General features: G+C 62.3%; 63 protein-coding genes (2 of these 63 running past the window's edge). 26 read left to right on the top strand and 37 right to left on the bottom strand.

Features of this window, described 5'->3' with window-relative positions; all coding sequences use genetic code 11:
- The 3 genes in view from ubiA to K3725_RS03920 are tightly spaced (at most 60 nt apart) and all read left to right on the top strand, a layout consistent with a single transcriptional unit that may run on beyond the window.
- On the top strand, positions 1-286 hold the 3' end of the coding sequence (gene ubiA / locus K3725_RS03930; protein ID WP_260017558.1) for a 4-hydroxybenzoate octaprenyltransferase. The gene continues 677 nt to the left of window position 1, outside the view; the window shows 286 of its 963 coding nt (coding positions 678-963); its start codon lies off the left edge, out of view; the stop codon is at positions 284-286.
- Between the two features lie 60 nt (positions 287-346).
- Positions 347-2236 carry an OmpA family protein gene (locus tag K3725_RS03925; RefSeq protein WP_260017557.1) on the top strand — a complete coding sequence of 630 codons (1890 nt, stop codon included), beginning with the start codon at positions 347-349 and terminating at the stop codon, positions 2234-2236.
- Positions 2233-2550 carry a hypothetical protein gene (locus tag K3725_RS03920; protein ID WP_260017556.1) on the top strand — a complete coding sequence of 106 codons (318 nt, stop codon included), beginning with the start codon at positions 2233-2235 and terminating at the stop codon, positions 2548-2550. The genes K3725_RS03925 and K3725_RS03920 overlap by 4 nt, the downstream gene beginning before the upstream one ends.
- 9 nt (positions 2551-2559) lie before the next feature.
- Here K3725_RS03920 and K3725_RS03915 read toward each other — a convergent pair whose 3' ends face one another.
- The 13 genes from K3725_RS03915 to K3725_RS03855 all read right to left on the bottom strand — a co-directional run bounded on the left by K3725_RS03915 (position 2560) and on the right by K3725_RS03855 (position 12810).
- The gene (locus tag K3725_RS03915; RefSeq protein ID WP_260017555.1) at positions 2560-3087 is read right to left on the bottom strand and encodes a hypothetical protein; all 528 of its coding nucleotides are present in this window, start codon (positions 3085-3087) and stop codon (positions 2560-2562) included.
- A gap of 74 nt (positions 3088-3161) precedes the next feature.
- On the bottom strand, positions 3162-3608 hold the full coding sequence (locus K3725_RS03910) for a molybdenum cofactor biosynthesis protein MoaE (RefSeq protein ID WP_260017554.1): 447 nt from the start codon (positions 3606-3608) through the stop codon (positions 3162-3164).
- A 4-nt stretch (positions 3609-3612) separates the two neighbouring features.
- Positions 3613-3858: a molybdopterin converting factor subunit 1 gene (gene moaD, locus K3725_RS03905; protein ID WP_260017553.1), complete on the bottom strand. Its 246-nt coding sequence runs from the start codon at positions 3856-3858 to the stop codon at positions 3613-3615.
- Positions 3858-4529 (bottom strand): CDP-diacylglycerol--glycerol-3-phosphate 3-phosphatidyltransferase, encoded by a 672-nt coding sequence (gene pgsA, locus K3725_RS03900; RefSeq protein ID WP_260017552.1) that lies wholly within the window; start codon positions 4527-4529, stop codon positions 3858-3860. Before pgsA ends, moaD begins: the two co-directional genes overlap by 1 nt.
- Positions 4530-4647: 118 nt before the next feature.
- Positions 4648-5259 carry a DUF922 domain-containing Zn-dependent protease gene (locus K3725_RS03895; protein ID WP_260017551.1) on the bottom strand — a complete coding sequence of 204 codons (612 nt, stop codon included), beginning with the start codon at positions 5257-5259 and terminating at the stop codon, positions 4648-4650.
- A 70-nt stretch (positions 5260-5329) separates the two neighbouring features.
- A complete protein-coding gene (uvrC, locus tag K3725_RS03890) occupies positions 5330-7210 on the bottom strand; it encodes an excinuclease ABC subunit UvrC (protein WP_409201586.1) in 1881 nt (626 codons plus the stop codon).
- Positions 7211-7521: 311 nt separating this feature from the next.
- Positions 7522-8298 (bottom strand): SDR family oxidoreductase, encoded by a 777-nt coding sequence (locus K3725_RS03885; RefSeq protein ID WP_260017549.1) that lies wholly within the window; start codon positions 8296-8298, stop codon positions 7522-7524.
- A gap of 33 nt (positions 8299-8331) precedes the next feature.
- Positions 8332-9300, bottom strand: coding sequence for a calcium/sodium antiporter (locus K3725_RS03880; protein WP_260017548.1), 969 nt, complete (start codon positions 9298-9300; stop codon positions 8332-8334).
- Entirely contained in the window at positions 9297-9470 is a 174-nt protein-coding gene (locus K3725_RS03875; protein ID WP_260017547.1) for a hypothetical protein, read from the bottom strand. The genes K3725_RS03880 and K3725_RS03875 overlap by 4 nt, the downstream gene beginning before the upstream one ends.
- A 1-nt stretch (position 9471) precedes the next feature.
- Complete coding sequence (locus K3725_RS03870) at positions 9472-10269, bottom strand: S49 family peptidase (RefSeq protein WP_260017546.1); 798 nt, start codon at positions 10267-10269, stop codon at positions 9472-9474.
- A gap of 190 nt (positions 10270-10459) precedes the next feature.
- Positions 10460-11221, bottom strand: coding sequence for an ABC transporter permease (locus tag K3725_RS03865; RefSeq protein WP_019297162.1), 762 nt, complete (start codon positions 11219-11221; stop codon positions 10460-10462).
- On the bottom strand, positions 11218-12177 hold the full coding sequence (locus K3725_RS03860) for an ABC transporter ATP-binding protein (protein ID WP_260017545.1): 960 nt from the start codon (positions 12175-12177) through the stop codon (positions 11218-11220). Before K3725_RS03860 ends, K3725_RS03865 begins: the two co-directional genes overlap by 4 nt.
- 111 nt (positions 12178-12288) lie before the next feature.
- The gene (locus K3725_RS03855) at positions 12289-12810 is read right to left on the bottom strand and encodes a carbon monoxide dehydrogenase subunit G (RefSeq protein WP_260017544.1); all 522 of its coding nucleotides are present in this window, start codon (positions 12808-12810) and stop codon (positions 12289-12291) included.
- A 177-nt stretch (positions 12811-12987) separates the two neighbouring features.
- On the opposite strand from K3725_RS03855, the gene K3725_RS03850 reads away from it, so the two are divergent.
- A complete protein-coding gene (locus K3725_RS03850; RefSeq protein WP_260017543.1) occupies positions 12988-13662 on the top strand; it encodes an NAD(P)-dependent oxidoreductase in 675 nt (224 codons plus the stop codon).
- Positions 13663-13759: 97 nt separating this feature from the next.
- Here K3725_RS03850 and pobA read toward each other — a convergent pair whose 3' ends face one another.
- The gene (gene pobA, locus K3725_RS03845; protein ID WP_260017542.1) at positions 13760-14941 is read right to left on the bottom strand and encodes a 4-hydroxybenzoate 3-monooxygenase; all 1182 of its coding nucleotides are present in this window, start codon (positions 14939-14941) and stop codon (positions 13760-13762) included.
- A gap of 104 nt (positions 14942-15045) precedes the next feature.
- Here pobA and K3725_RS03840 point away from each other — a divergent pair, with 104 nt between their 5' ends.
- Together K3725_RS03840 and K3725_RS03835 are read left to right on the top strand one after the other, a co-directional pair.
- Positions 15046-15906: a helix-turn-helix domain-containing protein gene (locus K3725_RS03840; protein ID WP_260017541.1), complete on the top strand. Its 861-nt coding sequence runs from the start codon at positions 15046-15048 to the stop codon at positions 15904-15906.
- A gap of 46 nt (positions 15907-15952) precedes the next feature.
- Positions 15953-17038 (top strand): CaiB/BaiF CoA-transferase family protein, encoded by a 1086-nt coding sequence (locus K3725_RS03835; RefSeq protein WP_260017540.1) that lies wholly within the window; start codon positions 15953-15955, stop codon positions 17036-17038.
- A gap of 2 nt (positions 17039-17040) precedes the next feature.
- Here the strand turns inward: K3725_RS03835 and K3725_RS03830 are convergent, their stop codons facing one another.
- Both K3725_RS03830 and hemE read right to left on the bottom strand, forming a co-directional pair.
- Positions 17041-17178, bottom strand: a complete 138-nt coding sequence (locus K3725_RS03830; RefSeq protein ID WP_008554039.1) for a hypothetical protein — start codon at positions 17176-17178, stop codon at positions 17041-17043.
- Between the two features lie 114 nt (positions 17179-17292).
- On the bottom strand, positions 17293-18327 hold the full coding sequence (gene hemE / locus K3725_RS03825; RefSeq protein ID WP_260017539.1) for a uroporphyrinogen decarboxylase: 1035 nt from the start codon (positions 18325-18327) through the stop codon (positions 17293-17295).
- Between the two features lie 185 nt (positions 18328-18512).
- Here hemE and hemC point away from each other — a divergent pair, with 185 nt between their 5' ends.
- A complete protein-coding gene (hemC, locus tag K3725_RS03820; protein ID WP_260017538.1) occupies positions 18513-19472 on the top strand; it encodes a hydroxymethylbilane synthase in 960 nt (319 codons plus the stop codon).
- Between the two features lie 117 nt (positions 19473-19589).
- Here hemC and K3725_RS03815 read toward each other — a convergent pair whose 3' ends face one another.
- The 5 genes from K3725_RS03815 to clpS form a co-directional block, all read right to left on the bottom strand.
- Complete coding sequence (locus K3725_RS03815; RefSeq protein ID WP_260017537.1) at positions 19590-20405, bottom strand: GH25 family lysozyme; 816 nt, start codon at positions 20403-20405, stop codon at positions 19590-19592.
- Positions 20406-20579: 174 nt separating this feature from the next.
- Positions 20580-21461: an oxygen-dependent coproporphyrinogen oxidase gene (hemF, locus tag K3725_RS03810; protein ID WP_260017536.1), complete on the bottom strand. Its 882-nt coding sequence runs from the start codon at positions 21459-21461 to the stop codon at positions 20580-20582.
- A gap of 24 nt (positions 21462-21485) precedes the next feature.
- Positions 21486-22292: an SDR family NAD(P)-dependent oxidoreductase gene (locus tag K3725_RS03805; protein WP_260017535.1), complete on the bottom strand. Its 807-nt coding sequence runs from the start codon at positions 22290-22292 to the stop codon at positions 21486-21488.
- Positions 22293-22376: 84 nt separating this feature from the next.
- Entirely contained in the window at positions 22377-23366 is a 990-nt protein-coding gene (locus tag K3725_RS03800; RefSeq protein WP_260017534.1) for a methyltransferase, read from the bottom strand.
- A gap of 12 nt (positions 23367-23378) precedes the next feature.
- On the bottom strand, positions 23379-23702 hold the full coding sequence (gene clpS, locus K3725_RS03795) for an ATP-dependent Clp protease adapter ClpS (RefSeq protein WP_036762377.1): 324 nt from the start codon (positions 23700-23702) through the stop codon (positions 23379-23381).
- Between the two features lie 106 nt (positions 23703-23808).
- Here clpS and K3725_RS03790 point away from each other — a divergent pair, with 106 nt between their 5' ends.
- The 3 genes from K3725_RS03790 to K3725_RS03780 all read left to right on the top strand — a co-directional run bounded on the left by K3725_RS03790 (position 23809) and on the right by K3725_RS03780 (position 26829).
- A complete protein-coding gene (locus tag K3725_RS03790; RefSeq protein WP_260017533.1) occupies positions 23809-24522 on the top strand; it encodes an HAD family hydrolase in 714 nt (237 codons plus the stop codon).
- 43 nt (positions 24523-24565) lie between these two features.
- Positions 24566-24892, top strand: a complete 327-nt coding sequence (locus tag K3725_RS03785; protein WP_260017532.1) for a hypothetical protein — start codon at positions 24566-24568, stop codon at positions 24890-24892.
- Positions 24893-25152: 260 nt separating this feature from the next.
- Positions 25153-26829 (top strand): D-alanyl-D-alanine carboxypeptidase family protein, encoded by a 1677-nt coding sequence (locus K3725_RS03780; protein WP_260017531.1) that lies wholly within the window; start codon positions 25153-25155, stop codon positions 26827-26829.
- Positions 26830-27054: 225 nt separating this feature from the next.
- On the opposite strand, the gene ccoS is transcribed toward K3725_RS03780, so the two are convergent.
- The 4 genes from ccoS to ccoG are packed head-to-tail and all read right to left on the bottom strand — an operon-like array spanning position 27055 to position 31325.
- Positions 27055-27213: a cbb3-type cytochrome oxidase assembly protein CcoS gene (gene ccoS / locus K3725_RS03775; protein ID WP_019297180.1), complete on the bottom strand. Its 159-nt coding sequence runs from the start codon at positions 27211-27213 to the stop codon at positions 27055-27057.
- A 30-nt stretch (positions 27214-27243) separates the two neighbouring features.
- Positions 27244-29421: a heavy metal translocating P-type ATPase gene (locus tag K3725_RS03770; protein WP_260017530.1), complete on the bottom strand. Its 2178-nt coding sequence runs from the start codon at positions 29419-29421 to the stop codon at positions 27244-27246.
- 5 nt (positions 29422-29426) lie between these two features.
- On the bottom strand, positions 29427-29891 hold the full coding sequence (locus K3725_RS03765; protein WP_260017529.1) for a FixH family protein: 465 nt from the start codon (positions 29889-29891) through the stop codon (positions 29427-29429).
- A 3-nt stretch (positions 29892-29894) separates the two neighbouring features.
- The gene (ccoG, locus tag K3725_RS03760; protein WP_260017528.1) at positions 29895-31325 is read right to left on the bottom strand and encodes a cytochrome c oxidase accessory protein CcoG; all 1431 of its coding nucleotides are present in this window, start codon (positions 31323-31325) and stop codon (positions 29895-29897) included.
- 334 nt (positions 31326-31659) lie between these two features.
- Here ccoG and K3725_RS03755 point away from each other — a divergent pair, with 334 nt between their 5' ends.
- Positions 31660-32106: a PRC-barrel domain-containing protein gene (locus tag K3725_RS03755; RefSeq protein WP_260017527.1), complete on the top strand. Its 447-nt coding sequence runs from the start codon at positions 31660-31662 to the stop codon at positions 32104-32106.
- A 176-nt stretch (positions 32107-32282) separates the two neighbouring features.
- Here the strand turns inward: K3725_RS03755 and K3725_RS03750 are convergent, their stop codons facing one another.
- Positions 32283-32870, bottom strand: a complete 588-nt coding sequence (locus K3725_RS03750) for an exopolysaccharide biosynthesis protein (RefSeq protein WP_260017526.1) — start codon at positions 32868-32870, stop codon at positions 32283-32285.
- A gap of 203 nt (positions 32871-33073) precedes the next feature.
- Between K3725_RS03750 and K3725_RS03745 the strand changes: the two genes are divergently transcribed.
- Together K3725_RS03745 and K3725_RS03740 are read left to right on the top strand one after the other, a co-directional pair.
- Positions 33074-33562 (top strand): hypothetical protein, encoded by a 489-nt coding sequence (locus tag K3725_RS03745; protein ID WP_260017525.1) that lies wholly within the window; start codon positions 33074-33076, stop codon positions 33560-33562.
- Between the two features lie 10 nt (positions 33563-33572).
- Positions 33573-33698 carry an entericidin gene (locus K3725_RS03740; RefSeq protein ID WP_260017524.1) on the top strand — a complete coding sequence of 42 codons (126 nt, stop codon included), beginning with the start codon at positions 33573-33575 and terminating at the stop codon, positions 33696-33698.
- A 118-nt stretch (positions 33699-33816) separates the two neighbouring features.
- On the opposite strand, the gene K3725_RS03735 is transcribed toward K3725_RS03740, so the two are convergent.
- From K3725_RS03735 to K3725_RS03720, 4 genes are read right to left on the bottom strand one after another with little or no spacing between them, the layout of a single operon-like run.
- Complete coding sequence (locus K3725_RS03735; RefSeq protein WP_260017523.1) at positions 33817-35304, bottom strand: phospholipase D family protein; 1488 nt, start codon at positions 35302-35304, stop codon at positions 33817-33819.
- Entirely contained in the window at positions 35279-37051 is a 1773-nt protein-coding gene (locus K3725_RS03730; protein ID WP_260017522.1) for a sensor histidine kinase, read from the bottom strand. Before K3725_RS03730 ends, K3725_RS03735 begins: the two co-directional genes overlap by 26 nt.
- Complete coding sequence (locus K3725_RS03725; protein ID WP_260017521.1) at positions 37048-37605, bottom strand: RNA polymerase sigma factor; 558 nt, start codon at positions 37603-37605, stop codon at positions 37048-37050. The genes K3725_RS03730 and K3725_RS03725 overlap by 4 nt, the downstream gene beginning before the upstream one ends.
- Complete coding sequence (locus K3725_RS03720) at positions 37598-37792, bottom strand: NepR family anti-sigma factor (RefSeq protein ID WP_260017520.1); 195 nt, start codon at positions 37790-37792, stop codon at positions 37598-37600. The genes K3725_RS03725 and K3725_RS03720 overlap by 8 nt, the downstream gene beginning before the upstream one ends.
- A gap of 93 nt (positions 37793-37885) precedes the next feature.
- Here K3725_RS03720 and K3725_RS03715 point away from each other — a divergent pair, with 93 nt between their 5' ends.
- Positions 37886-38701, top strand: coding sequence for a response regulator (locus tag K3725_RS03715; protein WP_260017519.1), 816 nt, complete (start codon positions 37886-37888; stop codon positions 38699-38701).
- 142 nt (positions 38702-38843) lie between these two features.
- Here the strand turns inward: K3725_RS03715 and K3725_RS03710 are convergent, their stop codons facing one another.
- The 3 genes from K3725_RS03710 to K3725_RS03700 all read right to left on the bottom strand — a co-directional run bounded on the left by K3725_RS03710 (position 38844) and on the right by K3725_RS03700 (position 40528).
- Positions 38844-39341: a Dps family protein gene (locus tag K3725_RS03710; RefSeq protein ID WP_260017518.1), complete on the bottom strand. Its 498-nt coding sequence runs from the start codon at positions 39339-39341 to the stop codon at positions 38844-38846.
- 116 nt (positions 39342-39457) lie between these two features.
- Entirely contained in the window at positions 39458-39628 is a 171-nt protein-coding gene (locus K3725_RS03705) for a DUF1328 domain-containing protein (RefSeq protein ID WP_260017517.1), read from the bottom strand.
- A gap of 168 nt (positions 39629-39796) precedes the next feature.
- Entirely contained in the window at positions 39797-40528 is a 732-nt protein-coding gene (locus K3725_RS03700) for a Crp/Fnr family transcriptional regulator (RefSeq protein WP_260017516.1), read from the bottom strand.
- Between the two features lie 87 nt (positions 40529-40615).
- Here K3725_RS03700 and K3725_RS03695 point away from each other — a divergent pair, with 87 nt between their 5' ends.
- From K3725_RS03695 to K3725_RS03685, 3 genes are all read left to right on the top strand, one after another.
- Positions 40616-41059 carry a hypothetical protein gene (locus tag K3725_RS03695; RefSeq protein ID WP_260017515.1) on the top strand — a complete coding sequence of 148 codons (444 nt, stop codon included), beginning with the start codon at positions 40616-40618 and terminating at the stop codon, positions 41057-41059.
- 15 nt (positions 41060-41074) lie between these two features.
- Positions 41075-41248, top strand: a complete 174-nt coding sequence (locus K3725_RS03690) for a DUF1328 domain-containing protein (protein WP_260017514.1) — start codon at positions 41075-41077, stop codon at positions 41246-41248.
- 257 nt (positions 41249-41505) lie between these two features.
- A complete protein-coding gene (locus K3725_RS03685) occupies positions 41506-42546 on the top strand; it encodes a radical SAM/SPASM domain-containing protein (RefSeq protein ID WP_260017513.1) in 1041 nt (346 codons plus the stop codon).
- Positions 42547-42625: 79 nt separating this feature from the next.
- Here the strand turns inward: K3725_RS03685 and K3725_RS03680 are convergent, their stop codons facing one another.
- Entirely contained in the window at positions 42626-43423 is a 798-nt protein-coding gene (locus K3725_RS03680; RefSeq protein ID WP_260017512.1) for a phytanoyl-CoA dioxygenase family protein, read from the bottom strand.
- Between the two features lie 99 nt (positions 43424-43522).
- Here K3725_RS03680 and K3725_RS03675 point away from each other — a divergent pair, with 99 nt between their 5' ends.
- Positions 43523-44455 carry a LysR family transcriptional regulator gene (locus K3725_RS03675; protein ID WP_260017511.1) on the top strand — a complete coding sequence of 311 codons (933 nt, stop codon included), beginning with the start codon at positions 43523-43525 and terminating at the stop codon, positions 44453-44455.
- Here the strand turns inward: K3725_RS03675 and irrA are convergent.
- The gene (irrA, locus tag K3725_RS03670) at positions 44420-44836 is read right to left on the bottom strand and encodes an iron response transcriptional regulator IrrA (protein ID WP_260017510.1); all 417 of its coding nucleotides are present in this window, start codon (positions 44834-44836) and stop codon (positions 44420-44422) included. The two genes, K3725_RS03675 and irrA, sit on opposite strands and share 36 nt — an antisense overlap.
- A 215-nt stretch (positions 44837-45051) precedes the next feature.
- On the opposite strand from irrA, the gene fabA reads away from it, so the two are divergent.
- Genes fabA through K3725_RS03655 form a run of 3 tightly spaced genes read left to right on the top strand, consistent with a single transcriptional unit; the run spans position 45052 to position 47634 of the window.
- The gene (gene fabA, locus K3725_RS03665; protein WP_260017509.1) at positions 45052-45561 is read left to right on the top strand and encodes a bifunctional 3-hydroxydecanoyl-ACP dehydratase/trans-2-decenoyl-ACP isomerase; all 510 of its coding nucleotides are present in this window, start codon (positions 45052-45054) and stop codon (positions 45559-45561) included.
- 45 nt (positions 45562-45606) lie between these two features.
- Positions 45607-46836: a beta-ketoacyl-ACP synthase I gene (gene fabB, locus K3725_RS03660; protein WP_260017508.1), complete on the top strand. Its 1230-nt coding sequence runs from the start codon at positions 45607-45609 to the stop codon at positions 46834-46836.
- 6 nt (positions 46837-46842) lie between these two features.
- Entirely contained in the window at positions 46843-47634 is a 792-nt protein-coding gene (locus K3725_RS03655) for an enoyl-ACP reductase (RefSeq protein WP_260017507.1), read from the top strand.
- Between the two features lie 96 nt (positions 47635-47730).
- Here the strand turns inward: K3725_RS03655 and K3725_RS03650 are convergent, their stop codons facing one another.
- Both K3725_RS03650 and K3725_RS03645 read right to left on the bottom strand, forming a co-directional pair.
- Positions 47731-48537 (bottom strand): DUF3592 domain-containing protein, encoded by an 807-nt coding sequence (locus tag K3725_RS03650; protein WP_260017506.1) that lies wholly within the window; start codon positions 48535-48537, stop codon positions 47731-47733.
- Between the two features lie 123 nt (positions 48538-48660).
- Positions 48661-49101 (bottom strand): peptidylprolyl isomerase, encoded by a 441-nt coding sequence (locus K3725_RS03645; RefSeq protein WP_260017505.1) that lies wholly within the window; start codon positions 49099-49101, stop codon positions 48661-48663.
- A 137-nt stretch (positions 49102-49238) separates the two neighbouring features.
- Here K3725_RS03645 and K3725_RS03640 point away from each other — a divergent pair, with 137 nt between their 5' ends.
- The 5 genes from K3725_RS03640 to pcaD all read left to right on the top strand — a co-directional run.
- The gene (locus K3725_RS03640) at positions 49239-49925 is read left to right on the top strand and encodes a haloacid dehalogenase type II (protein WP_260017504.1); all 687 of its coding nucleotides are present in this window, start codon (positions 49239-49241) and stop codon (positions 49923-49925) included.
- 7 nt (positions 49926-49932) lie between these two features.
- A complete protein-coding gene (locus K3725_RS03635) occupies positions 49933-50763 on the top strand; it encodes an alpha/beta fold hydrolase (RefSeq protein ID WP_260017503.1) in 831 nt (276 codons plus the stop codon).
- Positions 50760-51737, top strand: coding sequence for a threonine/serine dehydratase (locus K3725_RS03630; protein ID WP_260017502.1), 978 nt, complete (start codon positions 50760-50762; stop codon positions 51735-51737). The genes K3725_RS03635 and K3725_RS03630 overlap by 4 nt, the downstream gene beginning before the upstream one ends.
- A 45-nt stretch (positions 51738-51782) precedes the next feature.
- Positions 51783-52979 carry an endonuclease/exonuclease/phosphatase family protein gene (locus K3725_RS03625; protein ID WP_260017501.1) on the top strand — a complete coding sequence of 399 codons (1197 nt, stop codon included), beginning with the start codon at positions 51783-51785 and terminating at the stop codon, positions 52977-52979.
- Between the two features lie 70 nt (positions 52980-53049).
- Positions 53050-53729: the 5' portion of a 3-oxoadipate enol-lactonase gene (pcaD, locus tag K3725_RS03620; protein WP_260017500.1), read on the top strand. 112 nt of this gene lie beyond the right edge of the window; the window shows 680 of its 792 coding nt (coding positions 1-680); it begins with the start codon at positions 53050-53052; its stop codon lies beyond the right edge, outside the window.

The raw sequence follows: 53729 nt of genomic DNA, 5'->3' as shown, positions 1-53729 counted from the left end.
CACTGCCCGGCTGTTCGGCACGGAAACCCCGATGTGGCTGCGCCGGTTTATCGTGGCCTTTGTCTGCCTTATGGCGATGGCGGTCATTGGCGCGATGCTGGAAGGCGCTTCGGTTCTGGCGCTGGTGCTGGCTTTGGCCGCCCCTTGGGCAATGGGCTGGCATATGACCTGGCAGCTGCGCGCCTTTGACGCGGAAAACAGCACCCGCCTGCTGCAGTTGTTCCGGCTCAACCGTGATACCGGCTTGATCCCGCTGATCTTCTTTGCCCTGGCGATGTTCGCGTGATTGAACCGCGGGCCTGTGCAAGGTAAGAGCCACTAACTGACCAAGGGAAACTGCCGCCATATGCGCTTGTCCTCTCTGCTGATCCCAGGCCTGGCCTTTACCGCCGCTGCAGGGCTGAGCCTTGTGGCCGCCGGTTTTTCCGTCACCGCGGTCGAACGCAGCACCGAAACCGGGGTGCGGCAGGCACTGGACCGCGCAGGTTTCACTTGGGCCGAGGTAACCGCGGACGGGCTTCAAGTGCTGCTGGAAGGAACCGCGCCTGACGAGGCAACCCGGTTTTCGGCGATTTCGCTGATCGGTGGCGTGGTTGACGCCGCCCGGATCATCGACGGGATGGAAGTTCCTCCGGCCAAGGGCTTGGCGCCGCCGCGGTTTTCTGCGGAAATCCTGCGCAACGACAGCGGCATCTCTATCATCGGGCTGATCCCTGCAGGCTCCGGCCGCGCGGCAATGGTCAAGCAATTGAACGCGCTGGCTGGCGAAGGCAATGTGGCGGATCTTTTGGAAACCGCAAAATATGCCAAGCCGGATGGCTGGCAGCAGGCCTTGGATTTTGCGGTCGCAGCGCTGAAACTGCTGCCGCGTGCCAAGATTTCGGTTGAAGCCGGCGAAGTGTCCATCACCGCAATTTCCGGCAGCGAAGAGGCCAAGCTTCAGTTGGAAGAGCAGCTTGGCCGCCTGGCGCCTCCGGGGTTGCGGCTGGCAATGGACATTGCGGCGCCACGCCCGGTGATCACCCCCTTTACCCTGCGGTTTCTTCTGAACAAAGACGGCGCTCAGTTCGACGCCTGCTCTGCCGAAAGCGAGGAAAGCCGCAATCGCATCCTGGAAGCCGCCCGCCGGGCGGGCCTGAAGGACGGCGCCGATTGCGTGATCGGCATGGGCGTGCCCTCCCCCAACTGGGCCCGCGCGTCGGAGCTGAGCATCGCCAGCCTGGTTGAATTGGGTGGCGGGTCTGTCACCATTGCCAATGCCGATATCACCCTGGTTGCGGCAGAAGGCACCTCCAGCGGCATCTTCGACCACGTGGTGGGGGAGCTGGAAAGCGCCCTGCCCCGGGTTTTTGCCCTGCACGCCGTACTGCCGGTGCCCGAAGCCAGCGCCACCGCCGGTCCGCCCGAGTTTACCGCGACCCTCAGCCCCGAAGGACAGGTGCAACTGCGCGGCCGTATCAGCGACGCGGCGCTGCGCACGGTTGCCGACAGCTATGCCAAGGCGCGCTTTGGCTCGGCCAATGTGCACACTGCCACCCGCATTGTTGCCGATCTACCCGCCGACTGGCCGGTGCGGGTGCTGGCCGGGCTGGAAGCGCTCTCTTATCTGCAGCGCGGATCAGTAACAGTAACGCCGGAAAACCTGGAACTGCGAGGGATGAGCTACCGCAAGGATGCCCTGTCCGAGATCGCCCGTTTCCTGTCCGCCAAGCTTGGCGAAGCAGAGACCTATGGACTCGACATCACTTACGAGGACCCGCCGGCACCCGAGGATCAGCCGATTCCGCCTGAACTTTGCGAGGCGCAGCTGGCCGGTGCTCAGACCGAAGCCAAAATCGCCTTTGAGCCCGGATCTGCCACCATTGCAGCCGAAAGTGCAGGCACGATGGACCGGATCGCAGAAGTGCTGAGCCGATGCGGACCGGTGCGGCTGGAAATCCAGGGCCATACCGACAGCCAGGGCCGCGAGGTGATGAACCAGAACCTGAGCCAGGCAAGGGCGCAATCGGTGCTGAACGAGCTGCGGGCCCGCCGGGTTGTGACCTCGACCTTCGCCGCCAAGGGGTATGGCGAGAGCGATCCGATTGCCGACAACGGCACTGAAGAAGGCCGGGAGGCCAACCGCCGCATCGAGTTCAAGCTGGTCCGCCCGGCAGAGCAGGCGGACGCAAATGACGACGAAAGCGGCGAAGCCGCCGATAGCGCAGATGGCGCACAGGAGACACCAGAGGAATGAACAGGACAGAGTTCATCATCACCACCGCGATCATCCTGTTTGCGGCCTTTGCCATGGGATGGTTCGCCAACTGGCTGGTGCACCGCTTCACCCGGGTGCGCCAGAGCGATGTTGCCGACCTGGACCGGATGAGCCAGGAGCTGCATGAAGCCGAGGAAACCCGCGATCAGGCGATAACGTATCTGCAGCAGCGCGAGGCCGAACTGACCAATCAGCTGACCCAGACCGAAGCGGAGCTGCGGGCAGCAATGGAAGGCCTCCGCGAAGCCCGCCGGGAAGCCGAGGAACTGCGCAGCCAGATCCCGCAGGGATAGGCGCCATATCTAAAGATAAGGCGTGACAGTAATACCCAGAGGTTTGGTCAAAGCCTTGAATGTGAGCTTCTTTTCACGAGGCATGACAAAGGGGATCGCACCTGAGCTCAGACCAAACGGGTCACCGGTTGTGTATTCTTCTTCCGCCCAGATGAAATCGGCGGCACGCACGCAGTTCCAGGAGCCGCCGCGCTGACCGGTGACGGGATTAAAGGTACTGCGCCCATAACGGAAGCAGATCCTCCCCGATCCGCGCGCGTCGGTCTCCGTGCGCCACTCCCCGGTGACCACGCGCTGATTGCCGGGATACCATAGGTACGCCCTTCCATCTGAAGCCATATGTTCGACCTGTGTTCCATGCTGCACAGAATAGTCCAGCGTCGTTGCACCGGCATACCGCCTCGTCAGCCCAGCAGCCGTAAAGACGCTCTCATTGTAGCGGGACAAATCGGCGTCGATCCGATCGAGAAGCCCCGGATCAGACTTGACGCCATTGGTGCAGGCGGAGACCGCAAGACACAGCAGTGCTGCAGTCAAATTTACTATTTTCAAAACACTTCCATTTGCTAAGTCAGACGAACAAGCAATCAAGCCCCACGGAAGAACAGTAGCTACCAGCGGTTTAGAGCGTTCTCGTCGGCCTCCTTGGCCGCCACCCAATCCGCGCTTCCGCCCGCGAGGATTTCTTTCTTCCAGAACGGCGCGCGGGATTTCAGGTAATCCATCAGGTACTCAGCTGCCTCAAAGGCATCCTTGCGGTGGCGCGCGGCAGTCGCGACCATCATGATGCGCTCACCCGGGGCCAGTCGGCCATGGCGGTGGATCACCAGCGCATCGGCCAGAGACCAGCGGCTCATGGCCTCTTCGGCAATGGCGGTCAGCGCCTTTTCTGTCATACCCGGGTAGTGCTCGATCTCCATCGCCAGGAGACCGCCCTGGTCGGCATCGCGCACCACACCGGTAAAAGTCACCACCGCGCCAGCGTTTTCAACACCGGCCGCAAAAGCATCGCTTTCTGCCCCCAGATCAAACGGATCTTCCTGAACCGCGATGCGCATCGCCTCAGCCTCCGGTCATCGGCGGGAAGAAGGCAACCTCACGCACGCCGTCCAGGGGAGCGTCAAATTCAGACAGCTCCTGATCCAGCGCCACCCGCAGCGCTGACAGATCGGCAAAGGCCGCGGCGTAGCGGTCTTCACGCCCGCGCAGTTCTTCAACCAGATCCGCCACCGTGGCAGCGGCCGTTTCCACCCGCTCACGCGGCAGGCCAATACGCTCCCGCACCCAGGCGAAATACAGGACATCCATCAGTGCGCCTCCTTCAGATGCGGCATCGCCTTGCGCAGGTAGTCGATCCCGGTGATGGCAGTCAGCGCCGCGGCGATCCACAGCAGCCACAGACCGATGCGGCCGGTCCAGACCATGCCGTCGAGTTTCCAGCGCAGGCCCATTTCGTCAGAAATCTGTCCTGTCATGATCTGTTCGATCAGCGCCTGGTCCATGCCGAAAGAGGACATTACCAGATAGTGCTCAAAGATCCCCTGCGAGAACAGCGTGGCGATTGCAATCATCTGCGCTGTGGTTTTCCACTTGGCGAGCTTGGTGACCTTCAGCGTTCCAGCAGTGTCCCCCAGATACTCGCGCAAGCCGGAAACAAACACCTCGCGGAACAGGATCACCGTTGCAGGCAGCACTAGCCAAGGCGTCCAGTGCTCAGCGGAGTATCCCACCAGGATCATCAGCGCGATCACCACCATCGCCTTGTCGGCAATCGGGTCCAGCATCGCGCCCATTTTGGTTTCCTGCTTCCAGGCCCGCGCCAGGTAGCCGTCGAACCAGTCGGTTACCGCCGCTGTCACAAACAGCAGCAGGGCAAACCAGTCCGCATAAGGCCGGCTGAAATACAGAAACATTACGGCTAGGCCGGGTGCCGCGACCAGCCGCAGCAGAGTGAGAATATTGGGCAGTGTCCACTTCATGCGGCGCACATTATCCGGCTGTTTCGAAAGTGGAAAGCGGCGTTGATCAAAATTCGGTTAGGGCTTGCACTGCGATACAGCGGCAATCAGGTCCGAGTGCACGCAGGACGTGTTAACCTCATCCAACGGACGTATCCAGCAACGCCCCCTTCTTTTCACCGTGGTGGCTTGAGTGGTCAAACTTCCGGTGCACCTCGTTCAGCCGGTCACGGTCGACAAAGATGTGGTTGTTGATTTCCCGCATCAGATCTTCCTTGGCCATCTTCAGAGCATCTGCTTCCGTGTCCGCCAGCCCCTTGCCTTTCAGCTTGTTCAGTTCCTTGGCGATCTTGTCGCATTCCTTTTTGGCCTTGTCCAAATGCTGCGCTTCATGCGCCAGGCAGCAGGCATAGAAGCGGTACCATTCGATCAGCGACCGCGGCGAAAGTCCGCTGACAGAGCGCTTCGGGCATTTGACCGTCGTGTGCAGAATCAGTTTCAACGCCGAAACCTTGGCCGTGACCTCAAACCAGCCGGTTTTCTTGTCGATCTTGGGTTTGCCATCAGCCACGTATTTTCCCTTGGCGGTCAGGCATTCCAGTTCCGTGGTGGTCAGAAAAGCCACCTTCTTGTTGTCGTTCGGGTCTTTTGGCCCGCTTTTCTTGATGCTTTTGGCTATGTCCGGCAGCGTTTTTCCGGACACCGAATAGGTGTCATAGACAACAGTTTTCACGGTTAGTGAGACAGGCATAATTCCTCCGGGCAGTTAAGGGCTGCCCTTCAGACATAACATGATCACCCCTCAACCCAAAGTCAGCGGCTTAACCTTGCGCGTGGAAGTGGTCGTAAATCCGTTCGGCCAATGCTTCGGATATGCCATCCACGGCCTTGAGGTCGGCCAGATTGGCGCGGCTGACGGCCTTGGCACTGCCGAAATGCGTCAGCAGCGCCCGCTTGCGCGAGGCGCCGACACCCGGGACCTCATCCAATGGCGTCGCACTGACGGCTTTGGCGCGTTTGGCCCGGTGGGTGCCGATCGCAAACCGGTGCGCCTCGTCCCGCATCCGCTGGATGAAATAAAGCACCGGATCATTGCGCTGCAGCGCAAAGACGCTCTCGCCGGGGCGATAGAACTCTTCCTTGCCGTGATCCCGGTCCACGCCCTTGGCGACGCCAACCATGGGGATGTCCTGCACGCCGTGCGCGTCCATGATCTCTGCCACAGCAGAGACCTGCCCGGCACCGCCGTCGATCAGCAAAAGATCAGGCCACAGGCCCTTGCTGCGGTCCGGGTCTTCCTTCAGCAGGCGCGAGAAGCGGCGGTTCAGCACCTCCTTCATCATGCCGAAGTCGTCGCCCGGCACCAGATCATCGCCCCTGATGTTGAACTTGCGGTATGCGTTTTTCATGAAGCCCTCCGGCCCCATCACGATCATGCCGCCAACGGCATTGGTGCCCTGGATGTGGGAGTTGTCATAGACCTCGATCCGCTGCGGCGGACCGCCCAGGCCGAAGGCGTCGGCCAACCCGCGCAGGAGCTTCGCCTGAGTAGCGCTTTCGGCCATGCGGCGGGCCAGGCTTTCACGGGCGTTGCGCACGGCAAAGGCCACCAGCTCAGTTTTCTCACCGCGCTGAGGAACGATCAGTTCGACCTTACGCTCGGCTTTCTCGGTTAGTGCAGCCTCCATAAGGTCTGCGTTTTCAATGGCATCAGAAAGGATCAGCTGCCGTGGCGGCTCCTTGTTGCTGTAAAACTGACCCAGGAAGGCTTCCATGACCTCTGCCGGGCTGTTGTCCGCATCGACCCGGGGGTAGAAATCCTGGTTTCCCCAGTTTTGGTTGGCACGGATGAAGAAAACCTGCACGCAGGCTTGGCCGCCATCCATGTGCAGACCGATCACATCCGCCTCCGCCACCCCGCGCGGGTTGATGCCTTGCGAGGTTTGCACCTGGGTCAGCGCCTTGATCCGGTCGCGCAGCGCGGCAGCGCGCTCGAACTCCATCGCCTCCGAGGCGGCCATCATTTGCTCTGCCAGTTCCTCTTGGATCTTGGTGGAGCGGCCGGACAGGAAACGTTCGGCGTCGCGCACGCTGGCCGCATAGTCCTCCTCACTGATCAGCCCGGTGCAGGGCGCAGAGCAGCGTTTGATCTGGTGCTGCAGGCAAGGGCGCGTGCGGGTCACAAACATGGAATCCGAGCAATCGCGCAGCAGGAACGCCTTTTGCAGCTGGTTCAGGGTCCGGTTCACCGCACCGGCGCTGGCGAACGGGCCGAAGTAGCTGCCCTTCTGCTTGCGGGCGCCGCGATGCTTCTTGATCTGCGGAAAAGCGTGATCCTTGGCGACAATAATGTTCGGAAAGCTTTTGTCATCACGCAGCAGCACATTGTATTTGGGCTTCAGCTGCTTGATCAGGTTTTGTTCCAGCAGCAGCGCCTCGGTTTCCGTCCGGGTGGTCAGGAACATCATCGAGGCGGTGAGCGCGATCATCCGCTCAATCCGCGGGCTGTTACCGGGCCGGGTATAATTCGACACCCGCGCCCTGAGATTGCGCGCCTTGCCCACGTAGAGAACCCGGCTGTCCGCATCCAGCATGCGATAAACCCCAGGCGATGCGTCCAGAGTTTTCACATAATCCTGGATCACTGCATAGCCGGTTCGGACATGCGAATCCGGGGCTGTTTCGGAAGGCTGGTCAGTCATGCGCCCAGACATATGATTCCCTGCCCCTGGCTGCAATGTTTACCCGTCAGGATCAAGAGCGGGGAAATCCACGGAAGCTGTGGATAACTACGAAGATATCTTTGGGCTATCCCGGCTTTTCTCTTATTTCAGAGAGGTTTTGGACGGATGCTTAAATTTTAGGCACTCTGTTAAAGTGCTGATTTCAAGCAAAACTTTTCGCGTCGGCTGTCAAGGTTTTGAAAAGAAAGACACTTTTGTAACGCTTCCGTGACGGTACGCGAGACGGTGCAAAACTTGCAGCGAAAGGGACGGTTTTACCCCTGTTTGCGTCACTCCAGGCCGTCGCTGTCGGGGGTCTGCCAGCCCAGGTGCTGGCCGCCGTCGACGCAGATCATTTGGCCCGTCACAGCCTTTGCATGCAGCAAATAGCTAAGGGCAGCGGTGACATCCCCCGCATCCGCGCCGCGCTGCAAAATAGTAGCCTTGCGCTGGCGGTCGAATTGCTCCGCGCTCTGCCGCGGCCCTTGCAGAGTTGGGCCCGGACCGATGGCGTTGACGCGGATCCTCGGCGCCAGCGCCTGCGCCGCCGTCTGTGTCAATGTCCATAGCGCTGATTTGGCCAGTGTGTAGCTCATGAAATCGGGCGTCAGCTTTCGCACCCGCTGGTCGATCATGTTGACCGCCAGCCCCCATGCCCGAGGCTCACCGCCTGCATCGATCACTACCGGAACCTCTTGCGCAGCCATGGCCTGCAGCAGCACGAACGGCGCCCGCAGATTGCTGTCCAGATGCCGGTCCCAGCTGCTCCGGGTGGCTGTCGCAAGCGTATCATGCTCAAACACGGACGCATTGTTGACCAGGCAATCAATGGCGCCGCCCAGGCTCTCAGCAGCGCGCGGAAGCAGAGCCTTGGCCTGATCTTCCTGCAGCAGGTCTGCTTGTACTGCCGCGGCCTGCCGGCCCATGCCGCGGATCTGCGCCGCCGTCGCCTCTGCCTCGGTTGCGGAAGACGCATAGTGGACAGCCACGTCATACCCTTGTGCCGCAAGCTCCAAGGCCATGGCGCGCCCCAGCCGCCTGCCCGCTCCGGTCACCAATGCCCGCATCTGCGCCTCCCCGCTGCTGCCTTGGAAACAGAGTTAGAACAGGACGAAGAGATAGGCCAGATAAAGCGCCGTCAGAATGACACCCCAAATGCGGGTGATGTCCTGTTTGAAGAAGACAAAGGGGATCAGCAGCAAAGAGGCGGCCAGCATCACCCACAGGTCGAACTGCAGGAACTCCGGATCCACGCTGATCGGGCCGATGAACGTCGCGATACCGATGATGGCCAGCAGGTTGAACATGTTGGAGCCGATCACATTGCCCAGCGCCACATCGGCCTGACGGCGCAGTGCTGCCATTACAGTGGTGGCCAGTTCAGGCAGTGAGGTTCCAATCGCAACAAGTGTCAGGCCAATAACCGGCTCACTGACGCCGTAGAGACGAGCAATGACGGTGGCGTTGTCCACCAGCAGATCGGCCCCCAGCGGCAGGCCGATCAGGCCCAGTAACAGGTAGACGCCGACCCGCCAGTACGGCAAGTCCGGATCTGCCTCTTCAATCTCTTCCAGATCTGTGTCCGCGGCGCAGCCATTGCCATTGCCATTGCCATTGCGGCGATGGTTGCGGGCGTCCCGGAAGGCAACTCCCAGAACCCCAGCCAGCGCCGCCAGCAGGATCAGGCCCGACCAAAACGTGAAGGTGCCGCTGAAGGCAAGGCCGATGAACAGCACTGAGGCCCCAAGCATAAAGACATAGTTCCTGCGGGTGCTGCATTCACTTGTGTGCAAGGCCCGCATGAGGGCCGGTATACCCAGTACCAGCAGGATATTGGCCGTGTTTGAGCCGACGACATTGCCCATTGCGATGCCATCGGCACCCTCATGCACGGCGCTGATCGCGATCAGCAGTTCCGGCGCCGAGGTGCCAAAGGCAACGATGGTCAGGCTGACGATCAGCGCTGGCACCCCCAGCCGCAGACTGAGGTTTACCGCACCACGCACCAGCGCGTCCCCCGCCAGCAGCAGGATAACCAGACCAAGCGCCGAATACAGCCATGGCATCATTTGCCACGATCTCCTTTTCTGCAGGCGCAAGGCCCCTTGCCGATCTTGTAGCGGCCGCAGGACGGGCAGCGCCTGGAATTGATTTGCTTCTGGCCGGGAAACCGCAGCTTGCCGAACATCGCAAGCACAGCCATCACCACCAGAAAGATTGCAACGATCTTGAACAGCACGTCAGAGACCGAAACGCGCGTATTCGGCGCGCTCCTCGATCCCGGCCAGCGCATCCTGCGCGACCTGCATGCCAAAACGGCTTAGCAGCGGCTTCTTGAGACCATAGCGGCGGAAGCGGACCTTCTCGCCGTAACGCTCCTGCATCTTGGGCTTCAGGTGGCCGATACCGTCAATCAGGCCCAGTTCTTCTGCCCTGCGCGCCAGCCAGATTTCGCCGGTGAACAGGTTGTCTTCACTGTGCAGCCTGGAGCCGCGGCGCTCGGTGACGTGATCGATAAAGTTGGCATGGATGTCGTTCAGGATGACTTTGAGGCGCTTCACATCCTCTGGATTTTCCGGGCGGAACGGATCCAGCATCGATTTGCTGTCACCCGCGGTATAGACGCGCCTTTCCACGCCTTGGCGCGCCAGCAGCACATGGGCGCCAAAACCTGCTGAGATCACCCCGACCGAGCCGAGAACCGAACTGGCATCGGCCCAAATTTCATCCGCTGCCGCGGCCAGCCAGTAACCGCCCGAAGCTGCCACATCCTCGACAAATGCAAAAACCGGCACATCCAGCTCCTCTGACAGCCGCCGGATGCGGGCACCGATAAGCGAGCTTTGCACCGGCGAACCGCCAGGAGAGTTGATCTCCAGTGCGACGGCGGCAGGTTTGCCTTTTCGGAACGCACGCTCCAGCACCGGAGACAGCGCAGCGTCGCTCAGGGAGCCGCGGCCGGGCATGCCAATGGCGCCATTCAGGCGCACCACTGCCACCAGCGGCTGTCTTTTCAGGAAAGGCAGGCGAAATCTCATGGCGCCGATGTAGAGGGCCGCCCGGGGTGAAACAAGGTGCGCGGACTTCGGAATTTTTGCGAAATGCAAAAACCGCACAGCCGCGGGCATAAATGCAACGCTGGTTTGCAGCAGCCATCTGGCTCAACGGCCCGCCCGCCGGTACGGCAGCAGCCTCCGGCTGCCGCCTTGCAGAGGCGCACCGCCCCGGTCAGGCCCGGATGCGCCAGCCTGTTTTGAAGATCCACCAGATGACACCCACGCAAGCGAGTGTGAATCCGCCAATGGCGCACAGGCTAAGCAGCACCGGCACATCGGCCTGACCAAAAAAGGCCCAGCGGAAACCCGAAACCAGATAAACCACCGGGTTGAACAGGGTAATCGTCTGCCAGACCGGGGGCAGCATGGAGATCGAATAGAAGGATCCGCCCAGGAACACCAGCGGCGTCACCACTAAGAGCGGCACCAGCTGCAGCTGCTCGAAATTCCCGGCCCAGATGCCGATGATGAAGCCCATCAAGGAGAAGCTGAGGCAGGTCAGCACCAGAAACGCCACCATCGCCAGCGGGTGCTGTACAGAAAGGTCCACAAACAGCGAAGCTGTACACAGGATCACCGTGCCAATGAACAGGGATTTCGTCGCCGCCGCGCCGACAAAACCCGCGACCACCTCCAGGAAATTGATCGGCGCCGACAGGATCTCATAGATGTTTCCGATGAACTTGGGGAAGTAGATCCCGAAGGACGCATTGGAGATGCTCTGGGTGATCACCGACAGCATTACCAGCCCCGGCACGATAAAGGCACCGTATTCGACCCCGTCCACCTCTTGGATGCGGCTGCCGATGGCGCTGCCGAACACCACGAAATAGAGCGAAGTCGAAAGGACCGGAGAGATGAAGCTTTGCAGGAAGGTACGCCAGAACCGCGCCATTTCCGCCTTGTAGATCGTGGCAACTGCGGTCCAGTTCATGCTGCATCTCCTGCGGCTGCGTCATTGGCTGCCGGCCCGCCGGAGACGAGGCCGACAAAGATATCTTCCAGGCTGGATTCCCGGGTCTGCACATCCGCCAGAACCAGCCCGGCCTGGGCTACATCGTTCAGCAACGTGGTGATGCCTGTTCGCTCCGCCCTAGCGTCATAGGTATAAAGAAGCGCCCCGCCGCCATTGACGATTTGCAGATTATGCTGCGACAGCATCTCAGGGATTGCCTCGACCGGCGCGGTCAGCTGCACCTCCAGCTGCTTCTGCCCCATTCGGGCCATCAGCTGATCCTTCTCCTCGACCAGCAGCAGCTCACCGCCGGTGATGACACCGACCCGGTCGGCAATTGCCTCAGCCTCTTCGATGTAGTGGGTGGTCAGGATGATGGTGACGCCGTCCGCCTTCAGTTCCCGGACGATCTCCCACATGTCCTTGCGCAGTTCGACGTCCACGCCGGCCGTCGGCTCATCCAGAAACAGGATGCGCGGCTCGTGCGCCAGCGCCTTGGCAATCAGCACCCGGCGCTTCATGCCTCCGGACAGATCCATGATCCGGCTTTCCCGCTTTTCCCACAGCGTCAGCTTGCGCAAGACCTCCTCCACCAGTGACGGATTGGCGGGTTTGCCGAACAGGCCCCGGGAAAAGGTCACCGTATCCAGAACCTTGGTGAAAGGCTCCAGCGTGATTTCCTGCGGCACCAGCCCGATCAGGGCACGCGCCTGCCGGAACTGGCCGACGTTGTCGAATCCGCCGACGCTGACGCTGCCGTACGTTGCCGTGGTAATGCCGCAGATGGTTGAAATCAGCGTGGTCTTGCCCGCGCCGTTGGGCCCGAGCAGCGCCAGGATTTCCCCTTCTGCTATTTCCAGCGAGACGCCTTTCAGCGCCTGAAAACCGCCATCGTATGTTTTGCGCAGATCGCGGATGGACAGGATTGCCGCCATGGTGCCTCCGGGGTGGTCTCAAATCCCGGCCACCCTAGCGGCGGTTTGCCGCGCCTGCCAGCCCTGCGCACAGGATCAAGCCGCAGAATGGCCTGTGCGCCAGCGCAGGGATCAGCCGCGGCCTGTCACCTTGCTGAACCAGCCTTTCTTTTCTTCCCCCTCATCCGGTGCAGCACCATCGTCGCCCTCTTCCTCCGGCGCCAGATGGGACTGCAGATTGGCAAAAAACTGATCCGCCATCTTTTTGGCAAAGCCGTCAATGATCCGGCTGCCCAGCTGTGCAAGCTTGCCGCCGACCTTGGCTTCAACGTCATAAGACAGCAGCGTGCCGGTTTCAGACGGCGCCAAAGTCACGACAGCCCCGCCTTTGGCAAAACCAGCAGCACCGCCCTTGCCCTCACCGGAAATGGTCAGCTTTTCGTTTTTAATCAGATCCGACAGATTGACCTGCCCTTTGAAGGTGGCTTTGACCGGGCCGACCTTCTGGGTGACCGTGGCCTCGAAACCGTCCTTCGGCGTGCCAGTCACCTCCTGCGCGCCAGGCACGCAGGCCTTCAGCACCTCCGGAGACAGCAGCGCTGCATAGACGGTTGCCGGATCGGCGGCGATATCCTTCTGGTCACTCATCTGCATAGGCTGGCCCTCCCTGGCGCTCCGTTGCGGTTGCTTTCAGACCTAGCCGCCCTGCCCGGCGCTGCCAAGCCCGCTGCGGCCTCAAGGCCGGCCGCGCTACGCATTCCCTGAGCAAATTTATCTTGACGTCGAGATTTTAACTGTAGTATCTCGACATCAAGATAAAAGGAGGACATCATGAAGATCATACTTTTCGGTGCTACAGGCGATGTCGGCAGCGCGGCACTGCAAGCTGCAATTTCCCGCGGCCATCAGGTTACTGCCGTGGCGCGCAAGCCGCAGGCCCTTGGTGTCATTGGCCCGAATGTCACCCCCCTGGCACTGGATCTTCTGGACCAGCCGCAGGCCGCGGCAGAAGCCGCCAAGGGTCACAATCTGGTCATCAGCGCCCTGAGGCCGCCTGCAGGCCGGGAGGCGGAACTGGTGCCTCTGACGCGAATTGCTCTGACGGCCGCGCGGCAGGCGGGCATTCCCGTGCTGGTGACCGGCGGCGCCGCAACGCTGAAACTGGCAGACGGCAGCGGCCACACAGTGCTGAGCGCACCGGGCTTCCTGCCTGACGGTGTCCGCCCGATTGCCGAGGCCTGCGCTGCACAGGACGCGCTGCTGAACGCGGAGACCGAAGCGCAATGGACCTGCCTGCGTCCGCCCGCCATGCTGACGACGGGGCCGCAAACCGGCAGCTACCGCTTTGGGACCGGCACGCTGGTCACTGATGCTGAAGGCAACTCTCAGATTTCCTTCGCAGATTTTGGCGCAGCCCTGCTAGACCTGGCTGAGGCAACCCGCGGCAGCCACCGGAAACTGACGGTTGCCTGGGGCGCTCCCGCCCCCGCCCTGGCGGCCGGCTGACGCCGGTCCTTGGGCGGTGTTGGGCATCTGCGATGCCTGGCAAAGGCGCGGGAGCCGCTGGCTTGCCGGAGAACCCGGTCAGCCGCAGAACAACTCCTTAGTAGGGCAGCCCCACATAATTCTCTGCCAGCGAGACCTGTGCCGCATCTGACGAAAACAAGTAGTCCAGTTCCGCCCTTTGAAGCCGCAGGTCTGTCTCAGATCCCTCCGGCGCCCGGTGCAGAAGGTTGGTCATCCACCAGCTGAACCGCTCCGCTTTCCAGACCCGCGCCAGGGCTTTTTCCGAATAGTCATCCAGTCCCGAACTGTCCGATTGCAGATAGTGGTCCAGGAAACCGTGATACAAATAGTGGATGTCAGACGCTGCCAGGTTCAGCCCCTTGGCCCCGGTCGGCGGCACGATATGGGCAGCGTCGCCTGCCAGGAATAGATTGCCATAGCGCATCGGCTCAGCCACGAAGCTGCGCAGCGGCGCGATGGATTTTTCGATCGACAGGCCGGTTTGCAGGCCTGCAGCCACATCTTGCGGAAGCCGCCGTTTCAGCTCTTCCCAGAATGCTGCATCGCTCCAATCCTCCACGCGGTCGGTCAGCGGCACCTGAATGTAGTAGCGGCTGAGCATCCGGCTGCGCAGAGAGCACAGGGCAAAACCGCGCTCATGCCGGGCATAGATCAGCTCTTCCGCCACCGGCGGCGTCTCTGACAGAACACCAAGCCAGCCAAAGGGGTAAACCTTCTCATATTCCTTCAGCACATCGGAGGGGATCGACTTGCGGCTGACCCCGTGGAACCCGTCGGCGCCAACGATGAAATCGCACTCTGCCCGCTGCGCCTCTCCATTCTGCTCCCAAGACACAAAGGGGCGCGCTTCGGTCAGCGCCTGCGGCTGCACGTTCTGCACCTCATGAATGACCGCTCCGCCCATCGCATCCCGCGCCTCATAGAGATCACGGGTCACCTCGGTCTGGCCATAGACCATCACCGTCTCGCCGCCGGTGCGGCCTGCCAGGTCGATGCGGTCCAGCCGGCCCTGATGGGCGATGTGGAACCCCGCGTGGACCTCTCCCTCGCGGTCCATGCGTGCGCCGCAGCCCGCCTCGCGCATCAGGTTGACGAAACCATGCTCCAGCACGCCTGCCCGGATACGGCCCAGCACATGCTCCCGGGTATGCTTCTCCAGCACGATCGAGCCGATCCCCTTGCGGTGCAATAGCTGCGAAAGCAGCAGCCCCGAAGGCCCGCCGCCGATGATGACAACCTGCGTCTGATGCGTGGACATGCGCGTTCCCCTGATCGTTTGCTGAATTCGTGCACTGGTGATTATGCGCTGGATGCCGGTTTTTACGAATGGACCAAGCGCGCCAAACCTTGTACTTTTCGCACATGCAGTCCTCAGCCCGCATCCACAGCTACAACCTGTTCGGCGAAACAGCTGAACTGGCGGATGTGCTGCATGTGGAGACGATCCGCGCCCGTTCAGAGCTGCATGATTGGGAATTGCGGCCCCATCGGCACGCCAGGTTGCATCAGGTTTTGATACTGACCAGCGGGGGCGGAGCGGCTGACATTGACGGAAACGAACATCGCCTCAGCCCGCCCTGCCTGATCAATGTCCCCCGTGGCGTGGTGCACGGTTTCCGTTTTGGTAAAAGCACAACCGGCTGGGTCATCACTCTTACCTCCGACTTCCTCGACCAGCACCTGATTCCGGGCGAAGGCGTGCGCGCGATGCTGGATCTGCCCGCCGTTCTGCTGCTGCCCGAAGATCTCCAGGATATGGCTCAGCAACTATTCAGCGAAAACAGCCGCCGGGATTTTGGCCGCGCGCAGATGCTGCGCGGGCTGGCGCTGTCTGTGACCGCTGCCGCCGCGCGCGCCATTGCGGCCAACCAAGACTCGGCGTCGCAATCCTCTGCCAGCCCGCTGTTCGCAAGGTTCGAGGCGCTGGTTGAGCGCGACTTCCGCTTGCGCCGCCCGCTGGCGGAATACGCCGGTGCACTGGCAGTATCGCCGACTCATTTGAACCGGGTCGCTCAGCAGGCGACCGGGCAGGCTGCCTCGGCGCTGGTCAATGCCCGCGTCCTGCGCGAGGCGCGGCGGCTGCTGATCTACACCAACCTGACTGCGGCGCAGATCGCCTATGAGCTGGGGTTCAATGATCCGTCCCATTTCAGCCGGGTCTTTGCCAAGGGAACCGGAATGCCGCCACGGAAATTCCGTCAGCAGCTTGTCGGACCCGCCTGAGCCGCCGCAGACTGCCCGAACCGGACACCGCATAGAGGAGCGCCAAATGCTGCAGGGGATCCGCATTCTGGAAGTCGAAGGCCTGGGCCCTGGCCCCTTTGCCGGGATGACCCTGGCCGACCTCGGGGCGGAGGTGATCTGCGTGCACCGGCCGTACACCGGGCGTACACCGGGGATGCCGGAAAACTCGCTTCTGGACCGCGGCAAACGGTCGATCACCCTGGACCTCAAGGACCCCGCCGGTGTTGACACCTTCCTGAAACTTGCCGAAACCGCACATGGGCTGATCGAGGGATTCCGCCCCGGAGTGATGGAGCGGCTGGGGCTGGGGCCAGAGCAATGCCATGCTGTGAACCCAGGCTTGGTCTATGGCAGGATGACCGGCTGGGGACAGGACAGCCCGCTGGCCCATGCGGCGGGGCATGACCTCAATTACATCTCGCTGTCGGGAGCGCTGTGGTACGCCTCCGCCCCCGGCGACGCGCCGCTGACACCTGCAACTTTGGTCGGCGATATCGGCGGCGGTGCGATGTACCTGGTCGCAGGAATGCTGGCAGGCATCCTTAAGGCCAGAACCACTGGCGAGGGCTGCGTGGTCGATGCCGCGATCTATGACGGGTCGGCCCATATGATGAACCTCCTGATGAGCATCCGCCAGGCCGGGAACTTTGGCGTTACACGTGGAGCAAACCTGCTCGACGGGCCGCATTGGTGCCGCACCTATGCGTGTGCAGACGGCGGCTATGTCTCGGTCCAATGCCTGGAGCCGAAGTTCTATGCGCTGTTTCTGGAGAAGCTGGGGCTGTCGGAGGATACTAAGTTTCAGCAGCAGTTCGCCATGACGCATTGGCCTGCCCTGACCGGCCGCCTGGCAGGGATCTTTGCCAGCCAGCCGCGCAGCCATTGGGCGGCGCTGTTCGAAGGGTCAGATGCCTGTGTGGCGCCGGTGCTGAACCCGGAGGAAGCGCTGGCGCATCCGATGAATGCGCGCGGCGCCTGGGTGGAGGCGGACGGCGTGCTGCAAGCCGCCCCCGCCCCACGGTTCTCAGGCCAGCCGGAGTGGACACCGCCGGAGATCCCCCGGCGCGGCCAGCACACGGAGGAGATTCTGGCGGAGCTGGCCCAGAAGTAGAGTCAGTCTTCTTTCTTGGCCTTTTCCGCCGCGGCCTTCATCCGCTTGAGCAGTTCGGTCTTGTCTGCTTGTTTGCCAAAGGGGTTCTTTTTGGTGCCCTTGGCATTGTGTTCGGCGTGACGTGGTTTGTTCTTGCCCATCTTGGGTGCTCCAGATTTACCGTAATCCACCGTTATATCCTCACTCGCGGCGCTTGTTGCCACGCTGATGCCTGAAACCGCAACCCGGCACAAGTCCGGGCCGCGTGTAACAGGTCAGCCGCCCCTGACCGTGTCGATCATCAGCTGCACGTTGTCCGGGTCGGCGTCGGGGGTGATACCATGGCCCAGGTTGAAGATATGCGGGCCGTTCTTGAACGCCTCGACAATGCGGCGGGTGTCATCCACCAGATCCTGCCCGCCTGTCACCATGTGGCGGGAGGCCAGGTTGCCCTGCACGCAGCCGTCCACCTGCACATTGGCAGCGGCCCATTCCGGATCCACCGAGTTGTCCAGCGCCACGCAATCCACACCGGTTGCCTTTGCGAAACCCACGTATTTCTCACCCGCCTCGCGCGGGAAGCCGATCACGGGGATGCCCGGGTGGCGTTCATTTAGCGCTGCGGTGATCTGGCGGCAGGGTTCCAATGCGTATTTCTGGAACGCCTCGCCCTTCAGCGAGCCGGCCCAGCTGTCAAAGATCTTCACCACTTCGGCGCCGGCTTCGATCTGCTTTGAGAGGTAGTCTATGGTCGCCTCGGTTATCCGCGCCAGAAGCGCCTCGAACAGGGCAGTGTTTTCCTCGCGCAGGGCATGGGCAGGCCCCTGATCCGGCGTGCCGCGGCCCGCGATCATATAGGTCGCCACGGTCCAGGGCGCACCGGCAAAGCCGATCAGCGTGGTCTCGGACGGCAGTTCGCGCGACAGGATACGAACCGTTTCATAGATCGGGTTCAGCGTCTCGTGGATGTCGGATGCCGGGCCCAGCTTGGCAAAGTCGGCCTCGGTGGTGATGGTCGAGAGCCGCGGGCCTTCGCCGGTCACGAACCACAGGTCGGCACCCAGTGCCTGCGGCACCAGCAGGATGTCGGCAAACAGGATCGCGGCATCAAAGCCGTAGCGGCGGATCGGCTGCAGCGTTACTTCGGCAGCCAGATCGGAATTATAGCAGAGCGACAGGAAATCCCCGGCCTCAGCCCGCGTGGCGCGGTATTCCGGCAGGTAGCGGCCCGCCTGGCGCATCATCCAAATCGGCGGCACATCCTGTTTTTCACCCGCCAATGCGCGCAGCAGCGTCTTTTGTCCGGCCATGGTCATCCTCTTTGTCAGCTGGCTCCTGAGGTCATGCCTGAGAGGCGGAATGTCAAGAGCAGGGGCGATGTGCCGCGCCCCGTGCGGTTGCGCCTTGTCCTATGTCAAAGCCCGCGCGCCCGGCCCGTGGGAGATGCGCAAAAACCGGTTTCCTCCGGGATGCAAACTGATTTATGGCTTTCTGCATGACACTGACCCTGCCCTCCCCCGCTTCGCCCCTGAAAATCGGCACCCGCGGATCGCCGCTGGCGCTGGCCCAGGCGTATGAGACACGTGCGCGCCTGGCCGCCGCCTTTGATTTGCCGCTTGAGGCGTTCGAGATCGTGGTGATCAAGACGACCGGCGACAATCAGGCACTGATCGCGGCGGACAAGCCGCTGAAGGAACTGGGCGGCAAGGGGCTGTTTACCAAGGAGATCGAAGAGGACCTTCTTTCGGGTGCCATCGACATCGCGGTGCATTCGATGAAGGACATGCCGGTTGCGCAGCCGGAGGGGCTGGCGCTGGATACCTATCTGCCGCGCGAGGATGTGCGGGATGCGTTTGTCTCGCCGTCGCTGACGTCACTGCATGATCTGGCCGAGGGCGCGGTGGTCGGCACCTCCTCGCTGCGCCGCCGGGCACAGCTGCTCAATCGCCGCCCGGACCTGAACGTGGTGGAATTCCGCGGCAACGTGCAGACTCGGCTGCGCAAGCTCAGTGAGGGCGTGGCGGAATGCACGTTCCTGGCGATGGCCGGCCTGAACCGGCTGGCAATGGACGACGTGCCTGCCACTGCTATTGAGACCTCCGACATGCTGCCCGCGGTGGCGCAAGGCGCGATCGGCATCGAGCGGCGCGCCGGTGACAGCCGCGCGGGCGATATGCTGGCGGCGATCCATAACCATGAGACGGGCCAGCGGCTGGCGGCGGAGCGCGCCTTCCTGGCGGCACTCGACGGCTCCTGCGAGACGCCGATTGCAGGGCTCGCGGAGCTGGACGGCTCCACCCTGCGTCTGCGCGGCGAGGTGCTGCGGCCGGACGGGTCGGAGGCGATCAATGACGACCAGATCTGCGCTGTTGAGGACGGCGCGGAGCTGGGCCGGGAGATGGCGGCCAAGCTGCTGGAGAAGGCCGGCAAGGGCTTTTTTGACTGGAAGGCCTGAAGCGACGCGCTCCGGGATATTTGGGGCCAGAGGATTGGAGGACCCGCTCTTCATCTGGCTGAAAATATCCTGGGGGTGAGCGCCAAGGGCGCGAGGGGGTAAAGCCCCTGCTTGGCGCTAGATCTGACCGGACCATTTCAGCCAGCTCTCCGGGCTGCCGCGGAAGGTGTTGAGGTCCACGTCGCCCGCAATTCCGGGCACCTCGCCGGTGCCGGAATACTGCCAGAAACTCCACGCCTTGCCCGGGTAGACCTTTTGCGGGTGGCCCGCGACGGAGCGCAGCCAGAACTCGGTGCCGCTGAGCCGCCCGATGCCGGTGTCGCGGTAGAAATCCACTGTTGTGTAGACCACCGGGCGCTTGCCGTAGTGGCGTTCCAGAATGTTCAGGAACTTGCGCGCCTCGGCCCGGACCGTGGCACCGTCAGGCCGCGTGCGGCAGGTGCGGGAGCGGTGGTTCCATTCCATGTCCAGCACCGGCGGCAGCGCGTTTGTGTCCCTTGGCACGTTGCGGATAAACCAGCGCGCCTGCTCTGCAGCGGGGCGGCAGAAATAGTAATAATGATAGGCGCCGCGTTTCATGCCAGCCGCGCGGGCACCACGCCAGTTGTCGCGGAACTTGGCATCAATGTGGTCGCCGCCTTCGGTCGCCTTGATATAGGCGAAGGACACGCCAAAGCGGCGCACCGTGCGCCAGTCGATGTCGCCCTGGTAGCGCGAGACGTCAATGCCGTGCACCGGGTAGGACCAGGGTTTGCGCCCGTCCCAGTCATGCGGGTCGCGGTCGCCGAAGCGGGGATAGGTCGAAAGCCCCGCAAGCCGCGCATTGGCGGGTTCGGTACGGGTGACCGCCGGTGCTCCGGCATCCCTTTCCGGCGGCCCGCCGCAGCCCGCCGCCAATGACAGTGCCAATACCCCAAGAACCAGTCTGCGCATGTGATGTGCTCCCTGCCTCGCTTCGCTACTACCGCTCTTTTCTTTGCCTGTTGAGTTTCATCTTAGCGCAGGGCAGCGCAAAGTCGCGCCCCAAAGGGCACAGATCAGCGTAAATCCGCCGCAAGAAAAACGCGCCGTTCTGGGGCGGCGCGCTGCTGTTTCAGAAAGGGCGGGTCAGACCCATTTGGCCAGGGGCGGCAGGCTCATCAGCACCGCATTGGCATCATGGCCGGTTTCCAGCCCGAACTTGGTGCCGCGATCGTAGACCAGATTGTATTCCGCATAGAGGCCGCGGTGGATCAGCTGGGCGTCCTTGTCTGCCTCATCAAATGCCTGCACCCGGCGCTTTTCGACCAGCGGCACGAAGGCCGGCAGGAAGGCGCGGCCGATGTCCCGGGTCAGGGCAAAATCTGCGGACCAATCACCGGAGTTCTGGTCATCCATGAAGATGCCCCCTACTCCGCGGGCGCGCTTGCGGTGGGGGATGTAAAAATACTCATCCGCCCACTCCTTGAGCCGCGGGTAATGCTCTGCCCCGTGCGGGTCCAAGTGCTGTTTCTGCTGCCCGTGGAAATGCGCGGTGTCTTCTGCGTATTCGATGCACGGGTTCAGATCCGAGCCGCCGCCGAACCACCAGGCGTGCGGGGTCCAGAACATGCGGGTATTCATGTGCACGGCGGGAACATGCGGGTTGCGCATATGGGCAACCAGCGAAATCCCGGAGGCCCAAAAACGCGGGTCATCCTTCATGCCGGGAATACCCTTGCGCGCCGCCATCGCGGCCTGCGCGCGTTCGCCCAGCGTGCCGTAGACCTCGGAGATGTTGACGCCGACCTTCTCAAAAACCCGGCCGCCGCGCATCACGCTCATCAGCCCGCCGCCCGCGTCGGAACCGTCGTCCGAGGTGCGTTTGGTTTCGGTCACATCAAACCGGCCCGGGTCCATTTCCGCAAACGGACCCTCAGCATGGCTGTCCTCCAGTGCCTCGAAGGCCGCGACGATCTGGTCGCGCAATTCCCGGAACCAGGCCGCAGCCCGGGCCTTTTCTTCTTTCATTTCAGCAGTCAATTGTCAGTCCAATCAGTGCATCGGTGCGGAGACCGGATCCAGCAAGGTGCGGCCGCCATCCAGCGTGAGCACCTGGCCGGTCATGAACCCGGAGGCGTCTGAAGCCAGATACTGGGCTGTCTCGGTCAGTTCCGTCGGAGAGGCCACCCGGCCCAGCGGCGTATGCGCCTCGATATCCTGGCGGAAACCGCGGTTTTCCTTGAGGGTTTCCTGCATCGAAGCGCTCATTACTGAACCGAAGGCAATCGAATTGACCCTGATCCGGTGCGGCGCCAGCGCCACTGCCAAGGACCGCGTGACCTGGTCCAGCGCGGCAGAGGCCACCGAATAGGCCATCAGGTCCGGGTGGGTGCGGCGGGCCGCTATCGATGACAGATTGATAATGGTGCCGAGCGGGCCGTCGCCGTCCTCATGCTCCTCTCCCTGCTTGATCATCCGCTTGGCAACCTGCTGGGACAGGCGCACTGACGGCAGCAGGCTTTGGTTCAGGAGCTGGTCCAGAGTCTGGTCCTGAGGATCCAGCGCGTCGGTCGCCACCACCTGCCGCGCGCCGTTGACCAGAATGTCGATATCGTCAAAGGCGTCGATGGTGGCGGACAGCAGGTTGGCTATGGTCAGCCGCTCGCGCAGGTCGCCGGCAAAATAGCGGATATTGCTTTCGTCGGCCTGCTCTCCCAGCTCATCAACCAATTGCGCTTCATGCATGTCGGCAAACATCACATTGGCGCCGGCATCGGCAAACTGCTTGCCGATTGCCAGTCCGATGCCGCTGGCGGCGCCGGTCACGATGGCAGTCTTTCCGGAAATGGAAAAGGACATGAAAGGGTGCTCCCCTATGGCATTTGGCCCGCACGTTAGACCGCGCCTGCCGGTTTGGAAACCGCCATTGCGCCGCGCGCGCGGTTACTTGCGCCCGCGCTTCGGCTTGGCCGCATGCAGGATCTTGAAGCGGTTGTCTCCGCCCTCCTCGCGCACCTGGGCGAATTTTTCCGCCAGCGCGGTCTCATACGGCAGGTGCCGGTTGGCGACCATCCACAGATTGCCGCTGGCGGCAAGCATGGAGGCCGCCGAAGCGATGAAGGCCTGCCCGATCGCGGGTTCGGCTGCGCGGCCGCTGTGGAACGGCGGATTCATGACCACAGTGCTCACCACGCCCGGCGCCTTCCATGTCCGGGCATCAGCCCAGTGGAAATGCGACCGTGGATCCGCTGCATTCAGGCGGGCGCAGGCCAGTGCGGCATGGTCGGCCTCAACCAAGTGCAGGTCTTCAACCCCCTCGCGCTGCAGCACCTGCGCCGAGAGATAGCCCCAGCCGGCACCAAGATCCGCCACGCAGCGGCCCAGCTTTTGCGGCAGGGCTGCCGCCAGCATCCGGGAGGCCGGGTCGATGCCATCCGCCGAGAACACGCCCGGGGCAGTGATGAAGCCCTCGACCTGCTGCGGGCCGTCAGGCAGCCAATCGGACAGACCGGTGCCGCCCTCGATCCAGAACACCTTGCCATGCGCCTTGGAGACCGGCGCGGAGGGCGCGCAGCGCTTGCGCAGGTCCTTCAGCACCGAATCGATGCCTTCCGTTTTGGCGCCGTCGATCAGCACCTGCCCCGCGGTGACCGCGGCGGCCTGCGCCACCAGCATCCGGGCCAGTGCCTTGGCCCGCGGCAAAAAGACGACGGCGGCAGCGTACTCAGCCCCGGCCTCCAGTGCAGGTGCGCAAGCGTAGCCCTGCCCTGCGAAATGATCATGATCCGGGCGGAGCGGCTGGATGACCAGAACCTGCTCCTTGGGCAGCACCGACAGATCGTGTTCGCTGCGCGGATGGAACACGGCAATGCGGCCCTCAGCAGGCACAGCAAAGCCGCCCGATTGGGCGGCCAAGGACAAGCGTACGGACATCTAAGGGCCTCTTTATTCTTCTTTTTCCATGGTGCACTGCAGCGGGTGCTGGTGGCGGCGGGCGAAATCCATCACCTGGCCCACCTTGGTTTCCGCCACCTCATGGCTGAACACGCCGACCACGGCAACGCCCTTCTTGTGCACAGTCAGCATGATCTCAAACGCCTGCGCGTGGGTCATGCCGAAGAAGCGTTCCAGCACCATCACCACGAATTCCATCGGGGTGTAGTCGTCATTCAGCAGCAGCACCTTATAGCGCGGCGGGCGCTTGGTCTTGGGCCGCGTCTTGGTCAGAACGCCGGATTCCGTGTCGTCGTCAGAATGATCAGTCATCATTGTCGGCAGCAGCGGCATAGGCAATTTGATCCAATGATACGTGGAATTAACTGTGACGCTTATATAGCGTCTATGGCGTAGAGGAAAAGAGACTGAGACCGGCAGATTGACACCTAATTTGACAACAATCGGTTTTGATGCCGATGATACGCTTTGGCACAATGAACGGTTCTTCCGCGTAACGCAGGAGCGGTTTGCCGAATTGCTGCAGGATCACACGCCTGCGGATGTCGGCCCAGAACAGCTGGAGCGCCTGCTGCTGGACGCCGAGAAGCGCAATCTGGGGCGCTATGGTTACGGGGTGAAGGGGTTCACCCTGTCGATGATCGAAACCGCGATCGAAGTGACCGGCGAGCGGGTGCCTGCAGCCGTCGTCAAGGAGCTGATCACCGCGGGCCAGATGATGCTGTCCTATCCGATCGAGCTGCTGCCCCATGCGCGGGAGGCGGTGGAGTCCGTTGCGGGCCGCTACAAGGTGGTGCTGATCACCAAGGGCGACCTGCTGGATCAGGAGCGCAAGCTGGCGCAGTCCGGCCTGGGGGAGCTGTTTGACGGCGTCGAGGTGGTCTCGGAAAAGACGCCAGACGTCTATGTGGACATCTTCAACCGCCATGGCGATGGTCCGGACCGCGCGATGATGGTCGGCAACTCGATGCGGTCCGACGTGGTGCCAGTGATCGAGGCCGGCGGCTGGGGCACCTATGTGCCGCACGGGCTGATCTGGGAGGTCGAGCACGCCGAGGCGCCGGAATACAGCCCGCGGTACACGGAGATCGCCGATCTGGGCGGGCTGGCGGATCTGGTGGACAGCCTGGGCTGAGCGGCGTTATTCCTTCGGCAAACGCCAAAGGAGCCCCGGATACATGCCCCATGCAGAATTGACGTACTCCAGCGACCTGGATGTCGATGCAGAGGCCATTCTTGCCGAAATCGAAACGGTCATACTGGAACACGACAGCGGCGCGGGCGCCTGCAAGGGCCGCGCCTACCCTGCGGGCCAGTACCACCACTCGCATATCACCATCAGCGTCGCACTGCTGACCAAGCCTCACCGGGATGAAGCCTTTTCCAGGGCATTGCTGGCAGACCTCGAATCCCGCATCAAGGCGCGGCTGCACAAGCCCTGTGAATTCTCCCTTGGCCTCAGCTATTCCACCCCGTTCTATGTGACCAATTTCCACGGCGGATGAACGGATAAACCAGCCAAAACTCTCCCGGCAGGCGCCTCCGGCCGCTGATCGCGGCCGCAGAGGCAACTTTTTTTGATAACATTTCGTTAGGACTTGCCGCATCTAGCGGCCGGAACCGCTCGGCACACAAGATGCCGGCACGGTTTGGCCGATGCGCCAAACAGCACGCATTCGCGCCTGTTTATTCCTCGTAAACCCTGTGTTACGCTTTCCAGCACAGGCAAAAACGTCAGCCGGAAAACCGGCGGCACGAGGCAAACATGGCAGTGATCACGCAGGTAAGTCCGGCGTCCAGCCGGTATTCCCGTACCCGGTTCCTATGGGCAACCGCGGTCTTTCTTTTGGCAGTTCTTACGGCAGCGATTCAGCCGCATCGGGGCGCAGCCGCGCCCTATGCAGCGATGGTCATCGACGCCCGCACCGGAGAGGTCCTGCATTCGCGCAATGCCGACACCCGGCTGCACCCGGCATCGCTGACCAAAATGATGACACTCTACATCGCGTTTGAGGCCGTTCGGAACGGCGAGATCACCCTGGACACCAAGGTCCGGATCAGCCGCAATGCCGCCGCCGAGCCGCCATCCAAGCTGGGGCTGAAAGCAGGCCAGAAAATTGCCTTCCGGTACCTGATCCGCGCCGCGGCGGTGAAGTCCGCCAATGACGCCGCCACTGCAATCGGCGAGACCCTGTCCGGATCCGAAGCCGCCTTTGCCCGCCGGATGAACCGCACCGCCAAGGCGCTGGGGATGAGCCGCACAACCTTCAAGAACGCCCACGGGCTGACCGCCAGCGGGCATCTGTCGACCGCCAGCGACATGACCACGCTGGGGCGGCATCTGCTGTATGACTATCCAGAGTATTACAACCTGTTCTCGCGCCGCTCGACCCATGCAGGCATCCGCGAGGTACCCAATACCAACCGCCGCCTGCTGGCGGCCTACCGCGGTGCCGACGGGATCAAGACCGGCTATACCCGCGCCGCCGGCTTCAACCTCGTTGCATCGGCCAAGCGCGGCAATGAACGGATCATCGCCACTGTGTTCGGCGGCAAATCCACCGCCTCGCGCAATGCCAAGGTGGCGGAGCTGCTGGACCTTGGCTTCCGCCGGGCGCCGTCGCGCGCCGCGCTGCGCAAACCGCGGCGGCCGGCTTATCAGGGAGCGGGCAATGTGGTGGTTGCCGATGCCGGTGACGAGTCCACATCTGGCGTGGCAGGCAAGACCCTCAGGGTGAGTGGCCAGGTGAACACCAGCCTGCGTCCCAAGTCGCGCCCCGGCGCCAGCGAATCGCCCGTTCTGGTTGCCGCCCTCGAAGAAGCGCTCCAGACACCGGTTAGCGAGCCTGAAGAAGATGCCGCCCCAGCTGCAGCCGTTGCCTCTGCCGGGGCTGCCGGAGGAACTGCGCCTGAAACGGCAGGCAACCCGGCGGCAGACAGCCAGCAGGAGCAGATTGAGAACGTTCAGACAGTCAGTGCGGACAGCCTTGTTCAGGGGGATGCCCTGCGCGAGAGCATTGCCGTGGCCCTCGCCGAAGCGGAAGCCGAACCGCAGCCAGCCGAGGAGACAGCGGAGCCGGTCATACTCGCGGCCGTGCAGAAGGTGCCCTTCACCGGCCTGCGCCCCGTGGCCCGCCCGGCCAGCCTGACCGGAGCCGCACCTGAGCCGGAGCCCGTTGTTGTGACCCGCCTGTCCACGTCCGGCGGCCGCTACTGGGGGGTCAATGTGGGGCTGTATACCAGCCGCTACCAGGCCGAGAAGGTGCTGCTGCGCACCGCGCTGTCGGAACTGGAAACACTGGACGGCACCCTGCGCAAAGTCGCCAAGACCCGCCGCGGGTTCGAGGCCAACTTCCTGGGCATGAGCCAGGAGCAGGCAGAATTGGCCTGCCGCCGCCTGAACGCCCGCAACGTGACCTGCGCGCCGATTGGACCGTCCTGAGTGCGGTGACACCACAAATCAGAAAAGGCGCCCGCGAAGGCGCCTTTTTTGTGGTCCCATTCCAGCGGCCTCTCCCGCCCGTCGTCAGGCTTTTCTTTTGAAAACCCCTCCTCCCGTTGGGCGTGGCACCGCGCAAAGCGCGGTGCCACGCCCAATGCCGCCAAGGTGTTCTGGCGCCAGCCAGGGCACCTGCGGGGGCGGGAGTTTTTGGTTAACGGCCGCCCGTCAGGGCTTAGGCTTATCGTCCCACTCGTCATTAAGGATACGGCGGGCGTCACCCTCTGGATCATCGTACTGGTTGCTGCGCACTGTGTAGAAAAACGCCGCAAGCCCCACTGAGCCGAGGATCAGCGAAATCGGGATCAGATAGGCAAGGACACTCATAAGCTCAGTACCAGTTTTGCGGGTGCGGGTTCAGCGCAGCCGCAGCGCGTTGAGGGAAACGGTTATGGAGGAGGTAGACATCGCCAGCGCTGCAATCAAGGGCGTTGCCAGCCCCGCAATCGCCAGCGGCACTGCAATCACATTGTAGAGCGTGGCAATGCGGAAGTTTTCACGGATGCGGCGTGTGGCCTTTTGCGCCACGCCGCAGGCCTCGGCTATGGGCTCAAGATCCTGCCCTAGCAGCACGATGTCGGAGGCTACACGCGCCGCGTCCAGGGCTGAAGCCGGAGAGATGGAGACATGCGCCGCTGCCAGCGCCGCGGTGTCGTTGAGGCCATCGCCGACCATCAGCACCTTTTGGCCCTGATCCGAGAGCAACTGAACCCGGGCGGATTTATCCGCAGGCAGCGCCTCAGCCACCCATTTGGAAATGCCCAGCCGCCCGGCCAGGTCCTCGACCGCACCAGTGGTGTCACCGGAAATCAGCAGCACATCCTTGCCGGCCGCCTTCAGCGCCTGCACGGCTTCTGCCGCGCCGGGGCGCAAGGCATCCGTGCAGAGGAAAGGCCTGGGCTCGCCTGCCCCGGTATCGAGCCAGGCTGCTGTCTGTCTGCCCTGCGCGGCCCCGACCCAGGCTGCACGGCCCAGCCGGACACAGGTGCCGCCGAACAGGCCTTCGGCGCCATATCCCGGCACCTCGGTGATGTTCTGCACCGCAGCAGGCTTGATTCCTGCAGCCCGCGCGGCGCGGGAGAGCGCCACCGACAGCGGGTGCGAGGAGGCTTCGGCCAGCGTCAGGGCGATCTCGAGATCCGCGCGGGCGTGATCGCCCAGGTTGGTGACTTCCGGCGTGCCGGAGGTCAGCGTGCCTGTCTTGTCAAAGACGACGGTATCCACTTCTGCCAGCCGTTCCAGCGCGGTGGCGTGTTTTATCAGCATGCCCCGCTTGAACAGCCGGCCCGAGGCAGCGGTTGTCACTGCAGGCACCGCAAGGCCCAGCGCACAAGGGCAGGTGATGATCAGCACCGCGGCGGCGATGTTCAGCGCCGTGCGGATGTCGAAAGTGTAGAGATACCAGCCGGCAAAGGCGAGCGCCGACAGAATGTGCACGCCGGGCGCGTAAAGTTTCGCAGCACTATCGGCCAGTGACGTATAACGGGACCGGCCGGATTCCGCGATGGCAACCAGATCCGCCATCCGGTGCAGCGATGTGTCCTCGCCCACCGCGGTTGCGCGGATGGTCAGCGGGCCTGTGAGGTTCACCTCACCGGCGGAGACAGCCAGACCCGGTTCAGCAAAAACCGGCAGGGTTTCCCCGGTCAGCAGCGACCGGTCGAGTTCGGACTGGCCGTCAACGATCTCGCCATCGACCGGCATCCGCCCGCCGGGGCGCACCAGGATCAGGTCGCCAATGGCCAGATCCGCAACCGGAACCTCGTATTCGTCACCCTCCAGCAGCCGGATCGCACGGGGTACTTCCAGCGCCGCCAGTTCCTCTGCTGCCGAGCGCGCCACAGCGCGGGTACGGTAGTCCAGATATCGGCCCGCCAGCAGGAAAAACGTGAGCGTCAGAGCTGCGTCGAAATAAGCATGTTCGCCCGAAAGGAAGGTTTCCCACAGCGATGTGATGAGCGCCAGCACCAGCGCCAGGACAATCGGCACATCCATGTTCAGCCGCCCGACCCGCAGCGCGGTCCAGGCGTTGGCAAAGAAGGGCTGCGCCGAGAAGATGATCGCAGGGAATGTGATGGCAGCCGAAATCCAGTGGAACATGTCCCGCGTGGCATCAGACGCGCCTGACCAGACCGAGATCGACAGGAGCATCACGTTCATCGAGGCGAAAAAGGCCACCGCCAAGCGCATCAGAAGATCCCGCCCGGCCTTGTCATTCTGGGTGGCCGCCAGCGCTGCGAGATCCAGTTCATGCGCCTCGAAACCGGCCCGCTCCAGCACCGGGATCAGGTCGGCGGCGCGCACCTCCGGGTCTGCCTCGATCAGCGCCCGTTTCAGGGTCAGGTTCACCCGAGCCGAATGGATGCCCGGATGGGCGTTCAGCTCCCGCTCCACCGTCGAAATACAGGCCTGGCAGTGGATGCCCGGCAGAGACAGCGCCAGCCGCGCCTCGGTTGGCGCCTGCTCTGCCGCGTCATGCGGGGCGGCAATACAGGCGGGACAGGCGACGAGCGAGGGGCGGAGCTGCGCGGTCATCGCGTTCAGCCTTTCACATGAAGGATCACCCGCTGGGTGAATTCGGTGCCATCCTTGGCCCGTGCCACCATCCGGATGTTCCAGTTGCCTGGACCCAGATCAGCCGGAGCCACATAGGCCTGGCCGTCAAATGTGAACTCCGGCTTCTGGTCGTCCTGCACATGGGTCGCCCGGCCCAGTGTTGCGCTCAGCTTGGCGACCTCCACCGGGGTACCGTCGGCGTCCGTGATCTCAAGCTTGACCTGATCCCCCTGCGAAGATGCATAGACCGACCAGCCCAGCGCCTCCTGCGCGGAGCGGCGCTGGTCAAACTCCTGGCTGGCCACGTAGGAGTTCTTCACCTCCAGCCCCGGGAAGGTTTTCACCGCATTGACCGCCAGAATGATGTTCACCCCGATGATCACCGCAAAGGCACCGCCGAACAGCAGGATGGCGTGTTTGCCGGTGAATTCGCGTTCGCGCTTGGCCATGGCTCAGTTCCCCTTGCCGTTAAAGCTGGTGTCCTTGTGGGCCCGTTCCCCGTTTATCAGATCCTCGACCCAGATGCGAACCGGAGTGCTGGAGGCCTGCGACGGTGCAGAACCCTTGGCGGAAACGATGTAGACCCGCTGCAGCAGCGCTGTATCCGCCGGGACGTTCACCGAATGATAGACCGTGCCCTCCAGCTGAAGACGCATGGCCGGGTCGCCCTTGATCGACAATTTGAACACGCGGTCCTCGCCGTGCTTGTTGCGCAGGCGCACGTCATAGGTGTTGCGGATCGAGCCGTCCGACAGGGTTACAAAGGTCGGGTTGCGTTCCGGTGCAACGGTCAGTTCGATATCGGAGCGGATGAACAGCGCAAACAGCAGCCCCACCCCCACCAGCGACCACAGGCTGGTATACATGATGGTGCGCGGGCGCAGGATATGCTTCCAGATATTCTTGGGCGGCTGGCCCTCGCGCTCCAGCGTCTCGTCCGACAGAGCCATGTAGTCGATCAGGCCGCGCGGCTTGCCGATCTTGGCCATCACATCATCGCAGGCGTCGATGCACAGCGCGCAGGTGATGCACTCCATCTGCTGGCCGTCGCGGATGTCGATCCCCACCGGGCAAACGTTGACGCAAGCCATGCAGTCGATGCAGTCGCCCTGCCCTTCGGCCACCTGGCCCTTCTTCAGCTTGCCGCGCGGCTCGCCCCGCCATTCGCGGTAGCCGACGGTCAGCGTGTCTTCATCCATCATCGCCGCCTGGATGCGCGGCCAGGGGCAGGCATAAATGCAGATCTGCTCGCGCGCGAAGCCTCCGAACAGGAAGGTGGTCGCGGTCAGGATCAGCATGGTGGAATAGGCAATGGGGTGCGCGTTCAGCGTCACCAGATCATAGGCCAGCGTCGGCGCATCAGCAAAGTAGAAGACCCAGGCACCACCGGTGGCGAGACCGATCAGGAACCAGGCCACCCATTTGGTCACCCGCAGGCGTGCCTTGCGGAAATCCATTTTCTTCTGCCGGTGCAGGCGCAGGCGGGCGTTGCGGTCGCCCTCAATCCATCGTTCCACCAGGATGAACAGGTCGGTCCAGACGGTCTGCGGGCAGGCATAGCCGCACCAGACCCGGCCCAGCGCCGAGGTGAACAGGAAAAGTCCAAGCCCGGCCATGATCAAAAGACCCGCCACGAAGTAGAACTCATGCGGCCAGATCTCGATCCAGAAGAAGTAGAACCGGCGGTTTGCCAGATCCAGCAGCACCGCCTGATCCGGCAGCGACGGCCCGCGGTCCCAGCGGATCCAGGGGGTCAGGTAGTAAATCCCCAGCGTCACCGCCATGATGTACCATTTCAGGTTGCGGAACTTGCCGGACACGCGCCGCGGGAAAATTGGCTCTCTGGCGGCATAGAGGCTGGGGGCCGGGTTGGAATCGCTCACGGACTCTCTCCGTTTTGTGGCAGTGCTGCCGCCCTTGTCACAGAAGCAAAGTGCCAGAACTTTGACGTGGATCAAAAAGCGCATCACACAATCATGTTTTCCGGCCCGGTTTTGCCCCCGGAGCGGTATTCCGCCACCTATGCCTGTGCCTGCCATGCTGCCAGAGGCAAGTTGCCGCAGAAGCCGGAAACACAGCGTTGGAGCGTTTTCCCGTGCGCCTCTTGGATGCAGTTCAGCGGGATATTTCCGGGTTCTTTGGAACCTTTTCCCGCTGGTGCGGGTTGGGGGGCTGTATTGCACGGTCTGAAGTGCGAAACACTCAGGAGATCAACCAATGAAACATCTTACGCTTTCGGCTTCGCTGATCATCGCCGCGGCGGCCCCTGTGGCTGGCGGCACGGACGGCAGCATTTCCGCAAGCGGCCCACTCAGCGGCGGCACGGCTTCAGAGGGCGGCCTATCGGCCCTGATCCCCGACGCAGACGGGCCTGCGATGGAGCCACTGGGCATGAATGAGGTTACTGCATCAGAATTGACCGGAGCTCCAGCCTATGACGCCGAGGACGAGCATATTGGCGAGCTCTCGCAGGTCGTGGTGAACACCAGTGGCGGCGTCGAAGCCGTCATCATCGATGTGGGCGGCTTTCTGGGCTTCGGTGAAAAGCCGGTCGAGCTGTCGATGGGGGATATCGAGATCGTGCAGGCCGAAACCGACGTGCGTATCTTAACCCATCTGACACGCGAGCAACTGGAAGCCCTGCCGGACTACCAGCCCGGATAAGATCCGAATTCATGGCGGCCTTCTGGCCGCCATGATCACCGCCGTTTGTTTGTCTTCCCTGGTTCCGGTTTCCTGCCTCGTACCAGTGTCCCGGGGAATGTCACTTCCAAGCGGCCTGCAAGACCGGGTTCCGAAAGGAACCCGGTCTTTTGGTGCTCGGCTGCAGCGCATGGCAATCAAACAAGCCCCGCCGCGAACGAAGCAGCAGCGGTAAAGAGCGCGGACAGTGTGAGCAAGACGATCAGCCCGTCGCGGGTCAGCATGGCCACGGCCAGGAGGCTGACAATGCCGCCCAGCACCGACGAGGAAAACGGGACAATTTCCAGCAGGGGCATCAGAGCGCCGCAGATCAGGCACACGGCCTGGATGACCGTAAGAAAGGGCTGGCGGGTCAACAATGCCAGCCGCTTGCCCGAATGACGGTCCATCCATCGCACGCTCCCGCGTAACGCCGCCGCCCCCTTGCGCACGGTATCAGCCTTAATCCTGCGGCGGCCCAGCCAGCCGGGGATCCACAGGTGCTGCCGCCCCATCAGCATTTGAGCCGAGATCAGGCAGATCAGCGCACCGCAGGCAGAGGAAAACAGCGGCACCCCGCTGAGTGGTGTGACCACAGCCATGGCCGGGACTGCCAGAACCGCCGGAAGCGAACTCTGCCCCAGTTCCTCTGCAAACCGGCGGACGGTGATGCCGCCGCGGTTTCTGCGCGCAAGACTGCTGGTTTCCTTCAGCACATGTTCAACAGGCTGGTTCGCTGAAGTCATTTTGCCCCCTTCCTCTGGCGGTTCCGGTTTAGAAAGGCAACGCGACTGCCGGTCTGTAGTTCCAAGCGCCTGATTTCCGCAAGAATCCGCCGATGCATGTACATTCAGCGGGCCTTCAGGATTTTTGCAGGAACCTTTCTTCTGGCCGGTGCGTTCTGTCGGTGCATCCCCAAGAGGGACACAATTGGAAAGGAATACCGACGATGAAACATCTGCTCCGCACCACCGCTCTTGTTGCAGCTATGGCCACCGCAGCTACCGCTGGGTCCATGGTGTCCGAAATCGACGTGACCGCCGATCTGAGTGCGATTGAGAACCATCCGGCAGCAAAAGTCTGGACCAGCCTCGAAACCGATCTGGAAACCGCCCTCGCAGAGAAGCTGGTAGGCCAGATCGCCGAAGCCGGTGCCGAGGACGCGGCAGAGATCCATGTGGAGATCGACTCGGTGGCACTGGCCAGCAATTTCGAGCAGGCGCTGGGTGTCGGCGAATGGGTCCTGAAGGGCGATGTGGATATCGATATGGCCGATGCCTCCAAAGATATGCGCTATGACCTGACCGTGTCCGCGGACCAGCTGAACGCCTACTACCCCGAAGGCATCGATCCCGCAGCCGTGACCGTTGACAGCGACCTGTTCTACAATGCCGTCATTGATGCCTTCGCAGGCAATGTGGCCTCGAAACTGCAATAAGGAGGCCGGCATGCGTATCATGATAGCTTTGCTGGCACTGGCAGGCCTGGCGGCCTGCGAGACCGCAGAAGGCTTCGGCAGGGATGTATCGAACCTTGGCAATGAAATCACCGAGGAATCGCAGGAAGCTCAATAAGTCTTGCGGCCTCCCCCCCGTCCCAAAGGCCCGGTGCAGTGCTGCACCGGGCCTTTTTCATTCGCTTGTCGAGGGCGGGGCAAATTCTCCGGGTGGCCGCGGATGCAAGCAATCCGGGTCAGACAATGTCTTCGGTAGCACCTGGCAAGGGCTGCTGCAGTTCCGCCATCCTGTCCGGGTCATGCGGCACCAGCAGCCCGCGCCGGGCCTCGGGGCGGCGCACCTGGTTGCGGCGGATTTCCTGCTGCCACCAGGCGGCAGCGCTGGCCGGATCCAATGCCTGCTCCGGCAGGTCTTCCTGCCACCAGTGCCGGGCCAGCGTGTGCCAGAGCTGACCGATCCGGTCTTGCCGGGTGATCCGCAATGCGGCCTCGGTATCCCAGCGCATAGAGCGCCCGTTGAGATTGGCCGACCCCACCAGAGCAAAATCCCGGTCGGCTATGAGCGCCTTGCTGTGCACATAGACCAGCGGCGAGCCTGCCAGGGTCGAGGGCGCGTCCCGCGCAGCCATCCGGCGCTGCACCGGGCTGGCGATACAGGCGCGGGATCCAAAAGCGGAACTCACGGTCTCAAGCGCCTCAGCCTGCAGAGCCATGCCATAGCGGGCATCAAGTTCCTGGTTCCCGTCAAAGGCAACATCTTCCGGCAAGCCGGGAAGAATAAGGATCAGCGATAGATCTGGGTTGCGGCGGGCCGCATCTGCCAGCCCGCGTGCAATGACGCTGGAGCGCAGAAACTGGGTCTCCAGATAAATAAGGCTGCGGGCAGCGGCAAATGCGGCCAGGTGGTCTTCTTCGATTTCGCGAAGAACCGTCTTTGGCGACAGCGCCCAAAAGCCCGCTTGGCGCGGAACCGACAAGGTGCGACGGATGTGCTTGCGGGCAGGCGGCGGCCTGCGCCCGGCTATGTCCTCCAGAAAGCTGTCGAGATGATCCGCGGCTTCCTCTGCTTCGGGACCGCGCAGCAGCAATTGCACATCCGCCCATGTCTTGAACGCGGGCTGGTCGTGGGCGGTGGTGTCGTACCGGCGGTGGTTCTGATCCAGCCCGCCGATGTAGAGAACCTGACGGTCGATCACCGCAATCTTTTGGTGATGAGAAACAGGATAGAGCTGCGGCAGACCGCGGTTCGCGGCGGAGGGCCTGAGCCGCCGCGGCAGCTTGCGAAGCTTACGGATCACAAAAGGTGAAAATGCCAGCCGCGGCAGCAAGCCGGCCCGTGCCGGATGCAGCGCCGCGGTCACCGACAGACGCGCAGCCGTTTCCGGCGCAAGCCCGCTGGCAATCTCCCTGGCCTGGGCAAGCGTGTTTTGCGCAGCCGCGTGCAACGGGGCCGCCATCACCGGGTCAAAATCGCTCACCACCAGGCGGACGCGCACGCCGCGGCGCAGGGCATCCGCGATCAGTTCTGCCCAGGTTTCCCCTGTCTTCTTCGCGTCCGGGCTCAACAGCTTGGTGGCGAAATCGAACAGCCGGAAGCTCGCGCTGATTTCATTCTTGGCCTCCAGCACCGCACGCTCAAAAGCCGGCCAGGCCTGTTCAGCGGTGACCAGAACTGAAAAGTCCGGGCAGCGGACGTCATCATGCTGCGGGTTCTTCTGCGTCATGATCCTGTTCTGTGTCCCTTGCGGCTGGCGGAACTGCACCGGCGGCAACGGGAAAGCCCAGCCGGTAGGTGTAAGCCGTCTCTGTCTCGCCGGTACTCACGGTGCCGTCAAGCTGTGCCGCAAAAGCCATCATCAGCCGTGCGCCAATGCCGGTTCCCTGAAGGACTTCATCCTCTGCCGCCAGCGGCTGCCCCTTGGTGTTGGTGATTTCAAGCTCCAGCCAGTCCGGCGCTGTTTCTAGCAGACGGACATCAATCCGAGGGCGTCCGCCGTCAGGCACACCCAGGTATTTGACTGCGTTGGTCATCGCCTCCGACACCAGCATCGAGAGCGTGACACCCTGATCCTGGGTCAGCGGAACAGGCGCGAGGTCGGTTTCGATCACGATCTCCTGCCCGGTTCCGGCGTTCATCGATCCGATTTCCGAGATCAGCTCCTGGATCAGGTCGCGGCTGTCAACAGTTGTGATATCCGGGTTGGTGTTCAGGCTGCGGTGAATGGTGGCCAGCCCCCGCACCCGGCGCTGCAATTGCGACAGCATGCGGCGGGCCTCGGGCGTCTGTGCCGTTCGGCCCTGCATGTTCATGATCGAGGCAACTAGCTGGAGGTTGTTCTTGACCCGGTGGTGCACCTCGCGCAGCAGGATTGTCTTTTCTTCCAGGTCCAGCTCGCGCCGCCGTTCTGCCTCGCTCAGGATGGCAACCATCCTGTTGAAGGACTGCTCCGCTTCCTCGAACTCGCGCGGCGGGTTGTGAAGTTCGAGCCTGGGGTCCTCACGTTCCCCCAGCGCATAACGGCGCATGGCCCGGCGCAGCGCGCTGAGGTGGCGGATAACCATCTGCTGCAGGCCAAGAACCGCCACGGAAATCCCTGCAAGCCACATCAACACCGGAAACGCGATCGTCATCAGGGAGGCCGGGTTTCTGGCCGCGGTCATGGCGTTTTCCACCGGCCAGCTGCCGACCACCGAAACCTGCCCGGGAAGAATTTCACTCACAGCAAAGAACCGTTCGCTGCCCGAACGGTCATCCTCAAAAAAGGTCTCCCCGGTGTGCGCCAGCAGATCCCGCCGCGGCACCGAAACGGGCAGCACTTGCGCCGCGTCCTCTTCCGGCACGCTGGAGGAAAGGATTTCGCCCTGCGCGTCGATTGTCACGTACTGGATGCCCCGGTCGGACCAGTTGTTTCCGAAATCTGCTGCGGCGACCTTGTGCGGGATGGCTATGGACACATATCCCAGCAATATACCGTCGCGCTGCACCGGGCTGGTGGCCAGCAGGAACGAGCCGCCTTCCCCCAAAAGATCGCGGCCCAAAGCAAAGGACAACTGCGACGTCTGGCGGGCCTTCAAGTACATCCACCGGTCAGACACGTCCCGAGCCTTACCATCAGATGCGCAAATCATCCGGCCATCCGGTGTGATGAAAGCCGCGAAGGTGAACGGGTTCGGGCCGTCCGTGAAAGCCTGCAGAAGACTGCTGCAGGCGCGGCGGTCGTCCAGAACGGGAAGTATGGCCGCCGCGACCCCTTCTGTAGCGCCGCCAGCGCGCTGCAATAGTTCGCGTTCCTTGGATGCCGCCCGTTCGGTCCGGTCAAGCAGCGATGCATGCGACAGCCGGGTGGCCTCATCGACAACAGCATAAGTCTGATAGAGCGCGATCATGCCCAGCGGCAGCAGCGCAAACGTCATCAGCGCTGCGAGCCGGACCAGAAGCCCCCCTGCCTGCAACCGCGGCATTGAAATCATGCGGCGCTCTGCTGCGCGACAATTCCGGCTGTCACGGTGTCGGTCAGCTCAATCTGACCGTCTTCGTCCAGATCCATCAGCTCAGCCAGACGGGCACGGGCGCGATTGACACGGCTTTTGATGGTGCCGGTTTTGACGCCGCACATTCCGGCGGCCTCATCGTAGGAAAACCCGCCTGCGCCGACCAGCACCAGCGCTTCGCGCTGCTCATCGTTGAGCTGAGCAAAAGCCACATGAAAGTCGCGCATGTGAAGCCGTCCGTCGTGATCCGGTTTTTGCGCCAGGCTGCCGGACAGTGCCCCGTCGGCATCCTCGACCTCGCGCTTGCGCTTGCGGCGCAGCGAGTAAAAGGTGTTGCGCAGGATAGTGAAAAGCCAGGCGCGCATATTCGAACCCGCTTCGAATTTCTCGATGTTGGTCCAGGCCTTGACGAGCGTATCCTGCACCAGGTCGTCGGCGGTGGCGCTGTTGCGGGTCAGGCTGATGGCAAAGGCGCGCAGAGCACCCAGATGGTTGACCAGGTCGTCCCTGGGATCCGGTTGTGTCTCAGTCATTCGAGGTACTCTCCTCTGACTGCTTCATCTTTCCCAGAGTCTCTTTTTCCTTCAGCTGTTTCAGCAGGTCAGTGAAGCGGTCCGGCACAGGTTCGCTGGCGACCTGTTCGAACGCCCGCTTGAGGTTTTCGTCGATTTCGCGGTCGGCCTGCTCATTCCGGGGCCGGGCACGTTGTGGCTGTGTCATGCGATCCATCAATTTTTTGCGCGGTTTCTGGAACCAAACGCGCGGCGGTGCGTATAGTTCCATATATATTGTAAAAAAAAGGAACGTCGCACAATGACCGCTCAATCGGGAGAACTGATCGCCAGCCAGATTGGTGCCAACCTGCCCTATTTGCGCCGCTATGCGCGTGCGCTGACAGGCAGCCAGAGCAGCGGCGACAAATATGCCCTGGCGGCGCTGGAGGCGATCCTGGCAGGGGAAGCCGAATATGACAGCAGCCTGTCGCCCAAGGCCGCCCTGTTCCGGGTCTTCCACGCAATCTGGTCTTCCACCGGGGCACCGGCAGGCGAAGATGAAGCCGATACCGGACTCGCCGCCAAGGCGCAAAGGCATCTGCGCCAGCTGACACCGAACACCCGTGAAGCGCTGCTGCTGCACACGATAGAGGAATTCAGTTCTGCCAGCACAGGTGTTATCATGGGGGTCAGTGAAGACGAGGCTTCCGAACTGATTTCAATTGCTTACGAGGAAATGTCACGCGCCACTGCAGGCCGGGTGATGATCATCGAGGACGAGGCCGTTATTGCCATGGACCTGGAAGCGATTGTCACAGCTATGGGCCACAGTGTCACCGGCATCGCCCGTACCGAAGCCCAAGCGATGGAGCTTGCCTCCAGCGCCCCCGCCGAGCTTGTGCTGTCGGATATCCAGCTGGCCGACAATTCCAGCGGCATAGATGCCGTGAACGGCATACTGGAAAAACACGGCGACCGCCCGGTCATTTTTATCACTGCCTATCCCGAACGTCTGCTGACCGGGGAAGGCCCCGAACCAGCCTTCCTCATTTCCAAACCCTACACGGAAGAGCAAGTCCGCTCTGCCGTCAGCCAGGCGATGTTCTTTTCTTCCACGGAAACGCTGAAAGTCTGAAGACCGCTCACCAGTTGCCGACGTCCTGGCCGGACCGCCCCGCGGTCCGGTTTTCATTTGCTCCTTGGCAAAAGCCCCCGGCCGCGATAGCGGCCGGGGGCTTTGCTACGCCGTCCACGCACGGAGGCGATGAAATTCAGGATTACGACTTGGCGATTGCGCGCAGCATCCAGGCCGCCTGTTCATGAAAGGCAGAGCGAGCCGTTGCCAGGTCCTCTGTCACGATGTCACGGCGGCGGCCTGCCAGTTCTGCCAGCGCATGCATGCGCTGAGCAATCCGCTCATGGCTTGCGGCCAGATCCTGCGCCATTTCACCGGCGCTCAGCTCTCCGCTGGGATCCTCGATCTTGGAGCGGTTCAGCACTTCGTCCATGCGCGATGGCGCCAGATGCCCCAGGGCACGGATGCGTTCTGCCAAGTCGTCGGCCGCGGAGAACATGTTTTCGTATTGCTCTTCGGTCAGCTTGTGCATTGAGAAGAAGGCCGGGCCTTCCACATTCCAGTGGCAAGCGTGGGTCTTGAAAACCAGACGGTACGTATCTGCGAGCACGTCCGCCAAGCCGTCAGCGATTGGGCCAGTGTCCCTGACACCGGTTTCAACTTTGTCGGGGCTTGGTACGGCGGTCAGTGCGCCAGTCATGGGATACTCCTTTTCTGTTGCAGGTCGCTTACAATGGATAAACGCAGGCGAGGCGGGATTGTTCCGCCCCGCCGGCAAGAGAATGCAGGCATTCTGCATTTGGCCGCGCGCCGCCGTCAGCGGGAAGCGCCGCGAAGCAGCCGGACGATCAGCGCTGCCGCGAAGAGAAGCAGGAAGATGAAGAACAGGATCTGTGCGATCCCTGCGGAGGCCGTAGCAATGCCGCTAAATCCGAAGATGCCGGCGATGATTGCAACGGCCAGGAAGACAAGTGCCCAGTAAAGCATGCCATCTCCTTTCTGTTGCTGGTTTCACCTACCCAACCCGCGGCCGCTGGATTTGTTCCAATCCACGCGGAGCACTTTTTCCGAAAATCGTTGCGGCCTCCCTGCAGGGCGCGGAGCGGTGCACCTGCTCAATCGCAAAGCCGAGAAGGCAGACCGCTTGCGGCCGCGTCAGATCAGCGGCCTGATATCAGGGGCGGATTCCTCGATCATCGCCATTTCGGCGAGCGCCGGGATATTTCTGATCTTCAGAATCCCGTTCTGCCATTCCGCCAGCTTGGTATCACGCAGAGCCTTCAGCATCTTGTTTGTGTGCACCAGGGACAGCCCCAGCGCGTCTGCCAGGTCCTGCTGGCGGTAGGGCAGCGGCACTGCGTTCTTGACCTCCATCCCAACGGCCTTAAGCCGTTCATAGATCCGGACAAGCGCCCAGGCGATGCGCTGCCGGGCATCTCGCTGGCCGAGCGAGGCAATGGTCTCGCCAAGGAAGTGCTCCTCTACCGCTGCAATCCACGTCAGGTCGTACGCACGCTCCGGATGATGCTGAAACAGTTCAAACAGCGCCGACCGGCGGAACACACAGAGTGTCATGCTGGTAGTGGCTTCGACAGAGTGCTTCATCTCACCCATCAGCCCCGCCTGCAAACCGGCAAAATCGCCCGGGAACAGAAAATTGATCACCTGCCGCCGGCCGTTTTCCAATGTCTTGTAGCGCGTGCCCATGCCCTTGAGGACTGTAAAAAGCTGCGGGCTGTTTGATCCTTCCAGCAGGATGGTTGTGCCTGCATCCACCACCATTTCTCCGGTTTTAAAGGATTGAGTGAAGGCGACCTCCTCGCGCGACATCGGCGTGAAAATGGCGCGTTTGCGTAGCGGGCAGTTCTGGCAGGCGGTCGCAGACATCGTCTTTCCCCTTCAGCTCTATGTCACAGTTTAATGCGTGTGATGCCAGAAAGTTCCAAAATCGCAGACCATAGGGGGAGCGAAGCAATGGAGCGGCAGAACCGCGAAGGCGCACAGGTCTACCTGATCGCGTCCAGGAATTACCTCGTCACTTGCGATATCTGCGACGCCATACTGGACTTTGACCCGGCTGCGGAGATCAGCGTGCAGAGAGGCCAGGAATCGGCGCTTCCAGTTCTGTCACGCTACCGCAGGATCGCAGTGGCTTTCATGGAGTGCGGGTCCGACGTGGTAACGCGTTTGAAGATCGACCAAACCGTTCGCAGCTGCGGTGGAAGGCTCATTCTGATGGGCAGTGCAGCCGAGCGGGACTTGGAAAGGCAATCCAGGATGCTGAGATGGCCGGTGCTCGTCAGGCCCGTGTCGACGCGGATGATCATGGGGCACCTGATACCCCCGGACACGCGGCCAGGGAACAAAACCGGTGTCTCCGGGGTTGGTACTCTGAATTCTGCTTCCGGCAGCGCCTAGAAAAGGAGAAACGATATGCTTGGTTGGGCAATTACATTTTTGGTGATCGCTTTGGTCGCAGCGCTGCTCGGGTTCGGCGGCATTGCAGGCGCGTCGGCCGGTATCGCTAAGATCCTATTCGTCATTTTCCTGATCCTCTTTGTTGCCGCGATGGTTGCGCGCGCAGTGAAGGGCAAGCCTCCCGTGTAAGATCTCTCTCACACTGCGGTCCGGGGATCTTTCAATCTCCGGAACTCGCGGTGCCGGATGACGGTTATCCGGGGGGAGCCGTCATCCGTCCCTTTGGCCTGCACCGTGACGCCGCTATTTTCGTCGGCCTGCGCAGACCGCCCCCCGTTTCCTGCTCAGACTCACGCTTTACTCACGCGGCGTTACCGGTCAGGCACTTGCCACCCGGGCCAAGGCCATTAAGGTTGTTCCCGCACGCACAATTCGGAGACGGCCAAATGCAAGATCTCACTCCCGCCCCGGACCTGAAGCCCGTCTCTGCGCAGCCAGACCTGCCGGACAACCCTCCGGGGCTGCATGAGCGGGCACTGCATTTCCTGGCCCGGTTCCTGCCGCTGGCCTACTTCCGGCGCCCGCCCAAGATCATCATTATCGACGCAACTAACAGTTGCAACCTGCGTTGCCCGGTCTGCCCTGTGACGTTTGCAATGAAGCGCAAGCGCGGCATGATGAAGCCGCATGTGTTCCGCAAGATCATTGACGATTTCAAGGACCAGCGGGAAAAGCCCGCGATCTACTTCAGCTTCTCAGGCGAGCCGACGCTGCACAAGGATTTACCGGATTTCATCGCTTACGCCCATGAAAACGGCCATGACACCTATCTGTCGACCAACGCCACCCGCTTGACGCCCCAGATGAGCGAGCGGCTGATCCGCTCAGGCCTCGCCCGGGTGAACCTTTGCATGGACGGGTTTTCCAAGGAAGCGCAGGAGACCTACCGGGTCAATTCCGATTTTGATGACGTCAAGGCCAGCATTGAAGAATTCCTGAACATCAAAAAACAGATCGGCTCCAAATCTCCGGTGACTGTGCTGCAGACGTTGCTGACCAGTTACTCCGAACCCCAGATGGACGAGATGGAGGCCTGGGCCAAGGAGGCCGGTTTTGACCGGGTCAGGTTCAAGACTTTCTCGATCGGGTCTTACACTTCTGCCGACCAGAAACGCGAGTTTGCGCATTTCCTGCCGCGCCAGAAGGAATTGCGCCGCCATCCGCGCCATACCAGCCATGCCATGTGCACGGTGCCGCTGTTCCAGTCAGTAGTGTTCTGGAACGGTGATCTGGGCCTCTGCTGCATCGACTACGATCAGGTGATTCAGCTGCCGAATGTCGAACAGGACGGCTTCCTCGCCGCCTACCGCTCGGACGAAGCCGCCCGCGCCCGCAAGCGCGGCTTCCTCAAACAGTTCGGCATCTGCAAGACCTGCTCTTTCTCCAACGCCGAAAACATGGGCATCCGCCGCGACCTCAAAAAGTAACCCCGGAAAGTCATTCATCTTTCTTCAAATACTCAGGGGGTGAAGGCCAAAGGCCTGAGGGGGCAACGCCCCCTCCCCTTTAGCGTTGCAGCAGGATCGGGAACCAATCCTCGCGCAGGCGCTGCCCCGGCTGCATATCGTGGCCTGGAAACGGCGGCGAAGTGCGGCCCGGGCGTTCCACATATCGGGCATCGTCCCCCACCAGCCGCAACGAGAAAGCGCGGCGGCGCGACTTGGAGGTATTGCCGCGGGCGCCGTGCAGGATCTTGTAGTTGAAGGCCACCGCGTCACCCGGCTGCATCGGGTACTCCAGCACGGTCATGCCTTCGGCATCCGGGTCCGGGACTGGCATGTATTGGCCTTCATCCGGAAAGAAATCCTCTTCTGATACCCAGCGGGTCGGCAGCACTTCCTTCTCCCATTTGTGCGAGCCGGCCACGCAGCGCAGGGTCGCGTCCTGCACCTCGTCCAGCGGAGACCAGAAGCTGATGGTATGACTGCCCTCAACGAAGTAGTAAGGGCCGTCTTGGTGCCAAGGGGTCGGCATCGAGGTGCCCGGCTCCTTCACCAGCACATGGTCGTGGAACAGCTGTACCGAAGTGGATTTCATCAGGTCAGCAGCGACTTCAGCGACCGGGGAGTCTTCAATCGCCTGCTGGAACTCAGGAATGCGGCTCCAGTTGCAGTAGTCGTCGAAGAACCGCCCGGTCTGGCCCGCTTTTTCATTGTTCGACGCATAAGGCCCGGGGATTTCCATATTTGCAGCAACCCCTGCGCGCAGCAGTTCAACCTGGTCCGCGAACAGACCGCGGATCAGAACCACGCCGTCGCGCTGGTATTGTTCGACATGCTCCGGGGTGATGAGGGGGTGGACCATTGCTGCCTCCGCTTCTGAATGATGCAATTCTGATGCGCTATTCCTGCCGCGGCACAGGCATAGTTTCAAATCATATCTTTCTAAGATACCCTTCATCTCATGTTATATTTGACTTTGCGCCACTACGAATACATCTGCGCCGTAGCCCGGCATGGCAGCCTGTCCGCCGCGGCGGAAGCCATGCATGTCAGCCAGCCAGCACTTTCCGCGGCGCTGAGCCGGATCGAAGACCATCTGGGCCATCCGCTATTTCTGCGCCGCCGCGGGGCGGCGCTGGCGATGACGTCGCAGGGCAGGCTATTTGCCGAAAAAGCCCAGTTGCTGCTGGAGCAGGCAGCCCTGCTGGAAGACCCCAAGGCAGCAAGCGCCGGGCAGCAGCGTCTGCTGCTGGTCTGCTTCTCCGACCTAGCCCCTTTCCTGCTGGCCCCTGCCTTGAAGGCGCTGCGTCTTGCCATGCCAGAGGTTGAGATCAGCCACCAGGCCTGCGGTTTTGAGCCTCTGATCACAGCCTTGTCAGAGGGCGAGGCAGATCTGGCGATAACCTATGACCTAGGACTGGACGCGGGTTTCAGCCGGGCGGAATTGCAGCGGCTGTCACCGCATGCGCTGCTACCGCCGGATCATCCGCTGGCCGGACGCGGCGCTATTTCTCTGACTGAGCTGGCGGAGCACCCGCTGGTTCTGTCGCAGGAGGGGCTTTCAGTGCAGCATATGCTGGGGCTGTTCAAGGCGCACGGGCTTGTGCCGCGGATTGCGCACCGGGCGGATTCGCTGGAGCTTCTGCGCAGCCTCGCAGCCAATGGCGAAGGTGTCGGTATCAGCTACAGCCTGCCGCCCGGCGGCATGAGCTATGACGGCAAACCTTTGCGCACGGTCCGGGTCATCGATCCGGGGGCAGAGGAACCGGTGATTCTGGCAGCACATGCAGAGCTGCCAGAGGCCTCTGCGGCCCATCAGGCCTACCGCATTTTGCAAAGAGAACTGGGCGCCGCCGGGTCAGACCTTGCGCAGGCGGATCACGACGTCAACTGATGCGATCTCCATCCCCTCAGGCGCTTCCGGCAGCTTGTGGATCACCAGTTCCTGCGCAGGGGCATCGCTGACGCGGCCCTCATCCTCCCAGAAAAAATGGGGGTGATCATGGGTATTGGTGTCGAAATAGCTTTTGGAGCCGTCCAGCGGTATTTCCTGCAACACGCCCGCATCGCAGAAGGCGCGCAGAGTATTGTAGACGGTGGCCAAAGACACTGCAGCACCGTTCTTTTGGGCCGACTCGAACAGGCTTTCGGCGGTGATGTGGCGGTGCTTGCCGTCGCCGACCAGCAATTCGGCAAGCGCAACCCGCTGCCGGGTGGGTCTCAGCCCGGCATCTGTCAGCCAGCGTGTGGCCACTTCTTCGCTATTCGGCGTCATGAGCAGGTCCTGCTTCGCGTTGCTGACCGTATATATAGGTGCAACACCCGGAGGTTTTCAAATGAAATTCATTCGCAGCTGGCGGGCCGACTCCGATGCGCCTGCGGCACAATCAGTGCAGGAAGTGACGCGGGGTACCCTTGCAGGACCCTTTGGCCGGGTGTTACAGGGATCCAGATATATATACACGAACCTCAGGCAGGAGATGCGCCCGAATGGCCGATTACCCCAGCAGCTTTGACAAGGACGATTTGCTGAAATGCGCACGGGGCGAGTTGTTCGGGCCCGGCAACGCCCAGCTGCCGGCGCCGCCGATGCTGATGATGGATCGCATCACCGAGATTTCCGGCGATGGCGGCGAGCACGGCAAGGGCCATGTGATTGCCGAATTCGACATCACCCCGGACCTGTGGTTCTTTGACTGCCATTTCCCCGGCAACCCGATCATGCCCGGCTGCCTGGGCTTGGACGGGCTGTGGCAGCTCACTGGCTTCAACCTGGGCTGGCGTGGCTGGCAGGGCCGCGGCTATGCGCTGGGTGTGGGCGAAGTGAAGCTCACCGGCATGGTGCGTCCGGACCGCAAGATGCTGACCTACCGCGTGAACTTCACCAAGGCCGTGCAAACCCGCCGCCTGACCATGGGCGTCGCAGACGGCATCGTCGAAGCGGACGGCGAAGTGATCTACCAAGTCAAAGATATGAAAGTGGCCCTGTCCGAAAACTGATACGCTTTCCGGCAGGACATAAGTCACAGAAACAGGAGTACGCACATGCGCCGCGTCGTCGTCACCGGTTTGGGGATTGTCTCCTCCATCGGGAACAATGCCGAAGAGGTCACCGCTTCTTTGAAGGCCGGGAAATCCGGCATCGTTGCCAGCCCGGAAATGGCTGAGCACGGCTTCCGCAGCCAGGTGGCCGGCACGCTGAAAATCGACGTGGCCGAGCATGTGGACAAGCGCACCCTGCGTTTCATGGGCCCCGGTGCGGCCTATGCCCATATCGCGATGAGCCAGGCGATTGCCGATGCGGGCCTGTCCCAGGATCAGGTGGTCAACGAGCGCACTGGCCTGGTGGCCGGTTCCGGTGGCCCGTCGACCTCTGCTATGCTGACCGCGCATCAGACTGTGCTGAAATCCGGCGCGACCAAACGGATCGGTCCGTTTGCGGTGCCGAAGTGCATGTCCTCGACGATCTCCGCCAACCTGGCGACCGCGTTCAAGATCAAGGGCATCAACTACTCGATCACCTCGGCCTGCTCGACCTCCTTGCACTGCATTGGCAATGCCGCTGAACAGATCATGATGGGCAAGCAGGACGTGATGTTCGCCGGCGGCGGCGAGGAGCTGGACTGGACCCTTTCTTGCCTGTTCGACGCTATGGGCGCGATGTCCTCCAAGAAGAACGACGAGCCGGAAAAAGCCTCGCGTGCCTTTGACCAGGACCGTGACGGGTTCGTGATCTCCGGCGGCGGTGGCATCGTGGTGCTGGAAGATCTGGAGCACGCGCTGGCCCGCGGCGCGAAGATCTATGCAGAGGTGACCGGCTTTGCCGCAACTTCAGACGGACACGACATGGTCGCGCCGTCCGGTGAAGGCGGCGAGCGGGCAATGCGTCTGGCGCTGTCGACCCTGCCCGAAGGCCGCAAGGTGGATTACATCAACGCGCATGGCACTTCGACCCCTGTGGGTGATGTCGGCGAAGTTGAGGCCGCCCGCCGGGTGTTCGGCGAGGGCAAAGTGCCGCCGATCTCCTCGACCAAGTCGATGACCGGCCACGCCCAGGGCGCTGCCGGTGCGCTGGAGGCTATCTTCTGCCTCCTGATGCTGGACAATGATTTCATTACTCCGTCGATCAATGTCGACACCCTCGCCGAAGGCATCCTGCCGGGTGAGATTGCCACCAGCCTGGTGGAAAACGCAGGCCTCGACTCGGTGATGACCAACAGCTTCGGCTTTGGCGGCACCAACGGCTCGATGGTTCTGAGCAAGTACAAAGGATAAAAGACGATGGCGGGACTGCTGACAGGCAAGCGCGGCCTGATTATGGGCGTTGCCAATGACCGTTCCATCGCTTGGGGCATCGCCAAGGCCATGGCGGATGCCGGTGCCGAACTGGCCTTTACCTACCAGGGTGAAGCCTTTGGCAAGCGGCTGGAGCCGCTGGCGCAGACCGTCGGCTCTGACTTCATGGTCGATGTGGATGTGACCGATGATGCCTCGCTGGACGCGGCGTTTGAGCAACTGGCGGGCCGTTGGCCCTCACTTGATTTCGTTGTACATGCGATTGCCTATTCGGACAAGAACGAGCTGACCGGGCGTTTCCTGGATACCACGCGGGCGAACTTCAAGAATTCACTGGATATCTCGGCCTATTCCTTCATCGAGGTAGCGCGGCGCGCCCACCCGCTGATGAAGGAGAACGGCGGCACTCTGCTGACCCTGACCTATCAAGGTTCGAACCAGGTGGTTCCGAATTACAATGTGATGGGCGTGGCCAAAGCCGCACTGGAATCGGCGACCCGTTATCTGGCCAATGATCTGGGTCCGGAAGGCATCCGCGTGAACGCGATCTCTCCCGGCCCGATGAAGACCCTCGCCGGAGCCGCAATCGGCGGCGCGCGCAAGACCTTCAAGCACACCGCCCAGAACGCGCCGCTGCGCGACAATGCGACACTTGAGGCCGTTGGCGGAACTGCGGTTTACCTGGCCTCAGATGCCGGCGCCTGCACCACCGGCGAGATCATCCGGGTCGATGGCGGCTTTCACATCCTGGGTATGCCACAGCCGGATCAGCTGTAAAACCGGCACAAAGTGAAATGGAAAAGGGCACCCTTCCAGGTGCCCTTTTACGATTCAGTCAGTAATGTTTCACCTGTTTCACCTGTTTCACCTGTTTCAGCGCAATGAGCGGTCAAGCTCCATGTCCAGAACCGCGTTGTTTGCTTGAGCCGGATCCACCCAGGCCTTAAGTACGTCATTCTCAGAGATGCGGGCGCCGGCAAACTGCTCAGGCGACAACAGAACCAGCCGCTGGTTCGCCATCAGCCGCCCGCCCTGGGTGTCGCCAATATTCACATGAACGTAGATCTTGTCCGGTGCAAAAAGGCGGATATACGGATCCGCAGGTGTGCCGACCCGCTGCACTACCGCTTGATCTCTGATCCAGTCCGAACCGATCTCCTGATACTCCGGCCCCCCTAGTGCAGCAAGCGCGCCAGAAATCATTATGCTTGCAGAGAACGCAGTGATCAGCCCGCCCGCTGCCATCTGGAACACCCCTGCGTTACGCCCGATGTGATCCGGCCAACCGGAAAGCCGCATCAAGGCGCGTCCAGGCAGGTGAACCACCGCGACTTGGTCTCCTGGCTCAACCTCCTCCCACAATGCGATGGGAGCCACATCCTTGGCCGAATAGATCCGGCCGCCCTCGGTGCGTTCGAACTGCAGGTAATGGTACTTGGCAGGTTTTGCGCGGTCCCGCTCGCGCCTATCGGCATAGCCCTTCTTCAGCCATTTCCCGGTGACCCGAGCATTACATTCGACGCCCGACCTTTTAAGCCATGCCGCCTTGACGTAGGTCCAGAACCCGAGGTGGAGCAGAACCGCACCAAACGCGCAGGCCAGCGCAGCAGCGACAAGCGGCGACCAGTTAAACAGGATGTCGGCGACCGGGTCGCCCGGCTGATAGATTTCCGCGTTCATCCTTGCCAACTCCCTGCGTCCCATTCCTGGGGACACATTAGGAGGGCTCCCCGCCATCGCTCAAGCCCAAGTGGCCACTATTTATCAGGTTTGCAAGCGGCAGGAGCAGCCGCCCTATTCGCTCTAGGCAGCGGTGGTGTTGATCGAAACCAGCTCGACATCAAAGACCAGGTCCTTGCCCGCCAGGAAGTGGTTGGCATCCAGCGTTACCGTGTCGTCGCTGACTTCGACCACGGTTACAGGCAGCACCTGGCCATCGGGGCTTTGCATCTGCAACTGGGTGCCGAGATCCAGCGGAATATCTGCCGGGATACCCTCACGCGGGATATCCTGGCGCGCAGCAGGGTTGATCGGCCCATAGGCTTCGGTGCAAGGAATCTCGAGGGTCTTCTTGTCCCCTACGCCCATGCCTTCGAGACCGGCATCCATGCCGGCGATCACATGGCCCGCGCCCACGGTGAACTCCAACGGGTCGCGCCCTTCGGAACTGTCGAAAACGGTGCCGTCCGTCAGCTTACCAGTGTAGTGGATGCGCACGGTGTCGCCGTTCTTTACCCCTGTCATGAGATCTCCTATCGGTTACGGGTTGATAAAGGGGCGCAGCCTAGCGCCAGTAGACGCGATGTAAACCCGTATGGGTACAATTTCCTGCTTTGCCCGCTCTCTGCCTTCGTGCCACTCTCGCCGCAGGGGAGGACAGAATGCCGATCACCACCTGTATCTTCGACGCCTATGGAACGCTTTTCGATGTCGCCGCCGCCGCCCGGCAGGCCGCAAGTGAACCCGCATTTCCGCACCTGCAGGACAATTGGGCAGAGCTTGCCAGCCACTGGCGGCTGAAACAGCTGCAATACACCTGGCTGCGCGCCATCACCAATGCACACGCTGATTTCTGGGACGTGACGCAGGACGGGCTCGACTGGGCGATGGAGGCGGCCGGACTGTCCGGCGACGTCGCGCTGCGCCAGCGGCTGCTGGATCTCTACTGGGAGCTGCAGGCCTATCCGGAAGTGCCCGCGATGCTGCGGGAATTGAAAGACGCAGGCGTGAATACCGCGATCCTGTCAAACGGCTCCCCTGCCATGCTGGATGGCGCCGTGCAGTCGGCAGGGCTGAGCGATGTTCTGGATGATGTTCTGTCGGTGGAAAGCGTCGGCATCTTCAAACCAGATGCCCGCGTCTATGATCTGGTTGGCAAACGGTTCGGCTGCGCCAGGGAGGACGTGCTGTTCGTCTCCTCGAACGGCTGGGACGCGGCTGGGGCCGCCGGCTATGGCTTTGTGACCGCCTGGGTGAACCGCGCGGGCGAGCCCGTGGACCGCCTGCCCTGGAAACCGGCGCACATCCTGACAGATTTGACCACCATCCCGGACCTTGCAAAGGGCTGAACCGCAGATGCCTTTCTTTGACACTTCGGGCGGGCTGCGCCTGCATTACACAGACACCGGCGAAGGCCTGCCGCTTTTGTGCCTGGCAGGCCTGACGCGGGACGGCCGGGACTTCCGCTATTTTGCACCGCATGCCGCGCGCTACCGGATGATCTCCCTGGATGCCCGTGGACGCGGGCAATCGGATCATGACCCCGACTTCACGAACTACAATGTCCTGCGTGAGGCGCAGGATGTGCTGGAGCTGCTGGATCATTTGGGTGTCAGCCGGGGCGCCATCCTCGGCACCTCGCGCGGCGGGCTGGTGGCGATGACACTGGCGGCGATTTCCAAGGACAGGCTGTCGGCGGTGATCCTGAATGACGTCGGCCCTGAGATCCCGCCTGGCGGCATCGCCCGGATCATGGAGTATGTGGGCCGCCGCCCGGCAGCCAAATCTTATGCGCAGGCCGCGGAAACGTTGGAGCTTCTTATGGCTCCTGCCTTTCCGGACGTGCCGGCGGGCCGATGGCACGAGGAGGTCGAAACTTTCTACGATCAAACCCCGGACGGGCTTTCCCTTCGCTATGACCCGCGCTTGCGGGACGCGCTGCTGGCGCAAGCTGAAGCAGGCCCGCCGCCGGATCTTTGGCCGCTGTTCCTAGCGCTGGACGGCCTGCCCTGCGGCGTGATCCGCGGCGCGAATTCAGACATCCTGAGTGCAGAAACCTTTGCGGAGATGCAATGCCGCCTGCCCGCCTTGCAGGCAGCGGAAATCGCCAACCGCGGCCATGTTCCCTTTTTGGACGAGCCGGAAGCGCTCGCCCTCATCCATTCAGTTCTGGATCAGATCAAATGACCTCAATTGCCATGATCGAAGCCGCGGCGGAGCGGCTGAAGGGCCATGCCCGCGTAACCCCGCTGCTGTCCTCGCCGTTTCTCGACGAGATCGCCGGGCGGCGCCTGCTGGTGAAGGCGGAATGCCTGCAGCATACCGGGTCGTTCAAGTTCCGCGGCGGCTGGTCGGCGGTCTCGGCGCTGCCGGAACAGGACCGAAAGCGCGGGGTGATCGCCTATTCCAGCGGCAACCATGCGCAGGGGGTGGCGGCTGCAGCCAAGGCACACGGCGTGCCTGCGGTAATCGTGATGCCGGCGGATGCGCCGCAGCTTAAGATCCAGAACACCCGAGATCTGGGTGCCGATGTGGTGCTGTATGACCGTGCCGGCGGTGAAAGCCGCGAGGCAGTGGGCGCGCAATACGCTGAAGACCGCGGGCTGACGCTGATCAAGCCCTATGATGAGCCGCTGGTGATTGCCGGCCAGGGCACCTGCGGGCTGGAGATTGCCGAACAGGCCGCAGCGGAAGGTGTCAGCACAGCAGAGGTGCTGGTCAACTGCGGCGGCGGCGGGCTGTCTTCTGGCATTGCGCTGGCGCTGGAAGCCCGCACGCCAGACTTGCACGTCCGGCCGGTGGAGCCGGAAGGTTTCGACGACGTGACCCGGTCGCTGGCAGCAGGCGAAATCCGGCACAATCCCAGCCAGTCGGGCAGCATCTGCGACGCCATCCTGACACCGCAGCCGGGGGATGTCACATTTCCGATCCTCAGCCGCCTGTGCGGTTCGGGGCTCGTCATCACCGAGGAAGAGGCGCTGCGGGCAATGGCACTGGCGTTCTTGCGGCTGAAGATCGTGCTGGAGCCCGGAGGTGCGGCCTCTCTGGCGGCAGCCCTGTTCCACCCGGATGAGATCGAAGGCGAGGCTGTGATCGCAGTGGCAACCGGCGGCAATGTGGATGCAGAGCTGTTCCGGGAGGCGCTGTCGCGTTATGCTTGAGACCTGGCCGCGCGATGGTCCGCGCGGCAGCCAGGGGGACACGTCATGACACGTTTCACCATCGCCTCTTTTAACGTCAAAAATCTGATCGGCCCGGAGCGGGAATACTACCGCTTTCAAAGCTACACGCCTGAAGAATACGCGTGGAAGGCGGATTGGATGGCCGACCAGCTTCTGACGCTGAATGCCGACATCGTCGGGTTTCAGGAAATCTTTGAGGAAGCGCCGCTGCGGCAGGTGATTGCCGAAGCCGACCGGCGCGGTGCGCTGGCCAATGCTGCCAGCATCCCCGATCCTGCCAAACGCTATCACCGCAAGGCAATATTCCAGAAACTGGCATACGGCTCCTATGCCGAGGCAGAGCTGGCTTTCGCCCCCAACCTCAATGACACCAGCGAACCGGGCAAGCGGCGGCCCGGGCTGGCGGTGCTGTCGCGTTTCGGCTTTGAGGAAGACCCGGAAGTGATCCAGGAGCTTGCCCAGCCGCTGGATATTCCGATGGCTTGCTTGGGTGAGGAGGACGACGCGGGTTTTTACACGCTCCGCCGACTGTCGCGCCCGATCCTCAAGGTGCAGGTCCCGGTCGGGGATCAGGTGATCAGCGTCTTCAACTGCCACCTGAAATCGAAACTTGGCGAATACATCAAGCCGCAGGGCGCCCCCTACCCGCCCGAGATCGTGCTGCCAGCCTATGATGCTGCAGGCAGGGCGATGGGGTCGCTGCGCGCGGCGCTCAGGCGGATGGGCGAGGCCTGGGTGCTGCGCCGCGCGGTGCTGGACGAGCTGGAACAGGGCCGGCCGGTTATGGTGCTGGGAGACTTCAACGACGGTGAACACGCGGTCAGCAGCGAGATCATCTCCGGCGAGGTGCCGTTCAAGAACTATACCTGGATGCTGCGCCACGATGCACAGCACCCGGGCGACCGCTACAGCGAGGCCGAGGACACGCAGATCCGCGAGGCTGTAGACCGGGTGCGGTTGCGCTCGGCGGAAAAAATGTTCCTGCGGAAATCCTTGCGCGACGTGGTTTACACCACGACCTTTGGCGGAGTTCACGAGAGCATCGACCAGATCTACATGTCGCGCCACTTCGACCCGGACTGGCACGGAGCGGTCGGCAAGATGCACTATTACAGCGTCTTCAACGACCATCTGACCGATGGCAGCCACCCGGAGGCGCCGTACAACAAGCTTGCCTCGGACCATGGCCAGATCATGGCCCATATGGAGCTGCACGGCTGAGCCCTGCCGATTGCTTTACCTCCCTGCCCCGGCACAGGTAGACTGCGGCGGAGCAGAAACGAGGTACCCCATGCAGATTGCAGATCTGGGTGATGTCCAGCTTCACTACCGCGTTGACGGTGATGCAGGCGGCGCCCCCATTGTGTTTGCCAACTCGCTCGGCACGGACCTAAGAGTCTGGGATGCTGTGGTGGAAAGGCTGCCCGCAGGATTGCGCATCATCCGCTACGACAAGCGCGGGCATGGGCTGTCCTCCTGCCCGCCTGCCCCCTATTCGATGGGTGCGCTTGTGCGGGATGCGGAGCGGCTGCTGGACCACCTGGAGGTGCGCGACTGCATGTTAGTGGGCCTGTCGATCGGCGGCATGATCGCGCAGGGACTGGCGGTGAAGCGGCTGGACCAGATCCGTGCGCTGGTGCTGTCAAACACCGCCGCCAAGATCGGCACCCCCGAGATGTGGAAAGAGCGCGTCCGGACCGTTCAAAGCGACGGCATCGAGGCGCTGGCCGATGCAGTGATGGAGCGCTGGTTTGCCCGCGGGTTCCGCGCCACGCCTGAGATGCAGCTGTGGCGCAACATGCTGGTTCAGCAATCGCGTGATGGTTACGCAGGCTGCTGCGCGGCGATTGCGGGCACCGATTTCTACACTCCGACCAGCGGGCTGAGGCTGCCATGCCTCGGAATTGCCGGGTCCGAGGACGGCTCCACCCCGCCCGACCTGGTGCGCGAAACGGTGGACCTGATCCCCGG

It is taken from the genome of Leisingera sp. S132 (assembly GCF_025144465.1).
Classification (GTDB): domain Bacteria; phylum Pseudomonadota; class Alphaproteobacteria; order Rhodobacterales; family Rhodobacteraceae; genus Leisingera.
Note: the sequence above shows the minus strand (reverse complement) of the source record. Positions and strands in the feature narration are given on the sequence as shown.

Bases quoted from the DNA above. Each gene is read 5' to 3' on its own strand.
- K3725_RS03925 (WP_260017557.1), top strand. From the start codon at position 347: ATGCGCTTGTCCTCTCTGCTGATCCCAGGCCTGGCCTTTACCGCCGCT.
- K3725_RS03920 (WP_260017556.1), top strand. From the start codon at position 2,233: ATGAACAGGACAGAGTTCATCATCACCACCGCGATCATCCTGTTTGCG.
- K3725_RS03910 (WP_260017554.1), bottom strand. From the start codon at position 3,608: ATGCGCATCGCGGTTCAGGAAGATCCGTTTGATCTGGGGGCAGAAAGC.
- moaD (WP_260017553.1), bottom strand. From the start codon at position 3,858: ATGGATGTCCTGTATTTCGCCTGGGTGCGGGAGCGTATTGGCCTGCCG.
- pgsA (WP_260017552.1), bottom strand. From the start codon at position 4,529: ATGAAGTGGACACTGCCCAATATTCTCACTCTGCTGCGGCTGGTCGCG.
- K3725_RS03895 (WP_260017551.1), bottom strand. From the start codon at position 5,259: ATGCCTGTCTCACTAACCGTGAAAACTGTTGTCTATGACACCTATTCG.
- uvrC (WP_409201586.1), bottom strand. From the start codon at position 7,210: ATGACTGACCAGCCTTCCGAAACAGCCCCGGATTCGCATGTCCGAACC.
- K3725_RS03885 (WP_260017549.1), bottom strand. From the start codon at position 8,298: ATGCGGGCATTGGTGACCGGAGCGGGCAGGCGGCTGGGGCGCGCCATG.
- K3725_RS03880 (WP_260017548.1), bottom strand. From the start codon at position 9,300: ATGATGCCATGGCTGTATTCGGCGCTTGGTCTGGTTATCCTGCTGCTG.
- K3725_RS03870 (WP_260017546.1), bottom strand. From the start codon at position 10,269: ATGAGATTTCGCCTGCCTTTCCTGAAAAGACAGCCGCTGGTGGCAGTG.
- K3725_RS03865 (WP_019297162.1), bottom strand. From the start codon at position 11,221: ATGAACTGGACCGCAGTTGCCACGATCTACAAGGCGGAAATGGCGCGG.
- K3725_RS03860 (WP_260017545.1), bottom strand. From the start codon at position 12,177: ATGGCGGCAATCCTGTCCATCCGCGATCTGCGCAAAACATACGATGGC.
- K3725_RS03855 (WP_260017544.1), bottom strand. From the start codon at position 12,810: ATGCAGATGAGTGACCAGAAGGATATCGCCGCCGATCCGGCAACCGTC.
- K3725_RS03850 (WP_260017543.1), top strand. From the start codon at position 12,988: ATGAAGATCATACTTTTCGGTGCTACAGGCGATGTCGGCAGCGCGGCA.
- pobA (WP_260017542.1), bottom strand. From the start codon at position 14,941: ATGTCCACGCATCAGACGCAGGTTGTCATCATCGGCGGCGGGCCTTCG.
- K3725_RS03840 (WP_260017541.1), top strand. From the start codon at position 15,046: ATGCAGTCCTCAGCCCGCATCCACAGCTACAACCTGTTCGGCGAAACA.
- K3725_RS03835 (WP_260017540.1), top strand. From the start codon at position 15,953: ATGCTGCAGGGGATCCGCATTCTGGAAGTCGAAGGCCTGGGCCCTGGC.
- K3725_RS03830 (WP_008554039.1), bottom strand. From the start codon at position 17,178: ATGGGCAAGAACAAACCACGTCACGCCGAACACAATGCCAAGGGCACC.
- hemE (WP_260017539.1), bottom strand. From the start codon at position 18,327: ATGGCCGGACAAAAGACGCTGCTGCGCGCATTGGCGGGTGAAAAACAG.
- hemC (WP_260017538.1), top strand. From the start codon at position 18,513: ATGACACTGACCCTGCCCTCCCCCGCTTCGCCCCTGAAAATCGGCACC.
- K3725_RS03815 (WP_260017537.1), bottom strand. From the start codon at position 20,405: ATGCGCAGACTGGTTCTTGGGGTATTGGCACTGTCATTGGCGGCGGGC.
- hemF (WP_260017536.1), bottom strand. From the start codon at position 21,461: ATGAAAGAAGAAAAGGCCCGGGCTGCGGCCTGGTTCCGGGAATTGCGC.
- K3725_RS03805 (WP_260017535.1), bottom strand. From the start codon at position 22,292: ATGTCCTTTTCCATTTCCGGAAAGACTGCCATCGTGACCGGCGCCGCC.
- K3725_RS03800 (WP_260017534.1), bottom strand. From the start codon at position 23,366: ATGTCCGTACGCTTGTCCTTGGCCGCCCAATCGGGCGGCTTTGCTGTG.
- clpS (WP_036762377.1), bottom strand. From the start codon at position 23,702: ATGATGACTGATCATTCTGACGACGACACGGAATCCGGCGTTCTGACC.
- K3725_RS03785 (WP_260017532.1), top strand. From the start codon at position 24,566: ATGCCCCATGCAGAATTGACGTACTCCAGCGACCTGGATGTCGATGCA.
- K3725_RS03780 (WP_260017531.1), top strand. From the start codon at position 25,153: ATGGCAGTGATCACGCAGGTAAGTCCGGCGTCCAGCCGGTATTCCCGT.
- ccoS (WP_019297180.1), bottom strand. From the start codon at position 27,213: ATGAGTGTCCTTGCCTATCTGATCCCGATTTCGCTGATCCTCGGCTCA.
- K3725_RS03770 (WP_260017530.1), bottom strand. From the start codon at position 29,421: ATGACCGCGCAGCTCCGCCCCTCGCTCGTCGCCTGTCCCGCCTGTATT.
- K3725_RS03765 (WP_260017529.1), bottom strand. From the start codon at position 29,891: ATGGCCAAGCGCGAACGCGAATTCACCGGCAAACACGCCATCCTGCTG.
- K3725_RS03755 (WP_260017527.1), top strand. From the start codon at position 31,660: ATGAAACATCTTACGCTTTCGGCTTCGCTGATCATCGCCGCGGCGGCC.
- K3725_RS03750 (WP_260017526.1), bottom strand. From the start codon at position 32,870: ATGACTTCAGCGAACCAGCCTGTTGAACATGTGCTGAAGGAAACCAGC.
- K3725_RS03745 (WP_260017525.1), top strand. From the start codon at position 33,074: ATGAAACATCTGCTCCGCACCACCGCTCTTGTTGCAGCTATGGCCACC.
- K3725_RS03740 (WP_260017524.1), top strand. From the start codon at position 33,573: ATGCGTATCATGATAGCTTTGCTGGCACTGGCAGGCCTGGCGGCCTGC.
- K3725_RS03735 (WP_260017523.1), bottom strand. From the start codon at position 35,304: ATGACGCAGAAGAACCCGCAGCATGATGACGTCCGCTGCCCGGACTTT.
- K3725_RS03730 (WP_260017522.1), bottom strand. From the start codon at position 37,051: ATGATTTCAATGCCGCGGTTGCAGGCAGGGGGGCTTCTGGTCCGGCTC.
- K3725_RS03725 (WP_260017521.1), bottom strand. From the start codon at position 37,605: ATGACTGAGACACAACCGGATCCCAGGGACGACCTGGTCAACCATCTG.
- K3725_RS03720 (WP_260017520.1), bottom strand. From the start codon at position 37,792: ATGACACAGCCACAACGTGCCCGGCCCCGGAATGAGCAGGCCGACCGC.
- K3725_RS03715 (WP_260017519.1), top strand. From the start codon at position 37,886: ATGACCGCTCAATCGGGAGAACTGATCGCCAGCCAGATTGGTGCCAAC.
- K3725_RS03710 (WP_260017518.1), bottom strand. From the start codon at position 39,341: ATGACTGGCGCACTGACCGCCGTACCAAGCCCCGACAAAGTTGAAACC.
- K3725_RS03705 (WP_260017517.1), bottom strand. From the start codon at position 39,628: ATGCTTTACTGGGCACTTGTCTTCCTGGCCGTTGCAATCATCGCCGGC.
- K3725_RS03700 (WP_260017516.1), bottom strand. From the start codon at position 40,528: ATGTCTGCGACCGCCTGCCAGAACTGCCCGCTACGCAAACGCGCCATT.
- K3725_RS03695 (WP_260017515.1), top strand. From the start codon at position 40,616: ATGGAGCGGCAGAACCGCGAAGGCGCACAGGTCTACCTGATCGCGTCC.
- K3725_RS03690 (WP_260017514.1), top strand. From the start codon at position 41,075: ATGCTTGGTTGGGCAATTACATTTTTGGTGATCGCTTTGGTCGCAGCG.
- K3725_RS03685 (WP_260017513.1), top strand. From the start codon at position 41,506: ATGCAAGATCTCACTCCCGCCCCGGACCTGAAGCCCGTCTCTGCGCAG.
- K3725_RS03680 (WP_260017512.1), bottom strand. From the start codon at position 43,423: ATGGTCCACCCCCTCATCACCCCGGAGCATGTCGAACAATACCAGCGC.
- K3725_RS03675 (WP_260017511.1), top strand. From the start codon at position 43,523: ATGTTATATTTGACTTTGCGCCACTACGAATACATCTGCGCCGTAGCC.
- irrA (WP_260017510.1), bottom strand. From the start codon at position 44,836: ATGACGCCGAATAGCGAAGAAGTGGCCACACGCTGGCTGACAGATGCC.
- fabA (WP_260017509.1), top strand. From the start codon at position 45,052: ATGGCCGATTACCCCAGCAGCTTTGACAAGGACGATTTGCTGAAATGC.
- fabB (WP_260017508.1), top strand. From the start codon at position 45,607: ATGCGCCGCGTCGTCGTCACCGGTTTGGGGATTGTCTCCTCCATCGGG.
- K3725_RS03655 (WP_260017507.1), top strand. From the start codon at position 46,843: ATGGCGGGACTGCTGACAGGCAAGCGCGGCCTGATTATGGGCGTTGCC.
- K3725_RS03650 (WP_260017506.1), bottom strand. From the start codon at position 48,537: ATGAACGCGGAAATCTATCAGCCGGGCGACCCGGTCGCCGACATCCTG.
- K3725_RS03645 (WP_260017505.1), bottom strand. From the start codon at position 49,101: ATGACAGGGGTAAAGAACGGCGACACCGTGCGCATCCACTACACTGGT.
- K3725_RS03640 (WP_260017504.1), top strand. From the start codon at position 49,239: ATGCCGATCACCACCTGTATCTTCGACGCCTATGGAACGCTTTTCGAT.
- K3725_RS03635 (WP_260017503.1), top strand. From the start codon at position 49,933: ATGCCTTTCTTTGACACTTCGGGCGGGCTGCGCCTGCATTACACAGAC.
- K3725_RS03630 (WP_260017502.1), top strand. From the start codon at position 50,760: ATGACCTCAATTGCCATGATCGAAGCCGCGGCGGAGCGGCTGAAGGGC.
- K3725_RS03625 (WP_260017501.1), top strand. From the start codon at position 51,783: ATGACACGTTTCACCATCGCCTCTTTTAACGTCAAAAATCTGATCGGC.